Source organism: uncultured Vibrio sp., assembly GCF_947488985.1.
Taxonomy (GTDB): Bacteria; Pseudomonadota; Gammaproteobacteria; order Enterobacterales; family Vibrionaceae; genus Vibrio.
Window position 1 is genome coordinate 1 of the sequence record NZ_CANLBV010000023.1, and the last position, 51,131, is coordinate 51,131.

The window sequence follows — 51,131 nt, forward strand, 5'->3', positions numbered from 1 at the left end:
CGATGTTCAGCTTTATCGTAAATACGACCTGTACTTTTCATTACTTGGAGTAGCAGTTTCCAGCGAATATCAGTTAGTATTGTTCTTGGCATGGTATTGGTTATGGTTTTACTTTTGGCGAAGCAAATTATAACTCTTTACCATGCTGTTTAAAAAATACTCACGAAAGATCAACACGCCTTAGTTGTTGGTGCAAAATAAGTGCCGACTCATTGCATGTTATAAACAAATTAATGCGAGTCGTTTTATAAATACTGAATATTTTATGTGTTTAATTGGCGCTGTTACCTACAGTTGTTTTGCGAAGAGATTTAAGTGGTGAGGAATATGCCATTTAGATTAAACATCTTGAAATAACAACTTAAGGAATAGCTAACATGCACCTAAACCAAGGAAGAGTGGCCAAGAAGGTTTTTACACTCAGTACTCTCACCGCGTCATGTTTAATGGCGTTCAACAGTTATGCGGCTGTTGATTGCTCAACGTTAGAGGCGTGGGACTCTGCCACGGTATACACCGGTGGTGATCAGGTATCCCATGATGGCAGCGCGTACTCAGCGAATTACTGGAATCAAAACAACAACCCTAGCCAATTTGAAGGTGATTACGCACAGTGGAAAAAACTGGATGTGTGTAGTGGTAATGGAGGTGGCGGTACACCAAATGAAGCGCCAACAGCCTCGTTAACAGCGCCAACGGCATCCGATGTGATTGTTGAAGGCGAGAGTGTGGTACTTAGCGCAACAGCACTGGACTCTGATGGCAGTGTTGCTTCGGTAGAATTCTTTGTCGATGGTTCTTCGGTTGCAGTAGTGACAGCGGCACCATTTGAAGTGACTTGGGCTGCAACGTCTGGTAACCATCAAGTTTCAGTTGTTGCGACGGATAATGAAGGTGCAGCAAGTGTTGCAAGTGCGGTTTCTGTTTCTGTTGGTTCAGCACAATCAGGGAATGAAGCACCAACAGTTTCGGTTGCACTTTCAGCGACGTCTGTTGATGTTGGTGGTGTAGTCACACTGACAGCAACGGCAGCAGACAGCGATGGCACGGTTGATAAGGTTGATTTCTACGTAGCGGGTGCTCTTGTGGGTACAGCAGCGACAAGCCCATACACGCTAGATTACACGACCACTCAAGCAGGCTCTCTAGCGGTTTACGCGAAAGCGACAGACAACCAAGGTGCAACGGTGGATTCAGCACTGGCTTCTTTGACGGTTAATGGCGCTCCAACGGTGAGCACTTGTCGACCTGATGGCTTGTATCAAACGCAAGGTGTCGATGTTCCTTACTGTACGATTTACGATGATGAAGGCCGTGAGAAAATGGGCGCGGATCACCCTCGTCGTGTGATTGGTTACTTCACCAGCTGGCGTGCAGGGGATGACCCACAAGCCGCTTACCTAGTAAATGACATCCCTTGGGAACAACTTACACACATTAACTATGCGTTCGTGAGTATTGGCTCAGATGGCAAAGTGAATGTGGGTGATGTAAATGATCCGAATAACGCCGCGGTTGGGAAAGAGTGGCCGGGTGTGGAAGTTGATCCTGCATTAGGTTTTAAAGGGCACTTTGGTGCACTCGCAACAGCGAAGAAAAAACACGGTGTAAAAACGTTAATCTCAATTGGTGGTTGGGCTGAAACGGGCGGTCATTTTGCGACTGACGGTAGTCGAGTTGCTGATGGTGGTTTCTATACCATGACGACCAACGCTGACGGTTCTATTAACCATCAAGGTATCGAAACATTCGCGACTTCAGCGGTTGAAATGCTTCGTAAATACCAGTTTGACGGCCTAGATATCGATTATGAATACCCAACCTCAATGGCGGGTGCAGGTAACCCGTATGACAAAGACTTCATGGAACCACGTCGTCAGTACCTATGGGCTTCGTACCAAGTATTGATGAAAGTGCTACGTGAGAAGCTTGATGTGGCGTCAGCTGAAGATGGCAATCATTACATGTTAACTATCGCAGCACCTTCTTCTGGTTACCTATTACGCGGTATGGAAACATTTGATGTCACCAAGTACCTCGATTACGTAAACATCATGTCTTACGACCTTCACGGTGCGTGGAACGATCACGTTGGTCATAACGCTGCCTTGTTTGATACAGGTAAAGATTCAGAGCTAGCACAGTGGAACGTTTATGGCACTGCGGCTTACGGTGGTATCGGTTATCTGAATACGGATTGGGCTTACCATTACTTCCGTGGTTCAATGCCAGCAGGTCGTATTAACATCGGTGTGCCTTACTACACGCGTGGTTGGCAAGGTGTAACGGGTGGTGAGAATGGTCTTTGGGGTAGAGCTGCGCTACCAAATCAATCTGAATGTGCGGCGGGTACAGGCGAAGGTGAGAAGAACAACTGTGGCCATGGCGCAATTGGTATCGACAACATGTGGCACGATACTGATCCGAAAGGCAACGAAATGGGTGCGGGTTCCAACCCAATGTGGCACGCGAAGAACCTAGAGAAAGGTATTTGGGGTTCTTATGCGGATGCTTACAAGCTTGATCCTGTTAACGATCCAACGGATGTGCTGACCGGAACGTACATGCGTAACTATGACAGTGTGGCGGTTGCCCCTTGGTTGTGGAATTCCGAGAAAGGCGTATTCCTTTCAACGGAAGATAAAGATTCCATCAATGTGAAAGCGGACTACGTTATCGACAAAGAAATTGGCGGCATCATGTTCTGGGAGCTAGCAGGGGATTATAACTGTTATGTACTCGATGCGAGTGGCAATCGAACCTCTATCGATACCACTGAACAAGCATGTAATAGTGGCAATGGTGAGTTCCACATGGGTAACACCATGACGAAAGCTATCTATGACAAGTTCAAGTCGGTAACGCCATACGGAAATACCGTCGCGACTGGTGCTATTCCAACAGAAGCTCTCGATATTGCAGTGTCTGTGGGTGGCTTTAAAGTGGGTGACCAAAACTACCCAATCAACCCGAAAATCACGTTTACAAATAACACAGACCAAGCACTTCCGGGCGGAACTGAATTCCAGTTCGATATTCCCGTGTCAGCCCCTGATAACGCAAAAGATCAATCAGGTGGCGGTTTGACTGTGATTGCTTCAGGCCATACTCGTGCCGATAATATTGGTGGTTTAGATGGCACGATGCACCGCGTAGCGTTCACGTTACCTGCATGGGAAGATCTTCCTGCTGGTGGTGTGTATGAGCTAGATATGGTGTATTACTTGCCAATTTCAGGCCCTGCTAATTACGCAGTCAATGTTGATGGTGTGGATTACGCCTTTAGCTTCGAACAGCCAGACTTGCCTCTGGGTGATATCAGCGCGGGTAACGGTGCTCCAGGTGGCGGTGAAACAATACCAGGCAGCTGTGATACCACAGGTTTAACGGTTTACCCAGATTTCCCTCAGAGTGATTGGGCAGGTAATCCAAGCCATGCGAATTCAGGTGATGAAGTGGTTCATAACAATGCCATTTACAAGGCAAATTGGTGGACAAGCTCTGAGCCGGGCAGTGATGGCAGTTGGACAAAAGTGTGTTCATAGCACGGAACTGACTCGATAATCCAATGCACGAGCATTACGGATTAACGTGAATAAAACCACCGAACTGACACCAGTTCGGTGGTTTTTTATTTGTCGGTGATCCATCGACAGGGAGGTCAACACGCCCTAGTCAAAGCGACCAGTGTTCAATTAAATGGTCTGAGTAGAGCAAAAAGCCCAAGCTGGGCATCGATTCTTGACTAGAATGATAGAAGCATCTGGGATCGTTTAGAATGATTTGGAATCGCGTTTGAGCCGTTTAATCCGTTTAAGTTTTGGCTTCCTTTATCGTTTGCGCTTTTTTTTCCTTTTGCATTTTTGCAAGAAAGTAGATGTTTACACAAGCGATGAAACCGTTGGTGACCGCCACTGGCCATGCGTCAATGATAACGCCGTATACTGTGAAGAGAGCACACCCAATAAAGTTAAGAACACGCAGGCGGACGATATCTTTCATGGTGAGTGAAAGCGCAACCATCACAGAGGCTGCATAACCTAAAATTTCAACCATATTGAATTCCATTGTTTGACCCTCTTAAATTTTCCGGTACCAATTCTTCTCTTCATGAGATGGTTGAGGGAACTCCGTACCTCGAATGGTCTGGTTATGTTTAACGGGGCGACTATACCAAGTCTGTTTTTGTGATTAAACCCCCAAATTGATAGTTATTCCCTGAATGATTAAGGAGACTGCGAATGACACAAGGATACGTGGATGTAGCAAAGTGTATAAAACCCCGATTTCAGATAATAAGTGCGACATTAATGACTTTGATTACGATGGGGCTGGCAGGCTGCAGTGCACAACAAGTACCAGCAACGCTCAACTATGGTGTAGTCACCAGTGGAGACTTAGATTTTATGAAAAACGGGGTTGTAACGTACTCATGGCACCCTAAATCAGAGCAAATCTATCTTTCGCAAAAATACGACAAAACCGTTATCACTGATCTGGTGCGAGATGCGATTCAAGAGCAACTGTCAAACAAAGGATATCAGTTTAATCAAGATCATGGTGACGTCGTTGTTGGCTTTGGGTTAGCGCAAAACTCGGAGTTCAATGATGACGCAATCTTCGATGCGATCAATCTTTCAACTGGGGTCGAATTTTATGCGAGTGAAGGAAAGCAAGCCGAGAAAGGCTCCTTGTATATTGCCTTCTTTGTGCCGAACTCTGACACAAGATTATGGCAGGCATTAGCTCAATCGGACATTCAGCCCAAATTATCACCCAGCGAAACCAAGCAACGTATTAAGGGGTATGTGGGCAGGCTATTTAGCGGCATGCCAGAACGCTAGAACTATTCACTGAACCCATGTTAATGACTAGGGAATGGAGATATTGCAGATGATCATTTTTTATTTGTAACGATTGGTACATTTGCGTAAAGCAACGTAAAGTTTACGCTTTTTTTACTGGCGTTTGTCTATACTGAACAAAACGTTAACTTAGGTTTGATTCAATGAAACTGTTTTCCAAGTACTATCTCCCTCTATTAAGTGTATTCATTGTAAGTAACGCCGCAATGGTGAGCCGTGCTGCTGTCGCCGCTCCTTCTGTCGTACCAAGCCCACCGAGCCTAGGCGCGAAAGGGTATGTGCTAATCGACTTTAATTCCGGTGATGTACTGGTTGAAAATAACGCGCACACGAAACTCAACCCAGCAAGTTTGACCAAGTTGATGACCAGTTATGTGGCTGGACAAGAGATGAAGCGAGGTAACATCTCGGCTGATGACCAAGTACGAATCAGCGAAAATGCTTGGGCAAAGAAGTTTCCTGACTCTTCTAAAATGTTCATTGAAGTGAATACCGATGTTGCGATGATGGATCTCTACCGTGGTTTGATTATCCAATCGGGTAACGATGCCAGTGTGGCGATTGCAGAACACGTCGCAGGCTCTGAAGATGCCTTTGTCGATCTTATGAACTCTTGGGCAACCTCCCTTCAATTAGACAATACCCATTTTGCCAATGCACATGGCTTGGATGCCGAAAACCTGTATTCGACACCTTATGATATTGCGTTACTGGGCCGTGCCATTATTCGAGATTTACCGGATGTATATGGCTTATACAGTGAGCGCTCATTCAGTTATAACGGCATCACACAACACAACCGCAATGGTTTACTGCGTGATCGAAGCTTAACAGTTGATGGTATGAAAACCGGTTATACCTCGGGCGCAGGCTACAGTTTAGCGAGTTCGGCCACCCAAGGTGATATGAGGCTTATCGCGGTTGTCATGGGTGCATCTAGCATCAAGAATCGTGAGTCAGACAGCAAACAACTATTAAGCTACGGTTTTCGATTCTTTGACACCCTCAATCCGCATCAAGCTGGCGACCAAGTCGCTGAAGAGAAGGTATGGTTTGGTGAACAAGACACCTTAAAGCTAGGTGTAGCAGAAGATACTTTTATTACGCTACCTAAGTCGGACAGTAAAAAGCTGACCGCGTCGATTGAGCTTAACGCTGAACTGAAAGCCCCAATCGCAGAAGGGCAAACCTTAGGTGTTGTTCACTACAGTGTTGATGGCGAAGATGTGCAAACTCAGCCTTTAATTGCGTTAGAAGCCGTTGAGAAAGGGAGCATATTTAAACGCTTGATGGACTACGTTAAGTTGTTCTTTGTTGGGCTATTTAAATAGCCCTTGTGGTTAGATAACACAGACTTAGGCTAATCGTCTTGTCACGTGAGTCGTGGCCATTAAACGTAATAAAAACACAAGTACGGTGGGCGTTGTGAGTGGGTCATAATGCCCATTGATGTGTTTGTTCTCATAAATGTTTTTGCTCGCATAAATACTTTTGTTCGCAAAAAGCTGGGGATGGCGGCTTTCTTTATTAGCCGTAGCGATGGGTTTCGATTACTATACGCAAAATTTAGCAGCGTAGTTACTTATGAGCATAGAGATAAAGAACATCACCGAACCTGAAGTAACTTGTGCCAATTGTCAGGCATGCTGTTGTCGTTTAGAGGTGATGATCATCACTGATACGGGCGTACCTGAAGAGCACATAGCTTACGACCAATGGGGCGGAGAAACCATGAAACGCTTAGATGATGGTTGGTGCTCAGCGGTCGATAGAGAAACGCTGATGTGTACAATCTACGAAAACCGACCTTGGATATGTCGAGAGTTCGAAATGGGTTCTTTTGAATGCGTTGACCAGCGCAAAGATGTGATGGGTTAAGCGACATTAAAGTAATGTATTAACTATTGCCTGAGCTGTATTAGTACACCTGAGCTCTATTGTTCGTAGATCTTTATTTGTCAGTAGAGCTCAAGCACTCTGCAAGAAAATCGATAAACACGCGAATTCGCTGAGGCAAATAATCACTTGCATGGTACACCGCGTACATCGGCAAGTAGTCTTTGTTCCAACCTTCTAATATACGCGTTAATTCTCCTTTCTCAACAAACTCGTTACTCATCCAATCTGGTAACGCTGCCAAGCCTAAACCTTGTCTCGCCATAGTAAGCAACATTTCTGGGCTGTCTGACGTGAAAATCTGGTTTACGCGAACACTACGACTTTGGCGATCTTTATCGGTGAAACGCCATTCGTCCACCGGATTCATCAAAGAATAGGTTAAGCACTGATGTTGTATAAGATTTTGTGGATGTTCAGGTTTCCCGTACTTACTGAGATAACCCGGTGATGCAACGTACTGGATTTTGTTGTTGAACAGGAAGCGAGCCTTTAGCCCTGAGTCTTTGAGTTGTGATGCTCGGATAGCAATATCAATGTTGTGGTCATTCAGGTTTACAATGCGGTCGTCGACACTGAGGTTTACACGGATACCTGGATGTTGCACAGTAAAGGCTTGAATTGGTTCGCTCAGTAACATTGTAGAAAAGGCACTTGGTGCTGAGATTTTAAGCTCACCTTCTACGGATTCAGTCTCACGCTTGAGCCTACTTTCTATGGCAGACATCTCTTCGGAGTAAACGGGAGCAATAGGTGAGGTAGTCTTTTCCTGCATGAGTGAGGGAGATTTTTCGGCTATTTCGTTGAAACAAAGTGATCCCTAAGTCATTCTCCAACCACGCTATCTTCTTACTCACTGCGCCTTGTGTTATGTCTAACTTATTGGCCGTTGCGGTGAAGCTATTCAGTTGTGCGGTTTCCACAAAGATGCGAATGCATTCGATCTTGTCCATCTTACTTGCCTTTTGTTTATCTATTCCAATTTGGAATCTTAACTATCTTAAAACTAGCATTTATCACCTTAATTATGAATGATTAGGGCGTGTTGATCTTTCGAGCTGATTTTTGCAGCGAGTTGCTGGGTATTTATACAAGACAGAGGCTTCTCATGTAGCTAGCCTACATGAGAAGCCGATAACGTAGTAGAAATGACCAGCAAACGCTGCCCGAAGGGTTCGGCTAAAAGCATTTTACTCTTTGTTGAGGAGGAATTGCTTAGAATAACTAGGCGACTTCCCCCTCGCCGCGATTAAACGCTTTTATCTCGAACAAAATTTAACCGCGAAAGGTCAACACGCCCTAAATAATATCGTTGAAATTCATGATTCTTAATAGAGGTAGACTAGATGAGTACAACAATCAGCATTTTGATGGTGGTGTTCTTTGTGTTAGCGAGTTCGATTAAAACACTTGGTTGGCAAAAGAAGGTATTTGAAATCCAGCTTGGTTTCTTTAAAAGCTATGGCTTGAATAGAGTGATTATGTTTCTGGTGGGGTTAGTCGAATTGACAGGAGCGGCTCTTTTGATTTTAGCTCTATGTGAGATCTCACCAGAACAGACTCAAGTGATGGGCGGTGCAATACTGGGGGCGACTTCGATGGGAGCACTTTACTTCCACTTAAGGTTTGATACTTGGAAAGACGGTATTCCAGCGATAGTTACCTTGTTGTGTTCAAGCTTTCTAGTTGTAGGTTTCTGGTACTAGCTTCTATGTAGTGTCTCGAAAGTTTACTTGCAGGTTATTTGAGAAGAGTAGGGCTCGAAAGCCCTACGCGAGTAAGTAGACTTAGAATTCAGACGGTACTTCAAACTCCATCCATTCCCCAGTTGTTGGATGAATGAGTTTTAGGTAGCCCGCATGAAGGTGCAGACGTTCATGTTTGTAGCCATAAAGGTCATCACCACGAATCGGAACACCAAGTCCTTGCGGGTGAGCACAATGAACACGCAGTTGGTGGGTTCGACCTGTTTTAGGGGACAAGTGAACCTTGGTTTTGCCGTTGTTGGTGCTGACCGCTTGCCAATGCGTTTCAGCGTTACGCCCATGTTCATGACAAACCAGTTGTCTTGGTCTGTCGGTGATATCGCCACGCAAAGGCAGACTGATGTAACCAGATTCTCCCTTTATTTCCCCATCAAGTAGTGCCGTGTAACGTTTCTCGACCGTTCTATCGATGAACTGCTTTTGGATGTGTTTGTTTGATTCTGCCGTGAGTGCCAAGATCAACAAGCCTGATGTCGACATGTCTAGTCTATGAATAATCAAAGGGCCAGTCGCATTCGGGTAGCGCGTTTTAATACGAGTATAAACTGAGTCTTCAATGAACTTACCAGGAACCGACAAGAACTCCTCTGGTTTATTCACAACCACGATCTCGTCATCTTCATAGACAATATCAAACGACTTACCCACCGCAGGATTTACGATAAGCGGATTATCTTCTAACTCAATGCCGCTTAGCTGGTGGTCGAGGATCTCGAAGCTTTTGCTCTGGCAAACAGGGTAAAGGTTTCCATGTTGTCGAATGATATCCGTTGGCGGCAATCCCCACCAAAACTCAGACAATGCTAACGGCTTAAACCGGTGTTCAAAGGCGAAGTTAAGCAATTTAGGTAGGCAGCAGTCACCAGAGCCTTCAATCGCATTTTTGCCATCGAGTAGCTCGAGTAAATTCTTAGGTTGCTTGGCTTGATTGATAAAGTGATAGTGAGAGAGACGTTGAGTTTCCAACTGCTGTGAAATTGCTTGGTGATCTTGCTTACGGCTTTTCTGTTCACTTTCAATCACATCAACTTGTGATTGGCGTTGTGCGATCTTCTGTTTCCACTTAATACGGAGTGCTTTTAGGTCGCGTTTCTCTTGGCTACTTTGGTTGCCCAGTTGTTTGAGCAAATTCGCCGCCGACTCTTGATTGCCTAATGCCTTTGCTTGGTTGGCTTGCTCTCTGAGCTGGCTGCGCTGCGCTTTATTTGCGGCCATTGCTCGCTGAAAGGCGTCGATAGCCTGTGCGGATTCGATTTTGATCGTTTTAAGTTCAGTCTGCAATGCGTCTAGGTTGTGTGACTGCTGTAATTTCTTTATGTCAGCGGCAAGTTGTGACTGATGAGCGAGGCTTGCACTGTTTTGAGATTGAAACCGATTTAAGTCGAATGCGGGTGGAACAAAGCGAATGTCTTTTAATTGGGAAGCCAATGAGGGTTGTAATTGTAGGCCTGAAAATGCAGATAAATAGCCTAACTCTAGCGTAATTGGATTCTGAACAAGCAGAACAGCATAGAGGTTACCTTGCGAGGTTTCACCGACACCGCAGTCGAGGAGTGACTGCTGAAGCTGCCGCATGGCTAACTCACATATAGGATGCGGGGTATAGTAATACGGAAACGTAAAGCGAGTAGGTAGCGATAAGCCTACATTCACGCTGTCGTTTGCTAAGTGCAGAGGTGTGTATTGGGCAAGATTGGCTGACATTAAGATCAAACTCTATAGCGGTTCAGTGAGAGTTTGGTATTGTTGTCGAAATTAACACAAATGAGAAGCCAAAGCCGAAGATAAATTGGCTTGTTTGCTTGTTATTCTAGATAACAAGCAAACAAGCGTTTGGGAAAATATAGATTTAGCGATTTATTTACTTGGGTATGTCTTACCTATTTAGCTTCATTGGTTTTGATCACAAGCTTACCGAAGTTCTGACCTTCCAATAGCCCCATGAATGCTTGCGGTGCGCTTTCTAGACCTTCAACTAAATGTTCACGATAATGTATCTTGCCTTGTGATAACCATTTGGTCATTTGAGTCGCAAACTCGTTGTAACGGTGTGCGTAATCATCAAAGATGATGAAGCCCTGCATCTTAATTCGTTTGACCAGCAGCATACCCATCAGGCTAGACATACGATCCGGGCCTTCAGGCAGTGACGTCGCATTGTATTGAGATATCAGGCCACATACAGGAATACGAGCACCTGTGTTAAGCAGAGGCATGACTGCATCGAATACCTTGCCGCCAACGTTTTCAAAGTAAACGTCGATGCCGTTATCACACGCTTTCGTCAGTTGTTCCGCGAAGTCTTCGGCTTTGTGGTCGATACACTCATCAAAGCCAAGTACATCTTTCGCGTATTGACACTTATCGTGGCCACCAGCAACGCCGATAACACGACAGCCTTTCAATTTACCGATTTGACCAACCGTTGCACCTACAGCACCTGTTGCAGCCGCAACGACCAGAGTGTCACCTTGTTTAGGTTGACCGATATCAAGTAAGCCCATGTAAGCAGTAAAGCCAGGCATACCCATGATGCCAAGTGCATAAGAGGGATGAGTTGGCTGTTTGCCTAGTTTGATAAGACCGTCACCGTTAGACACACCAAGATCTTGCCAACCTGTGTAAGCCAGAACCCATTCTCCCACTTGGTAATCAGCGTGTTTTGACTCTTCAACCTGACATACGGTTGCCCCAACCATCACTTCATCAATCGCCACTGGATCGGCGTAAGATTTAGCATCGCTCATGCGACCACGCATATACGGGTCTAGAGAAAGGTAAACTGAGCGAAGTAACATCTCACCATCATTGATACTAGGTGCCGCTACCGTTTCTAAACGGAAGTTATCTTGCGTCGGTGCGCCTACTGGGCGAGAAGCCAATACGATGCGACGATTGTCTTGTTGAGTCATTGGTTGTCCTTAATTTAATGTTTTACATATTCAGAATTAGACCAGTCGTCTAGTGGACTATTTTGAAGGTATTGTTCGTCGTGGCAAAAGTAGCTTCAAATACTCAAGTATCAAAAAGCCCCAACATAGCGAGTATGTTGAGGCTCAAATCAGTCATTTCGATTATTGAATAGAGATGAGCTCTACATCAAAAATCAGTGTTGCTGACGGTGGGATAGGGCCAGAACCGCCTTTACCGTATGCGAGAGTGCTTGGAATGAATAGACGAACTTTTTCGCCTTCAACCATGTAAGTCAGACCTTCTTGCCAGCCTTTGATGACTTGCTTAAGTGCAAATGAGATTGGCTCACCGCGCTCTACCGAGCTGTCGAAAACCGTGCCGTCGATCAGTGTACCGTGGTAGTGGACCGTTACTTTACTGTTCTTGGTTGGGTGTTCTGTGCCTGTACCTTGTTCAAGCACTAGGTATTGAAGGCCGCTTTCAGTGGTGATCACGCCTTCTTTGGTGGCGTTTTCAATTAGAAACTGTTGGCCTTGCTCGAAGTTCTCTCCGCCAGACTTATGATTCGTCCAAGTACGGTAAATCATGAAACCCGCTAAAAGAAAGACAATGACCGGGATAACAAATTTAGACATAGTAAAACCTATTTTTAGTTAATGCTGAGTTTTATAGTTGATGTTGAGTTATATAGTTGATGCCGAGTTACATAGTTAACGCTGAGTGCGTTAATCAGTGGTTGGCGTCGTGATTATGGTTGAGTCAAAAGGTAGTTGATCGTTTTCGCAATGCCAGCAATGTCTTGGTGACCTGCTGTGAGTACTTGGTATTTACCATTGATGATAAAGGTTGGTACTGAGTTAATTTGACCTTTTATAGAGATATCTTCTGCTTTTTTAACGTACTCAAAAAGCGCAACTTGTTGTTCTTTGTTGAGTTGATATGGGCTAACCAAACCACGAGAGGTGAATGCGGTTTCTAGTGCTTGCTGGCGTTGTTCTGGTGTTGCATCGGCACCCATCTGTACTGCTCCAAAAAGGTCGTCCATAAACGCGAGATCTGGCGTAGCATCAAGTTGTATCACTGCTGTGTAGTAGATCATTGCGCTAATTTGAGCGCTCTCATTGAACGTCACGTGCATCTTGCCAATGGTCTGGTTTGTTAGAGACTCAATCTCTGGAATCGCACTTTCCATTTGACGACAGTGGCCACAATTAAGAGAGAAGATCTCAGTGATTGGCGACAGGTTAAATTCAGTGAGCGTAGAAGGCAGTACTTCGTACTGAACACCTTTCTGTGGTTCGTTTGTTTCGCTACAACCCGCGATAATAAGTACGGCAGTGAGCGCGGTGATGAATTTAGTCAATGGTTTAAACATAATGTTTACTCTAGCGTTGAGAAGTCGTGGGATTCTAACTATTTAGTCCGAATTGGAAAACAATTATAAGGTAAATAAATGAAAACAGTTCGAACTCACGAGTGATGATTCGGCGGGTTGGTGGCTAACTGTGATCGAAAGCACTTTTTTTTGCCGTGCGTTCTTTTTGCCTAAAGTTTTTTACTCGACGCCGATATAGTGATTAGTCAAAGGTTTGTCTGCATGAGTGGTTGGTGAAGTAATGAAATATTTAGCAATAATATTGAGCGTAGTCTTGGTTGGATGTAAAACAACGCTTCCTCCTGGTTTACTGGGTGACGATATGCTAACGACTGCGCCCCAAACGGATTATGATCTGCTGCACCCTGAGTGGGGAATCGCCCAAACGACAGAGGTTACGACTCATCGCGGTTACTCGCTCCAAAGCCGTAATCATCAGCAAAAAAACATCACCACCAATTACGGACGTGGCGTTTCAACCAATGATCCATTGGAAGTCTTTTTAAGACAAAACCGTATCGATTTTGAAGTGTTGCCGGGTAACCATGTGATGGTAAAGCTTGAGCAGCACGTGAACTTTAAAACAGGTTCAGCATTCCCCGAGCCAGCTTATAATCAATGGCTAGATACGCTAGGCAGCTACCTTGCTCAACGGCAAGATATTGATGTGGTGATTGAAGGGCACACCGATAATACGGGCACAGATCGAATCAATGATCCGCTTTCAGAGCAGCGAGCAAAAGAAGTGAAGGCTCGATTAGAGAGTAACTATGTTTCTAGTCGTTCCATTTATACTCGTGGCTTCGGTGAGTATGTTCCAGCTTGTACGAATGCTTCTGCGCAAGGCAAGGCGTGTAACCGCCGTGTAGAATTAATGCTGATCGTAGCGAAGTAGTGGTTTGAACTTTTACTCCCAATTTGAAGCGATTAACGCCAAATAACAGATATAAAAAATCCCTCACATTCGAGGGATTTTTTATATCTAGATGTTGTCGCTTTATTGCTTATGAAAACTGCTGTTCTAAGTAAGTTACGATATCTGAAGATTCGTACATCCACTCAGTTTTGCCGTCTTTTTCGATACGTAGACAAGGCACTTTCACCAGACCACCGCCAGCTTCAAGCTCTGCACGGTGCTGTTGATTGTTCTTTGCGTCACGAAGTTCAAACTGAACCGATTGACGCTTCATCGCACGGCGTACTTTTACACAAAATGGGCACGCTTCGAATTGGTATAACGTGTGCGCTTTTGCTTGCTCATTGACTTTGCTTTGCTCTTCTTGTGAGCGCTTCACACCGCGTGGGCTGAAAATAAAATTCAATAGCAAAATGACACGACCTAAGAACCAACGGATAAACTTCATAACTCTCTCTACATCTTTAAAATTAGTGTTACAATTTGCAGCATTATATACACAAGTTTCATTGGATGCTTGCAACAAACTGCTAATATTTACTTTGTCCGTTCAATCGTGTGAGACTTAGCCACATTAAGCCCTAAACGTTTCGAGAGTCGAGTCAGGTTTGCTCGGTCTGTTTTCAGAACTCGACCAGCCTGCGCCCAGTTAAAGTTAGCGTCTTCTAACACCTCAGTAATGATGGTGCGCTGAAAATCGTCTGTTGCGCCGCGCAGACCTGCAGAAAGGTCGACGGTAGGCGTTGATAACGGAGTCGTCTTCGCTTGAGTGGTTACGATTGGCTGATCTTGGTCGAGTGGGCCACAATCTTCTTTGGTGATAGTCACTAGGCTTTTGTTTGTGCTGCGCGCCAATGCTTTCAATGCAGAACGACTGATCACGTGCTCGAGCTCACGTACATTGCCGGGCCAGCTGTAGCGACTCAGGAAGGACAGAACCTCAGAGCGAAATTTTACTTGATTGATACCAAGCTTACGGCGTGCTTGTTCTAGGAAGAAACCAGCCAGTAAGCTGATGTCATCACCGCGATCTTTCAGTGCAGGCACCGCGATAGGGTATACGGTCAGTCGGTGGTATAAGTCCGATCGGAATCGGCCGTCTTGAACTTCTTGTTTTAGGTCTCGGTTGGTTGCCGCCAATACCCGAACATCGATGGTTTGGATGATGTCTTGACCAACGGGCTGTATCTCATTGTTTTGCAGTGCACGAAGTAGTTTGCTTTGCGCTGCAAGGGGCAGCTCACCAATTTCGTCAAGAAACAGTGTGCCACCATCAGCTAAGGCAAATTTACCTAAACGGGTTTTGTCAGCGCCAGTAAATGCCCCACGCACGTGACCAAACAGCTCGCTCTCAACCAAGTTTTCAGGAATAGCGGCACAGTTGACATAAACCAATGGTTTGCGTTTACGTTGTGATTGGTGATGCAGAGTACGAGCAACAAGCTCTTTACCGACACCGGTTTCACCATGGATCAGGATATTAAATTCCGATGGTGCTACAACCGCAATGTCGTTCTTCAGCGCCATCATGGTATCGCTTTTACCTATCAGCTCACCACCATCACGTTCCCACGATTCCACATTCAACTCTTCTAATAGCTGCTTGGACTGTTTTGCTTGATGCTCAAGCTGCGAGAAAGTCAGCGCCATCTGCATTGCTGAAGCGGCAATCGCTGCTAGCACTTCTAGGTTGCGCGCGGGTATATTGGCAAAGACACCTGGTTTTAAGCTGTCTAGCGTCAAAACCCCTAATAGTTTATCGCCAAACAGTAGAGGCAAGCCCATACAAGCATGCATCGGTAATTCCCCATCATGGTCTATCAGCAAGCCATCGAAAGGATCGGGTAGGGGGCTATCTGAATTAAAACGAACGGCAGAGCGAGAGGCGCAGATCTCGGCAAAACGTGGGTGTTCTGAAATGATAAAGCGACGTCCGAATGTATCTCGACTAAGCCCTTGCATTGCCACTGGTACTAGCGTGTCGCCTTGAAGGCTTAATAGTGCGACACAATCACAGGTTATCGTTTTACGAATGGCATCGATTAGGCGATTAAAGCGGTCTTGATCATTCACACCACTGGCTAAACCAATGGTCATTTCCATAAGAGTCGATGGGGAGATATCTTGCATAAAGGCATCATACTGGTTGTATTTATATACATGGTAGAGTCTTTTTGACTCAAAAAAAAGGTCTTTTTGACCAAGGTTTGATATGGTTTTTTTAGAGGAGAGTCAGACACAGCTAGCTTTGGCATGTTGGCACCTTTCATGCATTGTATCTATTACACGCGTCGGTACGGGTTAATAATTGAACCATATTTAAATTCAATTACTTAGCGCTACTTATCCACCTGCGTGATTCTCATAATAATAGTAGCCAAAGAGCTCATTGAGAAAAATCATTATAAAGTCATCTTAAAATTAAGTTAGTCAATTTGACTCGATTATTCAAAAGACTAAGTGTTCGGAGTAAATCAATGCTAAACAATCTACATATCAACATTATCAAGTCGACGATTCCTCTTTTAGAAAGCGCAGGCCCTGCTTTAACTCAACATTTTTACCAACGTATGTTTACGCATAACCCTGAATTAAAAGATATCTTTAATATGTCTCACCAACGAACAGGCCGCCAAGGTGTGGCATTGTTCGAAGCTATCGCTGCTTATGCTAAGAATATTGAAAACCTAGCTGCTTTGACCTCGGCGGTTGAACGCATTGCTCAGAAACATACGAGTTTTAACATCCAACCCGAGCACTACCAGATTGTTGGTTTGCACCTAATTGAAACATTGCGTGAACTTGCCGCTGATGCATTTGCGCCAGAAGTCGAGGAAGCATGGACAGCCGCTTATCTATTCTTAGCGCAAGTTTTCATTGATCGTGAGGCCGAACTTTATCTACTGCGTAAGCAAGCGGTTGGTGGTTGGGAAGCATCACGTACGTTTGTGATTGCCGCCAAAATCAAAGAATCTGCACTGGTAACAAGCTTTATCTTACGGCCAAAAGATGGCGGTGAAGTTCTCGATTACACACCGGGTCAATACATAGGTATTGAAGTGAAACCGGAAGGCTCTCAATACAGTGAGATTCGTCAGTATTCATTGTCTGATAAGCCAAACGGTAAGCAATATCGCATCTCGGTGAAGCGTGAAGCTGAAGGCCAAGAGACGCAAGGTGTTGTCTCTAATTACCTACACGGCTCTACGGCTGTTGGAGATGAAGTTAGTCTATATGCACCAGCAGGTGACTTTATGTATCATGAGCGCAGTAAGCCAGTAACGCTTATCTCTGCAGGGGTTGGTGTGACGCCAATGCAGTCAATGCTTGAATTCTTAAACTATCAACAGAAAAGCGAGCCAGTCTTATACCTTCACGCATGTGAAAATGTTGGCCAACACTCTTTCACGACTCGTGTTAAAGACATTGTGGCGGATAAAGGTTGGGAAGCGAAAACGTGGTACATGAATAAAGATGGAGCGCCATGTGATAACGCGCATCAAGGTCAAATGGATCTCGCGTCTATCTCTGATAGCAAAGGTTTTGAGGAGAGTGATTTTTACATCTGCGGTCCAATTGGCTTCATGAAGAATATTGTTGAACAACTGGATGCACTTAACGTTGACCGTTCACGTGTTCATTACGAAGTATTTGGCCCTCACGCTAACTTCTAATCGTACTCGCCTGATTAATGCCTCGATTCAAAAGACCTCACTGTGAAGTGAGGTCTTTTTCGATTAGTTTCTCTTATCTGGTATTTGAGAATACCGCACTCAAACATAGACCTTGAGACTAGCTTTAAGAGCGTTTGAGCTTTTTGGCGATGTATTTTGTATCAAATAATTCTGGCCAATACATTTTAATATACCTCCCTGCCACCCAAATCACTAAGATTGTTGCGATAGTTAGCTCAAAGAAGCCAAACCTATGCAGCCAATACCATTGCGGGTATTCAGTCCCGAAAAGCGTGGTTAAATGGTGCATAGCAATCGCACTGATCACTGAAGGGAAAGTAACAGCAGCAATGGAAGGCTGGAATTTCAGGCGCATTAATCGGATATAACACAAGTAAATCAACAGGGTCATCGTGATGGCAATACCCGCCAACGCGCCAGTCAGAATTGGGTCTGGATTGTCGAAGTTAACCAAATATGCCGCTAAAGACAGGTTAACTGGGGCTGCCATAATAGCCAGTGTTGGCCTTGCTCTACGCGGTAGATTGCCTTCGAAAACTAAGCGATATAAGACCACTGGCAACATGAAGAAATAGATGCTAATACACGTGAGCGCGAGCGTTTCAGAAAATACCGTATGCCCAAATTGGGTGCCGGCTAAGGAACTGCTGATTAACCCTACCGGATACAGAAACCAACTCGGAACAATGTTAGACATCTTGAAGTTGAGGATCTGGAAACTGAAGAACAACACCATCATGGTAAAATGCAGTAATAGCGCACAAAACCAAATAGGGTAGGCAACGCTCTGTGATATCTCGGCTAAATAGTCGCACAGGATCAGAAGCGCCATGCTCATTGGTGCCATTAGGCTGCCACTTAGCGGGTGGCGTATATCATTGAGGAAGGTATTAAAACTTGTGAGATAACGGAGTAACACTGGCAGTAATAATAAGGCACCAAATGCTGCAAGGTAGGGGCGAATGATTTCACCAATACCGGGTATATATAAAGCCCAAGCTTGTCCTAGCCCAATCACTCCAAGTGCTAAAGACGCCTGAGAGGGCGGCACATTTTTTACTTGGGTTAATCTCCTCCAGTTCAACGAATTTCTCCAACTTAGTTAATTTTTTAAAGGTACGGTTAATGATAAAGGGTATGGCTAAAGATAAAAATTATGCCCTAGAGCGAGCATTCAGGCGTGCCGTTATTGGAACGGATCAGGCACTCAAATAAATTTGAGCGGGATGATAGCAAGTTTACCGTTTGCGTTTTTGGTTTTTCTATTGATTCTAAGCATTAATCGCGATCAAAGTGTGCTTTGCTGTTCGAGTTTTGAACGTTGCCTTTGGTTCAACACTTTTAGCCGAACCCTTCGGGCAGCGTTTGCTGGTCATTTCTACTACGTTATCGGCTTCTCATGTAGGCTAGCTACACATCGACGCCTCTGCTTTGTATAAATACCCAGCAACGCGCTGCAAAAATCAGCTCGAAAGGTCAACACACCCAAGTATTATACCTTCTCTTGTTGAGGGAGATCTTGCTGTCTTAGCTTGTCATTTTTCAGCGTACGGTGAAGTAATTGACTGTAGATTGGCTGTCCACCGAGTACCTGAGCAATGATCACCGCCCCCAAGCAAGTAATGAGCAATGGCAGAATGAGGTAGTAGTTATTGGTCATTTCAATCACCAGAAGTATACCTGTAATTGGTGCCCGCACAGTCGCGGCAAATAAGGCACCCATACCCGCAATCGCAAATATACCCGGTTCAATGTTCAGTTCAGGAAAGAACGCAGCAGCGATAAGCCCAAATGTGTAACCAAAGAGGGTACCCAGTGCTAGCATAGGAGCAAAAATACCACCGGGTGCACCAGACCCGAAACAGAGTAGCGTAGTAAGAACACGGCCTATGAACAACAGCAGCAATACATTTACACTGAAATTACCATTGGTGATATCAGGAATGATAGTAATACCGCCGCCAGTTAATTCTGGTATGTAAAGAAGCAATAAACCAAAGCAGCCACCAATCAGTGTACCTGTCATGAGGTAGCGTTTGCGATCATTCTTATGTATTGCGACAAACATGTCTTGCGATAGCGTAATCAGCTTGTTGAAAATGACACCAAATAACCCGAATAACACGCCCAGTAGTAGGAATAACCACAGCGCGTTCAGTTCTGGTGATTGATATTGCGGAACGGTAATAACAGCAGACTGACCATTAATGAAACGAAAGACAATATTTGCTGAGATTGCAGAGATAATGACGGCTTTAATTGAAATGAGCGTATAGCGAAATTGTGGTCTCATTTCCTCTATGACGAACATAACACCGGCTAAGGGCGCATTGAAGGCAGCGGCTAAGCCTCCGGCTGCCCCTGCTGCGAGCAATGAATGCCGAGTATCGTCATTTTTGACTCGAAATATATCCGTGATCATACGACCAATACTGCCGCCCATTTGAACCGTTGGTCCTTCACGGCCTAAAACCATACCTGAGCCTAATGCACCCAAACCACCAAAGAATTTTACGGGCAATACTCGCCACCAACGAACAGGGCGCATGCCTTCCATTGCGCCTTCAATTTCAGGGATGCCTGAGCCAGCGGCTTCTGGAGCAAAGCGGTGAACGAGGAAGTAACCAATAAAAGCGAGTGCCGCGCTGACTAAGAAGGCGGCAAGCCACAGGGGTAAGTAGTGAACGAATTCATTTTTTAACCACTCAGTTCGTGTTTCTGAGATGAAATGAACCGCAATTTCGAAGTAACTGCCAACGACGCCAGCCAGTATACCGACGATGCAAGAAAGAAAGAGGACCGAAGCCGGCGTTTTGTCTCTAGAGAGAAATTGGTTAATGGCATCCTTTGGCATTTTAGCTAACAGGGATTGCTTTATTTTCTCTCTTTTGGTCATTGAGGTCCTACTCCTGAGTTAATTCTGTGTCAGACTCAAATTATACGCTTCCTCGTTTTATCCTATAGCGGCAAATACGCAAAGTTGAATTCCATTTATGAAACAAGTCTATGATATATGCGGAATTTGGGCGTTATTATGGCGCCTAGATCACATTTTGAGCAGCTTTTTTGGTGGCAGCTTGAATTACCCTCAAAATGAACCATAGTTAAATCGTAAAGCAACATAACGAACCGAAAGGAGAAGTGAGGTTTTACACACAATTTGGATGGACTCAGAAAAAACATTTTAGTTCCTCGTTCAATGTTCAGGTCGATATTTAAGGCTTCCTGATTCGCGAACTCACGATTGAGTAACGAGGGTGAGGCGTACTCCTGAAGTACGCCTTTAGTTTGTCTGGAGTATCCCATTTCCGCTTTATCTTCCTATCCGAAGCGACTCTGGCTACATAAGCATTAACCTCTATAGAGACATTAAACGCGTTATAAGTATCAACCTCGATTTACGATTGTTGCTGTTAACAATCGTTTGGGGTCAATTTTTCGGTGATTAAGTATATACTCCCTCAAAAAGGAGAACTGATATGACCCAAAAAGTCCCAACAAGCATTATGACCGGTTTCCTCGGGGTTGGTAAAACGACAGCCATTTTAAATCTGCTTAAAAACAAACCTGAAAACGAAAACTGGGCTGTTTTGGTGAATGAGTTTGGGGAGATCGGCATTGATGGCGCACTTATGACGGATCAAGGTGCTTTGATTAAAGAAGTACCGGGTGGTTGCATGTGTTGTACTGCGGGCGTGCCGATGTCGGTTGGTATTAACGCTTTGCTACGCCAGAAACCGGATCGCTTATTGATTGAGCCAACAGGGCTTGGTCACCCAAAGCAGGTGATCGCGACACTGACTTCACAGCAGTACGCCCCGTATGTTGAGCTTAAAGCGACGATAGGTCTGGTCGATCCGCGAAACTTATCCAATGAAAAGTACACATTAAACCAGAACTTTAATGATCAATTAGACAGTGCTGACGTGATTATTGGTACTAAGGTGGATCTTGTTCATTCTGAAGACATCGATGTGTTTAATGATTGGGTGGCGGATCAAACGCCCCCAAAAGTCTTCCATACGCTCATTCATGATGGTCAAGTGCCATTAGAAGTACTCGATATTGAAAGAGTACATGGCAGCGCATCGTCACATATTGAAGCGCACCATCACGAACATGCCGAACAAGAGCCTCAATTCCTACTTCCTCCCGGGGAAGCCTTCATCCGTAAAGAGAATAAAGGGCAGGGTTACTTTAGCTGTGGTTGGCTGTTTGGCGCAGAATATAAGTTTGATTTCGACGCACTGTTTTCCATGTTGTCGGATCTAACGGCTGAGCGTGTCAAAGCCGTCGTCAATACTAATCAAGGTTGCTACGCTTTTAATGTGGCGAATCAAGTTGTGTCTGTTAACGAAATTGCACTAGATGGCTTTGAGTCTCGACTAGAAGTGATTGACTCACAGCTTATGCCTTGGGGCGATCTTGAGCCGATTCTCCTAAAGCTATGTGGTATTAAGTAGCTCTATTTTTGCTATTTATACCAATGATCTCGGTGTTTACTTCGTCCTGCATGGGGTAGACGCCAGATTTAATGAGAAAACTTGCGTTATATCACGATAAATGTGAGATAAATCACTCTAATTACTTTATAGTGCTCGGCTGAAATAAGAATGTAGGCTGTCTGCTTAAGGAACTCGTAACAATGTCATTTTCCTCTCAAGGTTTTGCTCCTGAATTAGTCAAAGCGTTGACTGAGTGTGGTTATGAAAAACTCACTCCAATTCAACAAAAAGCGATCCCAATGGCTCGTAAAGGCCATGATATTTTTGCTACTGCTCAAACGGGTACGGGTAAAACAGCGGCATTCTCATTGCCGGTTATCCAACACCTTTTGAACAGCGGTAAAAAGGCGTCGAGAGGAACGGCTCGCGGCCTTATTCTTGCTCCCACTCGTGAGCTTGCAGCGCAGATCGCACAAAACATCAAAGACTACGTTAAATACACTCAACTGAGTGTTTCTGCGGTTTACGGTGGTAACAAGATGTCTTCACAAGTTCGTCAACTAGAACTGGGTGTCGATATTTTGGTTGCAACCCCTGGCCGTTTAGAAGAGCACTTAGAAGCGGGTAACGTGTCTATCGCAAACCTAGAGTTTCTAGTCTTCGATGAAGCTGACCGTATCCTTGATATGGGCTTTATCAATGCCGTTCGTAAGATCATGTTGGATGTTGAAACATCGCCGCAAATCATGATGTTCTCTGCGACGACTTCAACTCAGTTGAACCAACTGTCGGTTGATATTTTACGTAAACCTAAGCGTATTAGTGTAGAGCGTGAAAACTCAACAGCTGCGACGGTCGGTCACGTGGTTTACCCTGTCGATCAAGAGCGTAAAACCGAACTGCTTTCTGAACTAATTGGTCGTAAAAACTGGCGTCAAGTGCTTGTGTTCGTGAACTACAAAGAAACCGCAAACGATGTGGTTAAAGAGCTTAAGCTAGATGGCATTAAAGCGGTATTGTGCCACGGTGATAAAGCGCAAAGTGCTCGTCGTCGTGCTCTAGACGATTTTAAAGAAGGCAAAGCGCGTGTAATGGTAGCAACAGACGTTGCGGCGCGTGGTCTTGATATCGAAGACTTACCACACGTCATTAACTATGACATGCCTTTCCTAGCAGAAGACTATGTTCACCGTATTGGCCGTACAGGTCGTGCAGGTAAGCAAGGTCACGCTGTCTCTTTCGTTAACCGCGAAGAAGAGCTGACGGTTGTTCAAGTTGAGAAACTAATTCAACAGCGTATTCGTCGTGTTGAACAGCCGGGTTATGAGCCGAAAAAACGTGATGCTTACATTGAAAAGCTGAACACTAAATCGGCTTACAAAAACCGCCAAGGTCGTAAGAACAACGCAAACGAAGAGCCTCAAGATCAAGCAAGCGCAGAACGTCGTTTGACTATGATGAAGCGAATTAAAAACCGTCGTAAGTAACGATGGTGGGTGATTGAAAAGAGCCACAGTTATGTGGCTCTTTTTGTTTGTATATTGTCATCCCAACTTCGTTTTAACATCGCTTCATTTCGAGCTCGCGTAATAATAAGAAGCATCAAAGCAAAATAAGAACCATCAAATAAAAATAAGTCGATAAGGTAATAATATGGATAGTGCGCTACTTTGGGCTTTTATTCCCACGTTTTTCTTTGTATCAATCACGCCCGGCATGTGTATGACCTTGGCGTTAACGTTGGGCATGAGCATCGGTTACAAGCGTACATTATGGATGATGGTCGGTGAACTGGCCGGAGTTGCTGTGGTTTCGGTCGCGGCAGTATTAGGTATCGCTTCGATCATGTTGAATTACCCATGGCTATTTACAGGCTTCAAGTTTGTGGGTGCAGGGTACTTGTTCTATTTGGGCGTTCAGATGTGGCGCTCAAGAGGGAAACTGGCGATAAGTACTGATAATCAAGAAGCTCAAGTAAATAATGATTGGGACTTGGTGGTTCAAGGTTTTGTTACTGCGATTGCGAATCCGAAAGGCTGGGCGTTTATGATTTCTTTACTTCCTCCTTTCATTAACAGTAGTAAAGACTTAGCACCGCAGTTGTTGATTCTGGTGTCGATTATTCTTGTTTCTGAATTTGTTTGTATGACTCTGTACGCGACAGGTGGTAAGAGCCTTAAGCACATGCTCGGTAAGGCAGACAATGTGAAGTTGATGAACCGTATTGCAGGTACACTGATGATGGGCGTGGGTGTGTGGTTGTTTGTGAGTTAACTCTGGTTAGCCTACAACGAGAAGAGATCCCGACTCAGTCGTTCCTCCTTCTCGAGGATGACGTGTACTTGGGATGATGAGTACTTAGGATTACGGTGGTTTTTGAAAATTCGGATTCTTACTTAAACCAAAGAATGAATAGAATATAAAAAGAGCGATAGGGTATTTGGCCTTATCGCTCTTTTTGATTTTACTTAGCTAGCGAACAGAAACTAGATAACAGTAAGGTTGCTGACCTTATCTAGATTTGCTTATTAAACTGCGATTTCACCACCGTCTTCACGGCGAATCACAACGGTAGATGATCTTGGACGAACATTACCTTGAGTTTGAGCCGTTGCATCTTCTGAAGATGGCCAGTTTGCCGGGTGTTGAATGTTCACAAATAGTGATTTGAAATCTGGGCTGATAGTAAAGCCTGTTACTTCGCATCCGTTTGGACCAACAAAGAAGCGCTTTAGCTGTGCTTGGTTGTTTGCATCAATCGTCGCGCTGTTGCCTTTGTCATCCGTTAGCTGAGATGGAACCACAGCCAGCATTTGGTCATTGGTGTAGCCCGTTACTTCGTCTGCGCCGTTATCTGTCTGAATCCATAATATGCCACGAGCATCAAACGCTAAGCCGTCAGGGCTCGCGAACTGGTTCATCTCTGTTAGACCAGAGCGGTTGATGGATTTGTCTTCCACTGCAGGTGAACCGAATACAAAGATATCCCAATCGAATTCGCTCGCAGTTTTGCCTTCGTCCCAACGGATAACATGACCAAACTTGTTGTTTACGCGAGGGTTCGCTGAATTGGCCTCTTTACGCTTATTGTTGTTCGTTAGCGTTAGGTAAGCGGTACCTGTCATAGGGTCAACAGAGCACCATTCAGGGCGATCCATTGGCGTTGCGCCGACAAGGTCAGCTGCACCTGCTGTATTAACGATAAGTGCTGCTTGAGAGTTAAAAGTATCACTTAGCTTGCCACCATTTGTGGTTTTGCTGTTCAATGTTAATGGTAACCATGTACCTGAACCGTCGTCGTTGAACTTAGCGACGTAAAGCGTACCTTTGTCCATGTACTTGTCGCCAGCATTTAGGCGGTTATTTGGCTCAGCATCACGCGGGTCCCATTTCGCCTCAGAAACAAATTTGTAGAGGTATTCGAAGCGAGAATCGTGGCCAGAGTAGAATACGATTGGCTCGCCTTCCGTTAATTTACCAAACGTACAACCTTCATGGCGGAAGCAACCTAAAGCTGAGCGTTTCTTCGCACGTGAGTTTGCTGTATATGGATCGATTTCAACAATGTAGCCGTGACCGTGTGCTTCGTTACGGTAATCGTCCATTGGTGAATCAGCGGTTGGTGTTACATCAAAGCGTGCAAACTCGTCCAAGCGTTCTTGTTTGTCACCTGAAAGTGTGTCCCAACCGTAACGTGTTTTATCAGTTGCAATGCCGATACGCTCTTGACCTGGTGTCGTTGTACCTTTATTGACGAAGTAACCCGGCCAGTTCTCTTCACAAGTTAGGTAAGTCCCCCAAGGTGTGTAGCCGTTACCACAGTTATTTAATGTGCCGCGAGCTTGGCTGCCGTCTTGTGAGAATTTGGTTTTGGTAAACTCACTGTAAGCAACAGGGCCAGATAGCTCCATTACTGTCGCGCCTGTGTAGCGACGGTTAAGCGGGTCGTTGTGGACCATTACCCATTGATTACCTTCAAGCTTAACGCGAACCACACTCACGCCGTGTGCGTTGATCTCTTTGCGTACTTCATCAATATTAGGACGAGCGCCTTCATTGTATGTAGGACCATTAGCGTGCAGGGCTTTTTGGTCAATGTATTCGTGGTTGATCACCAACAAACCATCATTGCTGTTCCCATCAAGCGGGAAGAAGTGCATGCCATCGTGGTGCATTCCCAGTGCGTTGGCTTGGTCTTGTGCGTTGTTTGTACCGTCTTTTAGCCAAGCATTACCTTGCTTGTTAAGTGGCGTGCCCCAAGGGACGAGCACTTGTGCTATGTAGCCTTTCGGTACGACAACACTGTCAGTCAATGAGCCTTTAACCGATTCAAACGTGAGAGTTGCGGTGCTTTTCTGCGCGCCCGTTGCTTGCATTGTTGCAGCGTTAGCTGTGCTGTGACCCGCTAAACCAAACGAGCCAAAAGCAGTCATTGCACTGATGCCTAAACCGCCTTTTAATACGTTTCTTCTTGAAAGATTTGCATCTAGAACTTCTTCGAAGGGTTTGTTTTTACTCTTGTTAAAACGAGTGCTATCAAATGTTTCCTTGCTCATCGCGACGGCTTCCTATTAGCTGACTTTATTATTCGTTATTTATGACTTACCCACCTACTGATTGATTTGTTAGTAAAATGGGTGAATGTGTGACTAATTGTGAGGTGGTTAAGTGACAGGTTTTTATGTTTTTTATTAAGGTTTTGTTTCTGAATTGCCATGGCGCTTCTCATGCAAGACAAAACACTTGGGGGTTACGCTGGAACTGTGTATAAATGCTTAATCAAATGAAAAGAGAGACAGTTATGAAATTAGATAAAATTGAAAACAAAAATCGTCGCCTACGCAAAAAGCTATACCTAAGTGAATTTGCGATTCTGGGTTTTGAGGTAAGCTGCAAGACATCGATTGCTGATTTTGACCAATACGATGTGTTCATTGACGAGTTCATCGATTTCATTGACAGCATCGGCTTATGCTTTGGTGGCGGTGGCCTTGAGCTGTTTGAAGGTTTCTTATGCTCTATCCAGCGTTACCGTTCTGTAACTGAAGCGGAGCAACTGCAAGTTGCACAGTGGCTTGAAGCGCGTGCTGAAGTAACGAAAGTTGAAGTAAGCGAGCTTATTGACGCAAACTACGCGTTTTAAATTGATGTTGTACTGTTAGCTTTGCTTAGAGGCCTATACGGCTTCTAGAACGAGCAACAATACACAAAAATAGAGGCCGAATCGGTAAGTCGATTCGGCCTTTTTGCGTTTTATTCCTTTGTTATTCTAGTTTTAACGCTTCCCTTTTGCTGTGTGAGGCGACTAATTTTACTTAAATATCAGCGCTCTATGACTACTTATCTGGGCTGTAATAAGTTTGGATAAACTTGTGAGACTTTTATGAGAATTCAATGAAGTTGCTGATAGATTTGATCGCCATTCTTAGAGTCAACAACACAGTTCGTGGCTGACTCGATAACACGTATTTCGATGTTATTGATTCGTCGGTCACGAAAGGACTCAATAAAGGATGGAATCAAAATGAATAAACGTACTCAAATCAGCTTAGTGATTGGCTCAGCGATGTTCGCTTTTGGGGCTGTTCAAGCTCAGGCAGCCCAGCTTGAGGTGACTGTCACCAATGCCACAAAAGGGATCTACTTTACGCCAATCTTGGCAGCAGCTCATGATTCAAGCTTGTTCATGTTTAGAATAGGGGAAACAGCTTCTGCTGAGTTGGAATCCATGGCGGAAGGCGGAGACATCTCGGGCTTATCTGGTGTCATCGCCAATGCAGGTGGTGTCGTCGTTGAAAACCCTGCTAGCGGCATTCTTGCCCCGGGTGTTGCGACCACATTCGATATTGATACTGGAGATCTGGCTTACTTGTCGCTCGGCGCAATGTTATTGCCAACCAACGATGGTTTTGTTGGATTAGATAGCTGGAAGATCCCAACTCAAGCAGGTACCTATAAAGCCACACTGAATGGATACGATGCAGGTACTGAAGCCAATGATGAGTTGGCTGGTAGTATGCCAAATCCTCCCTTTATTACCTTTGGTGCTGGTGGTACAGGTGTAGAGACTGCCGTGTCTAACGCTAAGGTTCATATTCATCCGGGCAACATTGGCAATAGTGATGCTGCGGGTGGAGTTAGTGACCTCGATAGCAGTAGCCATCGCTGGTTAAACCCTGTGGCAACTATCACGATCGTTGTGAAGTAAGGGGGATGTATGAAAGCTAGAATTTTATTTATCGCTGCTTCTGTCGCCGTATTGGCCGGTTGTCCTGATGATGACGATGATTACTACCGTTACGATGTGAGTGTTACCAACCTCACGCCCAACCAACCTATGTCACCACTTGCGGTACTGACGCACAACACCAGTTTTGATCTGTTTGAAATCGGCCAAAGTGCTTCTGTTGACCTTGAATACTTAGCTGAAGGTGGTAGTAATGCTGAACTCATCGCGCTCAGCGACAGCGACGCTAATGTTTATCAAGGCATTTCAGGCAATGGGCTGATTCTTTCCGGAGAACAAGACACCGTGTCTATTCGTGTCGACCCAAATCAAGAAGGTTATCTATCCGTCGCTTCAATGCTAGTCAACACTAATGATGCGTTTGTTGGTGAATCTGGTTTATCGCTGAAATCGTTAGCGGTGGGCGACACGTTCACGATGAATATGAACGTGTGGGATTCAGGAACTGAACTCAATGACGAACTTGCAGCAACGATTCCTGGGCCTGCAGGCGGTGGGGAAGGTTTTAACAGTGATAGGAACGACACCGATGTCGTGAGCTATCATTCTGGTGTCATTAGCCAAGATGATGGTCTTGCGACCTCCGCATTAAGTGGAAACCATCGTTTTCTTAACCCTGGTGCGCGAATCACTATTACTCGCACAGAGTAATTGGGTGAACACACGATGAAAGAATTCTTGCTCTGTTCCGGTCAATTGAAAGGTGGGCAGACTCCGAATAGAGCAGGGATCATGAACAGTGCTGCGGTAAATTTGATGGCAAACATATTGTTGGTTGAAGACGACGACGACTTGGCTGAGCTGGTGCAGATGCACCTTAAGTTCCAAGGGCATGACGTTGTAAGAACCAACTCAATTGAAAAGGCTCAAGCGCTATATCAGGGAAGCCAGTTCGGTTTGATCGTGCTTGATCGAGGCTTACCGGACGGCGATGGTCTCGATTTCTGTCGATTGTTACGTCAGCAAGAAGACTGGACGCCTGTGCTAATGCTCACTGCAAGAGATACTGAGCTAGATAAGGTGTCGGGTTTAGAAGCTGGGGTTGATGACTACATTACCAAGCCTTTCAGCGTGCTCGAGTTTCAAGCGCGCGTAAGAAACGTGTTGCGTCGCTTAAGTCACTCTGAATCAGTAGTTAAAGATTCGCAATCAACCGAACCCGTAATGAGTTTTGGCGGGCTTACCATCCAACCTGAGCGTCATCAGGTTTCATTGAACAATCAAGATGTCCCACTGACAGCAACCGAGTTTACGTTACTTCACTTTTTAGCCACCCGACCGGGACGTGTCTATAGCAAAGACGAGCTGCTCAACCACGTTTGGAATACCGATCATTCTGGTTATCACCACACGGTGTGTAGCACGGTTAACCGCTTAAGAACCAAGCTTGCCATGCCGAATAGCGACGATGATTTCATCAAAACCGTTTGGGGTGTGGGCTATAAGTTCGAGTCGAACATTTAGATCTATGTGTCGCGTCCTAAGCTTAAGAGCCATCGAGGAGAGAACATGAGTTTCAAATCGCGTTTAGTGCTATTTACCAGTTTGTGGTTTCTGCTCGTAAGTGTGGTGATTGCCTACACGTATCATTGGCAAAAAGAGACCATAGAACAAAGAACTAAACAGAGCTTACACAAAGAGCTCACGGTTCACATGCGCGATGATAACCCTCTGATGATTGGGACTGACTACAACCCCACAGCCCTTAAATCCATCTTTCACACCTTGATGTTGATTGGTCCCGATTTCGACATCTACTTTCTCGACAGTCAGGGAAATATCACGACACACGCTGCCCCAGAAGGCACTGTGTTGGCAAACAAGATAGACTTAGCACCCATTAAACAATTCTTAAATGACGAGCCTTATCCGATTCTGGGCGAAGACCCGATCAATCCTGATTCTCGTAAGGTATTTTCTGTTGCTGCGATTGAAGAGTTGGGTTCAACCGTGGGGTACCTGTATGTGTTGATTGGCAGTAACCGCCACACTGTGATTGCCAATTCACAAGTCGATACACCTTATATGGCGCTAGCCGGGCTGATGCTTATCTCTATTCTAGGTTTTGCGATTGGTGCTTACCTGCTCGTAAAACGTAGCCTGTTGAATCCTATCGAAGAGGTCACCAACAAACTGCAGCAACAAGCAGAGCAAGATTTCCGTCTTGACCCTAACTTTATTCACCAAGTGCCAGAGTTGGTGCCGATTGCTCGTTCTTATCAGTTGATGGCGAAACACATTCAACAGCAATTTTTGCAGCTTGAGTATCAGTCTTCGCATCGTAGACAAAGCTTATTGCAGTTAAGCCATGACCTGAAAACACCGTTATCAAGTGTGTTGGGTTACTTAGAAACGTGGAAGATCCAAAATCCATACTCAGATCCATTAATAGATGTGGCTTACCGCAATGGTAATAAACTGTCTGAACAATTGCATTCGCTGCTCGATAGTGCCAAACATGACAATCCTGTTCCTACCTATCAATACGTGTCGATAGATTTGAATGGGTTACTGGGTGAGTGCCTAGACACGATTCAAAGCCAGTACCGCCATAAAGATGTCGAACTTAAGGTGGACATGCCTGATGGAGTAAAAGCGGCTGGTGACAGTGACTTGCTTGAAAGGTTGATTTTGAACTTATTAGATAATGCGTTGAGGCATAGCCCAAGTGGGACAGCAGTTTCACTGAGTGTTGGTTTAGAACCGGATTCGAAGCGAGTGAGAGTCGTAATTCACAATGAGGTAGAGCAAGAAGCACCGAATGGTTCGTTGGGAATAGGAACCAAGATCGCTCAGTCGATACTGATGTTGCATCACAGTGTGCTAGAAACAACAAAGGCAGAGAGCTCATTTCAGCAAAGCTTTTACTTGCCTTCGATATAGCTCTTTCTGCCTTTGGTATTCGCTGGGCTGTTTTTGAATTGCAGCTAGCTAAAGATTAAGCAAGGTTATGCGTCTTTCTTCTCTTCGTTGCCTTCATTCACTTTCGCGTAGAAGTGAAGCAGCTCAGTCAACTCTTTGATCCAACCAAAGGCATCTTTTGGCGCGCTCTTTAAGATTTTCTCAACTTTATCGCAGTGCACTTCGATCGCAATCGCTTCTTCAAGGTTGAATGAAATCGAGTAGAAGTGCCAAAGCAGCAAGCGAGTCATACGTTCGATGTTCTGTTGCGAGTTATCTGATTCAGAAAAGGCTAAGTTGACCTCACCTAGTGCGATAGCCGTCATTCTTAGCATGGCGTCGAATTTTGCTGATTGCATGCGCTCTTCGCTGGTCACTTCTTCTTGCTCGAACGTAAACAATTCTGTCATTGCATCTTCAGGAACAAGGCGATGGATCATTCTTAAGCTAAATTCTTCTAGTTCATGTCGAGGCATGGTGATTAAACAATTTAGGGTGTAGTCGCGTTGCATGGTGCTCTCTTGGATCGGCAAAAAGGTCGGACAGTTTAATGGAGAAGCGAGCTTAGAAAAAGAATATTTTGGGTAACGTCACGTTATAAGGTTTACTGACGTTCAGGTGATCAAAATAAAATGAGTGGATCTTGGTGGAAGATCGTGTTGATGCGAAAGATCAATTACAATTAGTAGCGATAAAAAAAACGAAGAACCTCGTGAAAGATACTTCGTCTATGATAGATATAATACTTAGTGATACTTAAAGTGAGAGATTGAACAATCTCCTGTTAGTGCATTAATTTTGAATGAAAAAGCATGTGAATGGTAATTCACGCCGTCATTCCAAATTGTTTCTCCAAATATCTTACATAGCTCTAGCTCACTAACTGAACCGAACTCTTCCATGTGTTTAGTGACAGATAAAAGTTTACCTCTGATATCTGCAGTCCATTCCGTGTTACTCAAGTAGTTGAAAGCCATAGTTTTTTGCATATTACCTAGCCAAAATATTTCTTGTTATTAAGTTATATGAATATTCATGATAACAATTTTTTGGCGTTTGTAAATCTATTTTGTGATGAATATCTCACATAGCTACTTGAATTGATTAAAAGTTGAACTTTAAAGTTGGCAGGTTAAACAATGAGTTTACAAGTTATTGATAACGAGCCTGTTTGTCGCTGATAGGACTATTGAGAATTTGTGATAGTCAATTGAGCGAAAAAATCTAGTTGAGTACCTAAATGATCTCGTGGTTATCCATATTTAGTCAATCACCTAACTGTTAGTAGGTGTGCAGAGCTTGGTCTATCATCGTGGCTTCTTGACGATATTTTGAAGACAGCACGCGAAATTTTTTATTCAGTGTCTGGATATCATCGGCAAGGGATTGTGAGCTTTCTACATGCGTTAGCGCATTCTTTGATTGAGTAGGTAATTTTACTATTGCACAATGATCAGCAACGTCTTGCCAAGATCGAGCAAGAGAGTGCACGTGTTTTAAGTCTGTAGATACAATGTCTGCCCGCTTTAGTAATTCCTTAGAGATGTGATAAGTCGCTTCCATGTGGTTATTGAGCTGCGTGTTAAACCTTTCCTTGTATTTTGCCCAAATAGTAACCATTTGTTTTTCAGTAAAGTGTCTCGATAACAGTGTCTGCGACTCATAGTTTGCGAGCACTTTGTTGAACTCTTTAGTGTATTGATTGTAGCGGCCTTCGGTTTCGAGTTGTTGATCCAACAGCGCTTCCCAAGTTTTCCTATCGCACTGACTCGCGAGTGCCGAATTGACAATCAAATGGAGACTGATAATCAGAACCTTCACCCAAAAATTCATGACTTTCCTCTACTTAATCTGTTGTCTATAGAGAGTATAGATGAGGAGTAACATCAGTTGAGGTACACTGGAAATATACCTAAAACGGAATGGCTGGTGGATTCGATGAAAAAAGCACTGATCGCTTTATTTGTGTTGTTACTCTTGGCTGGCGGAGCTGGGGGCGCGTATTATTTCTTTGTGATGAAAAAAGAGCCAATGCCTTCAGAGGAAACCGCAGAGCCATATGTAGGATCGACTCAACAAATGGAAGAAGAACTTGCACCTATCATGGATCTTGAGCTTCCGCTTCAACCAGAGCAGATGGAGTTTTATGTTTTAGATCGCAAGCTTGAAGTACTAGAGCAGCCAGAAATTGATGGGCTGATCACTGACTACCTCTACAAAGGTGAAAAAGTCGAAGTATTAGAAAAGCAGGGCGATTGGGCACGTATATCAGATTATATTGTTTTCAAGGAAGGAGGGCCGCAGATGGCCGAATGGGTTGCCATGTCGGGGCTTTCTAATGATGAAGTAATAATTTCAGAGAAAGAACACAAAGAGATATTAGATTCTTATTTGGTTAAATCTGATGATTTAAAGCGACATCGAGAAATATTCCGCAATTCGATCGAGAAGTTGATCTCCAATCAGGAGTGCAGTCCTAGCGATTTTGAAGAGTTAGGTGGCTGGGTAAAATCGGTTAAGTATAGTAAGCGTGATGTCTATTTTATTTATTGTGGTGGCCTATCTCTTGAAAACAAAATTTATCTTGATGTAAATACAACTGAAATATTCACAAATTAGCAGCCATTTTCATTTGTTATCTAATTTGTTAATAGCGTTAGTTTCCCACCGCCTCACTGTGTTTAATTCCATCCTGCCCATAGAGTGAGTGGTTTTTCTATTATTTAATGTTTCAATCTTCACTTAAAGTATTGATTTTAATTAATTAATGAAAGTGTGCTTAATGCCTGATTGGTCATGGTTAATAATAGCTTTGTGACTGTGATCATATTCTATCGTCAAACACCTATCCATCTTGCATTTATCTTGAAATAAACTAAGAAGTATAAGTTTATCTTTATTTAACAAAGGATCACCTTCTTGTTGATAAAGTTTAAATTAAATAAATGTCACTTATATCAGTGCCTTATAATGCTTTACATGCCTGTAACATTTCATTGGTGTTGAGAGGTAAGTCTAGTTTTTACTCATGAGGCAAAAATATTTTCGATTTGTAATAATACTTTTTCACTTTGAGTTGTACTGTTTAATTAAAGCAGAAAGTAATTTGTAATTATCAACTAATACATTGTCTTATTAACATCATTGTTATTTAATTTCTTGTAAAGGATGGAACCATTAATGAAAAAGCTTGCTTTAATTACAGGGTCAAAAGGCGGAATCGGCTCAGCAATCTCCTCTAAATTAGTTGCAGATGGATATCGAGTGATTGCAACGTATTTTACTGGAAACTATCAATGTGCACTGGATTGGTTTAATGAAAAGCAATTTACTGAGGATCAAGTGAGATTGTTTGAATTGGATGTGACCAATACTGCGGAATGTGCGTTGAGCTTAAGCAAGTTGTTAGAAGAAGAAGGCACGGTGGATGTATTGGTGAACAATGCGGGTATTACGCGTGATAGTGTTTTTAAAAAGATGGATGCTGAAGCGTGGAAAGACGTGATTGATACGAACCTCAATAGCCTGTTCAATGTCACTCAGCCTTTGTTTGCACCTATGTGCGAAAAGGGTAACTGCCGAGTCATCAACATTTCTTCAGTGAACGGTCTTAAAGGTCAATTCGGACAAACCAACTACTCGGCGGCTAAAGCGGGAATGATTGGTTTTTCTAAAGCCTTGGCTGCGGAAGGCGCTCGTAGCGGCGTAACAGTGAACGTGATTGCCCCTGGCTACACTGCAACACCTATGGTTGAGCAAATGAAGCCTGAAGTCCTTGATTCGATCAAGAACCAAATCCCAATGAAACGCTTGGCTACACCGGTTGAGATTGCCGATGCAGTGGGCTTTTTAGCGAGTGATTCCGGTGCGTACATTACAGGCGAGACACTGTCTGTGAATGGCGGCTTGTACATGCACTAATTGGCGAAATTCAAGGGAATGGAACGATGGAAAAAGTATTTATTGTTGCAGCAAAGCGTACACCTATTGGCGCATTTACAGGTTCGCTAAAGAACGTGTCAGCAGGCGAATTAGCTGGGATCGCGATTAAAGGTGCACTAGAGGCCGCAGACCTTCCGCTAGATGCGGTTGATGAAGTGATCGTCGGTAACGTGATTTCGGCAGGGCAAGGCATGGGCGTAGCGCGTCAAGCTTCAATCTACGCAGGGCTTCCAGAAGAAACACCAGCGTACGGTGTCAACATGATTTGTGGCAGTGGCATGAAGTCAGTCATGGATGCTGCTGCGCACATTAAGGCCCAAGACGCTGAAGTGGTGGTTGCGGCCGGTGTTGAAGTGATGTCTCAAATTCCTTTTGCTGTCCCGTCAAGCGTTCGTAACGGGCACAAAATGGGTGACGTTTCGATGAAAGACCTGCTGGTTGGCGATGGTTTAACGGATGTGTTTAATCAGTATCATATGGGCGTGACGGCTGAGAATATCGCTAACGCGTTGAACATTTCTCGTCTTGCTCAAGACAACTATGCGCTAGAAAGCCAACAGAAAGCGGTTGCGGCAATCGAAGCGGGTAAATTTAACGAGCAAATTGTACCTGTTGAAGTCAAGCAACGCAGACAAACCGTTACCTTTGATACCGATGAGTACCCAAAATCAGACGCTACCTTTGAAGGGTTGCAGAAACTTCGTCCAGCTTTTGAGCGTGAAGGGTCTGTCACGGCAGGTAACGCTTCGGGCATCAATGATGGTGCGAGTGCAATCATTTTAGCGTCTGAGTCGGCGGTAGCGAAATATGGTCTAACACCGTTAATGGAACTGACCAGTTACGCACAGTCAGGTTTGGACCCAAAGATTATGGGGCTAGGACCAGTAGAAGCAGTATCTAAAGCGCTTGATAAAGCGAATCTCACTCTCGAAGAAATAGATTTGTTTGAATTGAATGAAGCGTTTGCAGCACAAGCACTTGGCGTAATGTACCAATTGTCAGAGCAGCATGACTTACCGCTTGATGTGTTCAAGCCAAAGGTAAATGTGAATGGTGGTGCAATCGCGCTTGGCCATCCTTTAGGTGCGTCAGGTAATCGAATTATTGTTTCACTGATCCATGAGATGCTTGAGCAGAAAACGACTTATGGCATTGCTTCACTCTGTGTGGGTGGGGGAATGGGAACCGCTGTTTTGCTAAAAGGTATTGAAGGTTAGAACCTGATATATCGGTAGCAAGCTTAAAATATCGGATCAGCTTTTCAAAGCATCGCGAGTCAATCGATGAACGTTGGCTGAAACGATAGTGACACAAATTTATTAAACTATGTATTCATCAGGAGTAACTTATGTACACGGATATTTTCAAAACAATGACAGACCAAACTGAAAAGCAATTTGAACCGTACTTCAAGTTCAACAAGTTAGTTGCAAAGAACGTCCAAACTCTGGCTGAACTGCAAATGGATGCGATGCAGACTTACACTGATATGGGCCTTGCACAAATGAAAGCGGTAAGCGAAATCAAAGATGTAAACAGCCTTACTGCTTTTAATAGTCAACAATTATCGACGCTTACTCAACTTTCTCAGCAAATGATGAGCGACAGTGCGAAGTTGCAAGCCGTAGCTAAAGAATTCAAAGAAGATGTTGAAACATTAACAACTGAAAACTTGAAAACAGTTACACCTGCATAAATTTAATCGCCATCGAGTCTGCGCAGTATGACTGTGAGGTTTGGTGGCGATTTTCCGATTATTGGAGTCATGTTATGTTTCAACACTTCTTTTCGGACTACCTTGTCAAATTTCAACAAACAAACCAGCAATGGTGGGATAATTTTGAACAAAACAAGGAAGCCGCGCAATCTCCCTTAAACCAAGCGATGCAAGAATTGAATTTTGATGATGCGTCAAAAATTTTCGAGCAAGCCGCTAACCAACCTGCAATGCTGCTTCAGTTACAGTCTCAATGGTGGGAACAGCAACTGAAAATCTGGCAAAATGCCGCGCTAACGGGTAATACTGAGAGCGTCATTTCAGAAGATCGTGGTGATAAACGCTTTATTGATGAGGCGTGGAAAAATGACCCGTTCTATAGCTTTATCAAACAATCCTATCTGTTATTTAGCAAAAGCTACATCGATACCATCAACTCGATCGAAGGTATTGACGAAAAAACCAAAGAGCGTGTCGCTTTTTTCTCTCGTCAGGCAATTAATGCATTATCGCCAAGCAACTTTATCGCGACGAACCCTGAGCTGATGAAACTCACGCTTGAACGTAATGGTGAGAATCTTCTTGATGGGCTAGAGCAGCTGCAAGCAGACGTTGAAGCGAGTGCAGATATACTCAAGATCCGCATGACCAACAATAATGCTTTCCGATTAGGTGTGGATGTTGCTAATACCGAAGGGGATGTCGTTTTTCAAAACGAGCTGTTTGAGCTGATTCAATATTACCCTAAGACACCACAGGTCAATGCCACTCCCTTACTGATCGTCCCGCCTTTTATCAACAAGTATTATATTCTCGACCTTCGTGAGAAGAATTCAATGGTACGTTGGCTTTTAGAGCAAGGACACAGCGTGTTCATGATGTCTTGGCGTAACCCAGGTGAAGCTCAGAAAGACTTAGAGTTTGGTGACTATGTTACGGAAGGTGTTGTCAAAGCCGTAGCCGCGATTGAAGATATTACAGGTAAAGAGCAAATCAATGCCGCAGGTTACTGTATTGGTGGCACGGTGCTGGCATCTACCATTGCTTACTACGCCGCCAAGCGTATGAAAAAGCGCGTTAAAACTGCGACTTTCTTCACCACGTTGCTGGATTTCTCTCAGCCGGGTGAGGTTGGGGCATACATTAATGAGACGATCATCAGCGCGATTGAAAAACAAAACGAGGCGAAAGGTTATATGGATGGTCGCTCACTGAGCGTCACGTTCAGCTTGCTTCGAGAAAACAGTTTGTATTGGAACTACTACATTGATAATTACCTTAAAGGCAGTAGTCCAATGGAGTTTGACCTGCTGTATTGGAACAGTGATAGCACCAACGTAGCTGTTAAATGCCACAACTTCTTACTACGTGAGCTATATCTAGAGAATAAACTGGTTCAAGACAAAGGCGTGAAAGTAGGGGGTGTTTGGATTGACCTTAATAAGATCAAAATACCGAGTTATTTTATTTCTGCTAAAGAAGACCATATTGCCTTGTGGCAGGGGACATATCGTGGTGCGCTGAATACAGGTGGCAACAAAACGTTTGTGCTAGGTGAGTCAGGCCATATTGCAGGTATTGTTAATCATCCGGCTAAGAATAAATACGGCTACTGGTTGAATGATAACCTAGACGACTCAGCTGATGAGTGGTTAACGAATGCAGCTCATCATGAAGGTTCATGGTGGACACATTGGAATCAGTGGCTGCAAGGTTTTGAAGGTGGCGAAAAAATTGAACCTTTCAACCAAGGTTCAGAGCTTAACCCTGTTATTGACAAAGCACCAGGTAACTATGTAAAACAAGTGCTTCCGATTGTTGATAAACAAGTTGTCGATAAAGAGCCTACGGAAGACGAAGCTTAGTCTTAGTCTTAGGGTGCTAACTCACATCCAAGAATAAGAATGTTCAATACCAGATAATAAAAAAGCCACTGAAAATCAGTGGCTTTTTAGTGTCAACCCAATAGGGGGAGTTGACCATATATCGGTTATTAATCGATTTCTTTGTCTTTACCCATAGATAAAACCCAAAGAGACACAGCTGCAACACCTACGAAGCCACCAAGAATGATAACTGGCATAGCACTGTAGCCTAGAATGTGCCAAATAACGTTCTCTAAAGTACTCATTCAATCGCTCCTTATTGCCAGCCTTCAACGCCGTGCATATCTGGTAGTTTGTGTGCGATACCTTTATGACAATCTACACACGTTTTTTCACCAGAAGCTAGCGCAGTTGAATGCTGTTGTGCACTACGAGGGCTCTGCTCTGAGAAATCCATGTAATCGAACTGGTGACAGTTACGACATTCAAGTGAATCGTTGTTTTTCATTCGAGCCCATTCGCGCTCAGCTAAGTGACCACGACGTGCTTGGAACTTTTCTTCAGTATCGATGGTTTTGGCAATAAAGTGTGCGTATAGCTCTTTAGATGCTTGAACCTTACGAATAATTTTATCTGTCCATTCATGAGGTACGTGACAATCTGAACAGATTGCACGAACACCTGAACGGTTCGAGTAGTGAATAGTTTCTTGGATTTCAGCAACAATAGGAGCGTGGCAACCAGAACAGAATTCTTCAGTATTGGTTGCCTGCATGCCAGTGTTAAATGCACCCCAGAACAAAAGACCACCCGCGAAGCCCAAGAAAAGTACAACGCCTACCGCTGCTTTACTTGGCGTCGTCAGCCTTTTCCAAAACGCTTTAATTAATTTTATCATATATAGCCTCTCTTACCGTTTGGCTACGATTAACGCAGTGATTCTACAGGTTTAAACTCGTTTTCAACCAATGGCTTAGCATTAACTTGAGGTACGTGACACTGCAGACAGAAATAACGACGTGGTGAAACATCAGCAAGTACCGCATCTTCACGGTTCATGTAGTGTGTTACGCTGATTTTAGTTGCACCCATTTCTTTTGCGTTTTTCCAGCTGTGGCAAGAAAGACACTTGTTCGCGTTAAGAGAGACTTCATAGCTACGAATGTTATGAGGTACTAGAGGTGGTTGGTATACATAGTCACTCTCAAGTTCTTGGTCACGAGGGAACTCTTTAAATTCGTCAGCTGCACGAGTTGCTTCTAGTTCGCTTGCACCACGTAGAGATTCTACGCCGCCAATGCCGCCTGGATTCTCTAGCTCTGCCTGAGCTGCACTAGCTAGTAATAGACCAGCTGAGAGTAGGGCAGTAATCAGTTTTTTCATGGTTAATTTCTCCGCCTAAAGGCTAATTCTTCGAGTGAGCTACTTTTTCAAAAGGACTAAAAAAGTAGCCACAATAATAAATACGTTAGATCTGGGTTCTAGGTTTTAAAAGCGTTTGCTTTTAAGAGACCTTAGTGATCTTAACTGGACACTTCTTGAAGTCTGTCTGTTTAGACAGAGGATCCGTTGCATCCAAGATCAACTTGTTGATCAGGATTCGTACATCAAAGAATGGTACGTATACCAAGCCTTGTGGTGGACGATTACGGCCACGAGTTTCAACTCGTACGCGAACTTCACCACGTTTGTTTTCGATAAGAACTTCATCACCACGACGCAGACCACGGGCTTTAGCGTCGTCAGGGTGAATATAACAAAGTGCATCTGGCACGGCTTTGTAGAGCTCAGGGACACGACGAGTCATAGTACCTGTGTGCCAGTGCTCAAGAACACGGCCAGTACATAACCAAAGGTCGTATTCTTCATTTGGTACTTCTGGTGGTGCTTCGTACGGAGCATTAATGATAAATGCTTTACCATCGGGCTTACCATAGAAATCCCAGCCAGAGCCTTTCTTAGCGTAAGGATCTGAGCCTTCTTTAAAGCGCCATAGCGTTTCTTTACCATCAACAACTGGCCAACGCAGACCGCGTACTTTGTGGTAGGTGTCGTATGGTGCTAAATCGTGCGCGTGGCCACGACCAAAGGCTGCGTACTCTTCAAACAGGCCTTTTTGAACGTAGAAACCTTGTGCTTGTGCATCATCGTTAAGCTCTTGAGCTTCAGACAGTGGAAAAGCATCAACGTTACCGTTTTTGTACAGTACGTCGTACATCGTTTTACCACGATGCTCAGGTGCTTTAGCAAGCAGTTCTTCGCCCCAAACCTCTTCAACAGTGAAGCGTTTAGAGAACTCCATAATTTGCCATAGGTCAGATTTTGCTTCGCCTACGGTGTGAACTTGTTGATACCATGCTTGTGTACGACGCTCAGCGTTACCATAAGCCCCTTCTTTTTCGATCCACATTGCGGTAGGAAGGATAAGGTCAGCAGCTTGAGCTGTCGCCGTTGGGTATGGGTCAGAGCATACAATGAAGTTGTCTGGGTTACGGTAACCAGGTAAACGTTCAGTGTTGATGTTTGGACCCGCTTGCATGTTGTTGTTACACATTACCCAGTAAGCATTGATTTTACCGTCTTTCAACATACGGTCTTGAAGAACGGCGTGAGCGCCGGGTACCGGTGGAATAGTGCCTTCTGGAAGTTTCCAGATATCTTCTGCAATCTTACGGTGTTTAGGGTTAGCAACCACCATATCGGCTGGTAAACGGTGAGCGAACGTACCGACTTCACGCGCTGTACCACACGCTGATGGCTGACCTGTTAGTGAAAATGGGCTGTTACCCGGTGTTGAAATTTTACCTGTTAAAAGGTGGATGTTATACACCAGGCTGTTCATCCATACACCACGAGTATGTTGGTTCATACCCATAGTCCAAAGTGACATTACTTTGATGTTTGGATCTGCGTATTGCTTCGCCAGTTTGATCAGGTCTTCTTGAGAGACGCCTGACATTTCCGATGCTTTCTCAACCGAGTATTCTGCAACCGAGGCTTTGTATTCTTCGAAGCTAATATCAGACATTTTGTCTGAATTAGGGTTCGCAGCGGCTTTTTGAAGCGGATCATCATCCCGAAGACCGTAACCGATATCTGTGGCTGCTTGCTTGAAGTGTGTGTGCTTATTCACGAAATCCCAGTTAACCGCATCGTTTTGGATAATGTAGTTAGCAATGAAGTTTGCGATCGCAAGGTCAGATTGAGGTTTGAAAATGTAACCTGTGTCAGCAAGCTCAAAAGAACGGTGGTAGTACGTAGACAGTACGTTGACATGCACATGCGGATGGCTTAGACGGCGGTCGGTAATGCGAGTCCATAGTACCGGGTGCATTTCTGCCATGTTCGAACCCCACAGTACAAACGCGTCTGCGTGTTCAAAGTCATCGTAACAACCCATTGGTTCATCGATACCGAAACTGCGCATGAAGCCTACCACAGCAGAAGCCATACAGTGACGAGCGTTTGGATCGATGTTATTTGAACGGAAGCCCGCTTTCATCATTTTAACGGCTGCGTAGCCTTCCATTACGGTCCACTGACCTGAACCGAACATACCAACGCCTGTTGGACCGTTCTTTTTAAGAGAAGCTTTCCATTTCTCAGCCATTACGTCGAAAGCTTTGTCCCAAGAAACAGGAGCAAAATCACCATCTTTATGAAACTCGCCGTCTTTCATACGCAGTAATGGGGTTTCAAGACGGTCTTTACCGTACATAATCTTAGAAAGGAAGTAACCTTTAATACAGTTAAGGCCTTTGTTTACAGGTGCTTCTGGGTCGCCTTGAGTTGCGACCACTTTGCCATTTTGAGTACCGACTAGTACCGAACACCCTGTACCACAAAAACGACAAGGCGCTTTATCCCACGTGATTTTTGTTTGATCTGAGCTTGCAATCAGGTTGGTTGCTGTTGCGGGTAGAGATACACCTGCAACGGCTGCCGCTGATGCAGCTGCGTTTGCCTTCACAAACGCACGTCTTGTCATTTTCATACTTCACCCTCAAGTTGAGAATTGTTGCTTCCAGTTTCTAAATCCGTTTCATCTAGTCCAGTTTCGACTTGGTGATAAACCAAAGCTGTCCCTAAAACGTTCGTAATATTATTAATTTCTTCGATGGTATCCGTTACAAAACCTTGGTTTTCAGTTTCTAGAACCACGATGATTTTGCCCTCAGGACTACTGCCGTAAACCTCTGCATTATCGAACTTTTCGATTTGTGCTTTGATTTCGTCTAGATGTTCTGGGCTCACATGCACGACTAAACTTGATATGTGCACTTCATTTAGCGCCATAGATTGCTCTCGTTATTTTTGTTTTATGCATTACTGACAAGGATAGCCGAAGTAGGGCAAACTGCTACGCAAGCTCCACAACCACTACATTTATCTAATTCTATATTTGGTAGAGCAACACTGCCTGCTCTCAGTTGAAATTGAATCGCCATAGGTTCACACATGTCGCCACAGCTTCGACATTCAACATTCTTTTTGGCTAAGCAACTCTCTGATATCGTTGCTTTAGCTTGCCAAGGTAGCTCGTCCTTGGGTTTAAAAATGGGTTCAGGGCACACATCCGCACACTGGTGACAAAAGGTACATTCGTCTTTTGAAAAATCGACGGTAGGAAACCCGCCGTCGCCTGTGATGATGATGTTTGTTTCACAGCTTTCGATGCACTTCCCACAACGTGTACAATCATCGGTGAAGCTTTCTAAGCGGTCAATCCAAGGAAGTCGAATTTGACTTAAATCGACTTTTCTTCTGGAAAATAAGCGCCGTTTCGATATGTCTACCACTAAATGCCTACTTTTCTTGCTAAAGTATTGTAATGATAGTTCATAGTGTCATTCATATTTTGTAATTTATCCACATATATAGTGTAGTTTTAGAAATATTTGCATAAATACCCCTTAAGGGTTAAATGAGATCCTATGTTGTTTTAGATCAATAAATTATGAAGCGCTTGATCACATATTGAATGGAGCTCTATTTTTGGATGTGTGACAATAAGTTATTGCTAGCCACGACCACTCTTTAGGATATTGCTTATTAAACCTGTTTCATCAGTAACCAGCACAATAGCAAAATCACTGCTATCCATACTGCTGCTGTCGGTAGCTACTACTGGTTTTGCCATCTTTACATTGGCCTCTAGCTTAAATGATGCTGAGGCAGTGAACGTCGCAGGCTCACTGCGAATGCAGAGCTACCGATTAGCTCACGATATTCAAATTGAATCTGCTGATTACGATACTCATATCAAAGAGTTTGAACGGTCACTGTACTCATCATCAATGGCTTCACTGGTCAGCTGGGAGGTTCCGACCGATATTACAGAAGATTACTATTTAATTATTGGTCGTTGGCATGAGTTAAAGCAGCTTTTAAACAGTGAAGATCGACAACATTATCTTGTGTTAGTTGAGCACTTCGTTGCAAAGATCGATAGTTTTGTATTCAAATTGCAAGAATTCTCTGAAAACAAACTCATAAAATTAGCGTGGGCGGGTGGCATTGGTCTCGGTGGAATACTGGTCATTTCGCTATTCGTTGTTCATTTTGTACGTAAACAAGTGGTAAAGCCTCTGCATGCGTTAGTCGATGCCAGCCATCGGATCAAGACCAGTGATTTTAACGTTGAGCTAAAGGTGACCAACAGCAATGAATTGGGCATTTTAACCCAAACATTTAACTCGATGGCGAAAGACCTGGGTGTGCTTTATCGAAACCTAGAACAAATCGTTGATGAAAAAACCCTAGAATTGCAAAACGCCAATCAGTCGTTACAAGCGCTCTATAACTCTTCACAAGAGCTGACTGTGACTCGTATTGCCCCGGAAAATTTCCGCGCTATTTTACAGCAATTGGTGAGCTTAGAAGGGGTTGAGTCTTTAAGGTTAGAGATCGTCGATAATTCAGGTAAAGCGTTGATCATTGATGAAGCCTATGATGCGCAGCGAGACTATGAAAAGTTTGAAATGAAGCTTGATGATAACGAACTTATCCTCGGCTACTTGCATTGTTCATATCACCATGGGGATTCAACAAAAGCATTGATAGAGAGCTTTATTCAATTGCTGTCTCGAGCGATTTATTACAATCGAGCACAAAAGAAAGCTGAACAGCTTATCATTATGGAAGAACGCGCGACGATAGCACGTGAATTGCACGATTCTTTGGCTCAATCACTTTCTTACTTGAAAATCCAAGTTACTCTGTTGAAGCGTGTTATCAGTAAATTGCCTGAGCAGAAACATCGAGAACAATCTGAACAGATAGCGCTAGAATTAGGTAATGGACTAGCCGATGCCTATACTCAGCTTAGAGAGCTATTGACCACATTCAGACTGACCATAAAAGAGAGCAACTTTGGAGATGCCTTAAGCACCATGCTAGAGCAGCTTAGCGAAAGAACCGATGCGAAGGTTATTCTAACTAACGATCTTTCTTCTATAGAGCTTGATGCCCATAGCCAAGTTCACCTGCTTCAGTTAATTCGTGAAGCAACAATAAATTCGATAAAACACGCCAATGCTGACTTGATCGATGTATGCTGTGTCGATCAAGAGGGGGAAGTCTCCGTCATGATAAAAGATAATGGCGATGGCTTTGACCCGAGTTGTTCCAAAATAAACCACTATGGGATGACGATCATGCAGGAACGAGCAGCTAGACTGAATGGCGACTTAACGATTGAAGCGGCCCGAGGTCAAGGCTGTACAGTCATACTGAAGTACAAAAGTTTGAAGGAAGTTAACGTTGACGATTTGTAAAGTAATGCTGGTTGATGATCATCCATTAATGCGAAGGGGTATCAGTCAGTTACTGAGCTTTGAAGATGAATTTGAAGTGATCGCAGAAGCGAGTAATGGCACTGAAGCAGTGGCTCATGCTCATGAAGAAGAACCTGATTTGATCTTGCTCGATCTCAATATGAAGGGAATGTCGGGCTTAGATACCTTACAAGCACTTCGTGCAGATGGTTCAAGTGCTAGCATCGTAATATTAACCGTATCGGATAGCCCAGCAGATATTGAAGCAATTGTAAAAGCGGGTGCCGATGGCTATTTGTTGAAAGATACTGAGCCTGATGAACTGATTGAATTATTGAAGCAAGCTTATAACGGTGACAAGGCTTATAGCAGCGTGGTTGCGAGTTACTTGAATGATGCAGGTCGCCGCACGGATATTTTCGACCAACTGACAGAACGTGAAATGCAGATCCTTCAAGAAGTAGCGAAGGGCTACCGTAATAAGCAGATAGCCGAACATTTGTTTATCTCTGAATCGACCGTGAAGGTACATATGAAAAGCTTGCTGAAAAAACTGCAAGTGCCTTCACGTACCGCTGCTACCGTTTTGTATCTAGAGCGCTACGGAGAAATGAAGTAGGGTTTAAATAAATGAAGTAGAGCGAAAAGAGTGGCTGTTTTTCGTTAACTTAAAACTTTGTCTAAAAAAGGCGCTGAACTCATTAAGTTCAGCGCCTTTTTGTTTGGTGGCTTTTAGAAGGAGTAGTGTCTAGGGGCTGCCTTTTAGCTGTGCTAAAGGATGGCTTAGGCGTATTGCTCCACTGTCATCGCCCAATTTTTCTTTTGTTGTTCGAAACTCATTTTTATTTGTTGATAACGAACTTTCAACACAGAGTGTTCATACTTCTTCACCACGTCTTCGCGTTTGCTTTCAAGTAGTTGCTTTTTGACGGCGTAGTATTCGTTCATATTTAATACCAGTGCGTCGAACTCTTCTTGAAGTTTATCGGAGATCTGCTGCTTGTCTGCACGGTACATTATCTTTTGTTGCGTGCGTTTGAGTAGCATGGTTGCTTCTGCTTTTTCAATACGCGCTTGCGGTGTCTTCTTTAGTTTACTCGCCAGCCCCACTAATGAAGCACTCTTGATCAACCACTTCGTTGGATCGTATTGCCACCAGTGTATGCCGTTGCGGTAGTCGTTCTCGAAGATATGGTGGAAATTGTGGTAGCCTTCGCCGAAAGTGAGAACCGCCAATACGCCATTATCACGAGCCGTATTTTTATCGGTAAAAGGTTGGCTACCCCAGATATGAGCGAGCGAATTAATGAAGAATGTGGTGTGATGATTAAGTACTAAGCGGACTGCCCCCACAATGAGTAGCATCCCGAACACGTCCCCGTAAAGGATACCCAATCCAATAGGAACACCAAAATTCATGAGCAATGCCAGAGCAACGTAGTGTTTGTGTTGCCACATTACGATTTTGTCTTTTTTAAGATCACGGCAGTTTTCGTAATTTTCATACATTGACGTGCTGTAGTTGCGAATCATCCAGCCAATGTGCGAGTACCAGAAACCACGGTTCGCTGAATAGGGATCTTTGTCGTTGTTGTCGACGTGCTTATGATGGACTCGATGGTCAGAAGACCAGTGTAGTGCGCTGTTTTGCAGGGCAAATGCACCACCTAAAGCAAACAGAAATCTTAGGCTAGAATGTGCTTCAAATGCTTTATGTGACCACAAGCGATGATAGCCAGTGGTGATTGAGAGGTTACAAAACGTAAAGCAGATCGCAAGCCATATCCAGTGCTCCATACCATAGCCGAAAAAGTAGCCATAAACGGGAGCGGCAACAACAGCAAGAAGCATACTAGAAGAGAAAATAAAAATATTAAGCCAGATTAATGGCGGCTTTTTTGTTGATGGTTTATCGGCACTATTCATTCGCAAATTTCCATTAAGCTTACATTTGTACGCTAGAATATCAGCGTACACGTGTAAGTCAAGATTGAAGTGTAAACGTGTATTAGTATGTTTTACATAAATATTGTATAAAGGACGTGTGGAATGTAATGGTCAGTCATCTATGTAAGGACTAGGGGCTCATAAATGGAAATTAAGGTAGCTGAATATAAAGATTATAAGCGAATAGCCCAATTACACGCGGATAGCTGGAAGCAGTATTATCGTGGCATTTTGGCGGATGATTACCTAGAGCATGATGTTTTAGAGGATAGGTCGGTTATTTGGCAGACTCGTTTGATTAATCCTCCTTTTAGCCAACATGTTTTACTACTTGAAGAGGGTGGTTTGCTGATTGGTTTTGTCTGTGCGTTTGGCAACCATAACTTTGAACGAGGCACGTTCATTGATGCTTTACATATAGATAATAATTATCGTGGTCGAGGTGCAGGAAAGCGTTTATTGGCGGAGTTGTCTAAATGGCTTCAGCAATACTATTCGGATTCAGGGCTTTACTTAGAAGTGATGTCTGAAAACCATCAAGCGATTGCTTTTTATCAAGCGATTGGTGGTAAAGAAGAGCTTGAACAAGTATGGAATGCACCCTGTGGAAGCCAAGTTAAAGAAAAAGTGATCTCTTGGGAATCGCCACAGTTTCTAGAACAAGTGACCGCAAATGCCGTGTATTCTTAACTACTTTGAGGTAGTCGATTTTTAGAATAACGTTAAACGTGACTGGGTTAATGAGCCTCATGCTTGAATTAGTATGGGGCTTTTTCGTTTGCGTGGATAACTGGCTTTTATACCATAGTCTCTTGTTATGACTCGCCTGGTTACTCTGGTTACTCAGACCAAGAGATGCAATTTCGACCTTTTCTCTTAGACACGTAGAGCGCTTGATCGGCATCGTTGATCAATTGTTCAACGGCTCTTAATGCTTTTGGTACATGCTTGATACCTATAGAAACCGTGATATCAAATCTAAGCTTGGCAGGCCAGTAGCTTGTCTGCTAATGTGATGATATCGGTTTGAGTTTCGTTTTGGATGATAATCAAAAACTCTTCTCCGCCGTATCGAAAGCAGGTACTTTGTTTTGGCAGCGTATCTTGAATCGCCTCAGCCAACTCTTTAATCACGAAGTCACCAGTTTGATGGCCATAGGTGTCATTGATTGACTTAAAGTAATCGACGTCGATCATGATGGTTGTCATCGAAAGTTGTCGATCGATATTGGGCTCAATAACCTGATGTAAATACAGGCGGTTATAACAGCCTGTCAGTGCATCTTGATAGGAAAGCGCTTCAAACATATTTGATTGCTTTCGCAGTTGAATCGCTTGTTTGCGCAGCAACTCTGATTGTAAGAAACGTTTGTGTACTTCTAGATCGCGTTTGATGCAGGCAGCTATGATCAGGACATATACAGAGAGGTATATAGAAATGGTGGCAATTTCATGCTCGGGCTCTGCTGCATAAAGCAAAGGGGCAAGCCCAATGAGATACGTAGCAAAAATAAAGGAAAGTGTGACAATGCTGTATTTGGCTGACAATCTTGAAAATGTGCCGATGTAAATCATCACCAAAATGATGCCACTTTGGTAATCAAAATTGTTGAGTTCAATCGCGAGTCGACCAACGTAGGCTAAGAACAGCGCACTAATCACAAGGAAGGCACTTTCGACTAATTCAAATATATTGGGTCTGTTTTTAATGCAATATCTTGCGACAGCTAACATCAATAGGAATAGCAAAAATCGGTAAGCGATTGGTGCTAGGCCATCTTTACCGAAGTGAACGTAGTCGGAAACAATAAAGGCGCAGAATATTGAAATGGGGATATAGATGAAATTGATGTACGGCAGATAAATTTCATTATCGAAATAGGTTTTAAACCTCCGATTTTTGAACCCAGAATAAGAGCGCATTGCGAACCCAGTCGATATTATACACAATAAGTTGCGTAGTATGTCACAGTATATGTGATTGTAAACGGTATTTCCTACATACTTGTCAGTATGTTAGCTAGATCAATAAAATAGAAGGGGGTTGTATCCACGTCCTATCGAAAATAGAGCGTGGATATCTTTAGGCTGGTTAGTCTATGAGTGGCTAACAGTAATTAACGTTTATTCTTCAAATAACGCTTTCTGCGCTCTTCTTTTTTTTTCGCTTGCTGTTCGGCTTTCAGTGCCGCGGCTTCTTCCACTTCGATCAGCTCTTTAGTGATCATTTCTGGTCGCTCTAAAGTGATATTGCCTAGCGTACCGTTACGAAGTTCATGAAGTAAAATTTCAGAACACTTGTGAAGGTCGATATGACCACCGGCACGAAGTGCACCACGCTTACGGCCAATCGCTTCCATCAGCTCGATATCAGATTCTGGCAACTCTTCGATTTGGTAACGTTCTTGCAGTAGGTGAGGGTATTGTTTTGCTAGATACTCTACGGTATAAAATGCTACTTCGTCATATTCCATAGCTGTATCTTTAACTGCCCCTGTTGCTGCGAGGCGGAAACCACTGTGTGGGTTTTCTACTTTAGGCCATAGGATCCCAGGGGTGTCAGACAAGATAACACCGTTTTGTAGGTTGATACGTTGCTGACGACGTGTGACCGCTGGTTGGTTCCCCGTAACCGCGATCGTACGTCCAGCTAAGCAGTTGATGATGGTCGATTTTCCCACGTTAGGAATGCCCATGATCATGGTGCGAATGTTCTTACCGATCTCTTCACGATTTGGTGCCAGTTTACGCACCAACTCCATAACATGATTCACTTCTTCTTTAACGCTGGTGGTAATCGCGATCGCTTTTACGCCTTGCTCTTTCTCGAAGTGCTCAATCCAACGTTGAGTGAGCTCAGGATCCGCAAGATCACGTTTGTTCAACACTTTTACACAAGGCTTATCGCCGCGCAGTGAAGAGATCATTGGGTTTTCACTACTGAACGGAATGCGAGCGTCCAGTACTTCGATGATCACATCAACCTGTGGGATAACTTCTTCGATTTCTTTGCGGGCTTTATGCATGTGACCCGGAAACCATTGAATTTTGCTTGCAACCATATGAAAATTTTACCTTTTATTTTTATGGTTAGACTGGTGGGGTATCAGGTGGGGTACCAAATGATAAAATTCAATTTTGGGGTACCAAAGGTACAATCTAAGTCACCTATGCCGCATCAGCAATTAATGTGACGATATTAACATTTTATATTGATTTGGGGTAATTTGACTAACGGAGTGGCTACCTAAACGGTTAAAAATTTGGTCATGACTCCAATCTGTTGTTTCTGTGTTAAAATCTACGCTTTGGGGGAGATCAACCATGGCAACTATTCAGGTTAATTGTCTCTTTTGTAGTCAGAGCAATGCCGTTCGAAAGCATGGTAAAGGGGCTGCGGGCTATCAACGTTTTCGATGCCTCGATAGTCAGCGTACTTTTCAGCTCGATTATGCTTACGGAGCAAGAAAGCCTGGCGTTAAAGATAAAATCCTTGATATGGCAATGAATAGCTCTGGTGTAAGAGATACTGCCCGTGTGTTGAAAGTTGCTTACAACACCGTTTTACGCACTTTAAAAAACTCTCACCTAGGCAAGTAACGACAATCCCTTTTGATATCGCGAACATTGAGTTGATATGCGAGGTCGATGAACAATGGTCGTTTGTCGGTAATAAGAAAAATCAACGTTGGCTTTGGTATGCTTGGGAGCCTAGATATAAACGCATCATTGCCCACTCTTTTGGTAAAAGAGACACTGAGGCATTTAATAAACGACAACGTCTTCTATCGAAATTTACCATTCCCTTTTATTGTACAGATGACTACGGTTTTGTTGCTTAATTCAGATAGAAGACATGCCTGGTCCATAGTTGCCTAATTCTTAAACAATGCACTGAGTTTCA

At 43.9% G+C, this 51,131-nt stretch carries 46 protein-coding genes and 3 pseudogenes; 24 read left to right on the forward strand and 25 right to left on the reverse strand.

The window, feature by feature from the left end; translation table 11 throughout:
- Positions 1 to 92, reverse strand: a pseudogene (locus Q1A70_RS07500) (IS5/IS1182 family transposase); the annotation flags it as partial.
- A gap of 285 nt (positions 93 to 377) precedes the next feature.
- Here Q1A70_RS07500 and Q1A70_RS07505 point away from each other — a divergent pair.
- Positions 378 to 3,545 carry a glycosyl hydrolase family 18 protein gene (locus tag Q1A70_RS07505; RefSeq protein ID WP_299688551.1) on the forward strand — a complete coding sequence of 1,056 codons (3,168 nt, stop codon included), beginning with the start codon at positions 378 to 380 and terminating at the stop codon, positions 3,543 to 3,545.
- A 268-nt stretch (positions 3,546 to 3,813) separates the two neighbouring features.
- On the opposite strand, the gene Q1A70_RS07510 is transcribed toward Q1A70_RS07505, so the two are convergent.
- A complete protein-coding gene (locus Q1A70_RS07510) occupies positions 3,814 to 4,068 on the reverse strand; it encodes a YgjV family protein (RefSeq protein WP_299688554.1) in 255 nt (84 codons plus the stop codon).
- A 242-nt stretch (positions 4,069 to 4,310) separates the two neighbouring features.
- Here Q1A70_RS07510 and Q1A70_RS07515 point away from each other — a divergent pair, with 242 nt between their 5' ends.
- The 3 genes from Q1A70_RS07515 (at position 4,311) to Q1A70_RS07525 (ending at position 6,743) form a co-directional block, all read left to right on the forward strand.
- Positions 4,311 to 4,844 carry a DUF4136 domain-containing protein gene (locus Q1A70_RS07515; RefSeq protein WP_299688557.1) on the forward strand — a complete coding sequence of 178 codons (534 nt, stop codon included), beginning with the start codon at positions 4,311 to 4,313 and terminating at the stop codon, positions 4,842 to 4,844.
- Positions 4,845 to 5,008: 164 nt separating this feature from the next.
- Positions 5,009 to 6,196: a D-alanyl-D-alanine carboxypeptidase family protein gene (locus Q1A70_RS07520; RefSeq protein ID WP_299688560.1), complete on the forward strand. Its 1,188-nt coding sequence runs from the start codon at positions 5,009 to 5,011 to the stop codon at positions 6,194 to 6,196.
- A 253-nt stretch (positions 6,197 to 6,449) separates the two neighbouring features.
- Positions 6,450 to 6,743 (forward strand): YkgJ family cysteine cluster protein, encoded by a 294-nt coding sequence (locus tag Q1A70_RS07525; protein WP_299688563.1) that lies wholly within the window; start codon positions 6,450 to 6,452, stop codon positions 6,741 to 6,743.
- A 73-nt stretch (positions 6,744 to 6,816) separates the two neighbouring features.
- On the opposite strand, the gene Q1A70_RS07530 is transcribed toward Q1A70_RS07525, so the two are convergent.
- Both Q1A70_RS07530 and Q1A70_RS07535 read right to left on the reverse strand, forming a co-directional pair.
- Entirely contained in the window at positions 6,817 to 7,488 is a 672-nt protein-coding gene (locus Q1A70_RS07530) for a substrate binding domain-containing protein (protein WP_299688566.1), read from the reverse strand.
- The gene (locus Q1A70_RS07535; protein WP_299688569.1) at positions 7,469 to 7,714 is read right to left on the reverse strand and encodes a LysR family transcriptional regulator; all 246 of its coding nucleotides are present in this window, start codon (positions 7,712 to 7,714) and stop codon (positions 7,469 to 7,471) included. Before Q1A70_RS07535 ends, Q1A70_RS07530 begins: the two co-directional genes overlap by 20 nt.
- Before the next feature lie 393 nt (positions 7,715 to 8,107).
- Here Q1A70_RS07535 and Q1A70_RS07540 point away from each other — a divergent pair, with 393 nt between their 5' ends.
- Complete coding sequence (locus Q1A70_RS07540) at positions 8,108 to 8,467, forward strand: DoxX family protein (RefSeq protein WP_299688572.1); 360 nt, start codon at positions 8,108 to 8,110, stop codon at positions 8,465 to 8,467.
- 81 nt (positions 8,468 to 8,548) lie between these two features.
- Here the strand turns inward: Q1A70_RS07540 and Q1A70_RS07545 are convergent, their stop codons facing one another.
- From Q1A70_RS07545 to Q1A70_RS07560, 4 genes are all read right to left on the reverse strand, one after another.
- Positions 8,549 to 10,231, reverse strand: coding sequence for a pseudouridine synthase (locus Q1A70_RS07545; protein WP_299688575.1), 1,683 nt, complete (start codon positions 10,229 to 10,231; stop codon positions 8,549 to 8,551).
- Between the two features lie 176 nt (positions 10,232 to 10,407).
- Entirely contained in the window at positions 10,408 to 11,439 is a 1,032-nt protein-coding gene (locus tag Q1A70_RS07550) for an NADP-dependent oxidoreductase (protein WP_299688578.1), read from the reverse strand.
- A gap of 162 nt (positions 11,440 to 11,601) precedes the next feature.
- Positions 11,602 to 12,075, reverse strand: a complete 474-nt coding sequence (locus Q1A70_RS07555) for an FKBP-type peptidyl-prolyl cis-trans isomerase (RefSeq protein ID WP_299688581.1) — start codon at positions 12,073 to 12,075, stop codon at positions 11,602 to 11,604.
- Between the two features lie 113 nt (positions 12,076 to 12,188).
- On the reverse strand, positions 12,189 to 12,815 hold the full coding sequence (locus Q1A70_RS07560) for a thioredoxin domain-containing protein (protein ID WP_299688584.1): 627 nt from the start codon (positions 12,813 to 12,815) through the stop codon (positions 12,189 to 12,191).
- Between the two features lie 241 nt (positions 12,816 to 13,056).
- Here Q1A70_RS07560 and Q1A70_RS07565 point away from each other — a divergent pair, with 241 nt between their 5' ends.
- Positions 13,057 to 13,710, forward strand: coding sequence for an OmpA family protein (locus Q1A70_RS07565; RefSeq protein ID WP_299688587.1), 654 nt, complete (start codon positions 13,057 to 13,059; stop codon positions 13,708 to 13,710).
- 109 nt (positions 13,711 to 13,819) lie between these two features.
- Here the strand turns inward: Q1A70_RS07565 and Q1A70_RS07570 are convergent, their stop codons facing one another.
- Both Q1A70_RS07570 and norR read right to left on the reverse strand, forming a co-directional pair.
- Positions 13,820 to 14,179, reverse strand: coding sequence for a glutathione S-transferase N-terminal domain-containing protein (locus Q1A70_RS07570; protein WP_299688590.1), 360 nt, complete (start codon positions 14,177 to 14,179; stop codon positions 13,820 to 13,822).
- An 89-nt stretch (positions 14,180 to 14,268) separates the two neighbouring features.
- On the reverse strand, positions 14,269 to 15,861 hold the full coding sequence (gene norR / locus Q1A70_RS07575; RefSeq protein WP_299688592.1) for a nitric oxide reductase transcriptional regulator NorR: 1,593 nt from the start codon (positions 15,859 to 15,861) through the stop codon (positions 14,269 to 14,271).
- 347 nt (positions 15,862 to 16,208) lie between these two features.
- Between norR and hmpA the strand changes: the two genes are divergently transcribed.
- Positions 16,209 to 17,405: an NO-inducible flavohemoprotein gene (hmpA, locus tag Q1A70_RS07580; protein ID WP_299688595.1), complete on the forward strand. Its 1,197-nt coding sequence runs from the start codon at positions 16,209 to 16,211 to the stop codon at positions 17,403 to 17,405.
- Between the two features lie 124 nt (positions 17,406 to 17,529).
- Here the strand turns inward: hmpA and Q1A70_RS07585 are convergent, their stop codons facing one another.
- Both Q1A70_RS07585 and clcA read right to left on the reverse strand, forming a co-directional pair.
- Entirely contained in the window at positions 17,530 to 18,510 is a 981-nt protein-coding gene (locus Q1A70_RS07585) for a TDT family transporter (RefSeq protein ID WP_299696849.1), read from the reverse strand.
- A gap of 408 nt (positions 18,511 to 18,918) precedes the next feature.
- Positions 18,919 to 20,322, reverse strand: coding sequence for a H(+)/Cl(-) exchange transporter ClcA (clcA, locus tag Q1A70_RS07590; RefSeq protein ID WP_299688601.1), 1,404 nt, complete (start codon positions 20,320 to 20,322; stop codon positions 18,919 to 18,921).
- 583 nt (positions 20,323 to 20,905) lie between these two features.
- Between clcA and Q1A70_RS07595 the strand changes: the two genes are divergently transcribed.
- The 3 genes from Q1A70_RS07595 to Q1A70_RS07605 all read left to right on the forward strand — a co-directional run bounded on the left by Q1A70_RS07595 (position 20,906) and on the right by Q1A70_RS07605 (position 24,145).
- Positions 20,906 to 21,889, forward strand: a complete 984-nt coding sequence (locus Q1A70_RS07595; protein ID WP_299688604.1) for a GTP-binding protein — start codon at positions 20,906 to 20,908, stop codon at positions 21,887 to 21,889.
- Positions 21,890 to 22,071: 182 nt separating this feature from the next.
- Positions 22,072 to 23,358, forward strand: a complete 1,287-nt coding sequence (locus Q1A70_RS07600; RefSeq protein WP_299688606.1) for a DEAD/DEAH box helicase — start codon at positions 22,072 to 22,074, stop codon at positions 23,356 to 23,358.
- A 166-nt stretch (positions 23,359 to 23,524) separates the two neighbouring features.
- On the forward strand, positions 23,525 to 24,145 hold the full coding sequence (locus tag Q1A70_RS07605) for a LysE family translocator (protein ID WP_239846419.1): 621 nt from the start codon (positions 23,525 to 23,527) through the stop codon (positions 24,143 to 24,145).
- A 254-nt stretch (positions 24,146 to 24,399) separates the two neighbouring features.
- Here Q1A70_RS07605 and Q1A70_RS07610 read toward each other — a convergent pair whose 3' ends face one another.
- Entirely contained in the window at positions 24,400 to 26,427 is a 2,028-nt protein-coding gene (locus Q1A70_RS07610; protein WP_299688611.1) for a PhoX family phosphatase, read from the reverse strand.
- 245 nt (positions 26,428 to 26,672) lie between these two features.
- On the opposite strand from Q1A70_RS07610, the gene Q1A70_RS07615 reads away from it, so the two are divergent.
- The 5 genes from Q1A70_RS07615 to Q1A70_RS07635 all read left to right on the forward strand — a co-directional run bounded on the left by Q1A70_RS07615 (position 26,673) and on the right by Q1A70_RS07635 (position 31,001).
- Complete coding sequence (locus Q1A70_RS07615; protein WP_299688613.1) at positions 26,673 to 27,014, forward strand: 50S ribosome-binding protein YggL; 342 nt, start codon at positions 26,673 to 26,675, stop codon at positions 27,012 to 27,014.
- Between the two features lie 381 nt (positions 27,015 to 27,395).
- Positions 27,396 to 28,079: a spondin domain-containing protein gene (locus tag Q1A70_RS07620; RefSeq protein WP_299688615.1), complete on the forward strand. Its 684-nt coding sequence runs from the start codon at positions 27,396 to 27,398 to the stop codon at positions 28,077 to 28,079.
- 9 nt (positions 28,080 to 28,088) lie between these two features.
- Positions 28,089 to 28,769, forward strand: coding sequence for a spondin domain-containing protein (locus Q1A70_RS07625; protein WP_299688617.1), 681 nt, complete (start codon positions 28,089 to 28,091; stop codon positions 28,767 to 28,769).
- 81 nt (positions 28,770 to 28,850) lie between these two features.
- The gene (locus Q1A70_RS07630; RefSeq protein WP_299688673.1) at positions 28,851 to 29,582 is read left to right on the forward strand and encodes a response regulator transcription factor; all 732 of its coding nucleotides are present in this window, start codon (positions 28,851 to 28,853) and stop codon (positions 29,580 to 29,582) included.
- A 45-nt stretch (positions 29,583 to 29,627) separates the two neighbouring features.
- On the forward strand, positions 29,628 to 31,001 hold the full coding sequence (locus Q1A70_RS07635) for a HAMP domain-containing sensor histidine kinase (RefSeq protein ID WP_299688619.1): 1,374 nt from the start codon (positions 29,628 to 29,630) through the stop codon (positions 30,999 to 31,001).
- Positions 31,002 to 31,066: 65 nt separating this feature from the next.
- Here the strand turns inward: Q1A70_RS07635 and Q1A70_RS07640 are convergent, their stop codons facing one another.
- From Q1A70_RS07640 to Q1A70_RS07650, 3 genes are all read right to left on the reverse strand, one after another.
- Positions 31,067 to 31,531, reverse strand: coding sequence for an exoribonuclease R (locus Q1A70_RS07640; protein ID WP_299688621.1), 465 nt, complete (start codon positions 31,529 to 31,531; stop codon positions 31,067 to 31,069).
- Between the two features lie 234 nt (positions 31,532 to 31,765).
- On the reverse strand, positions 31,766 to 32,008 hold the full coding sequence (locus Q1A70_RS07645; RefSeq protein WP_299688623.1) for a hypothetical protein: 243 nt from the start codon (positions 32,006 to 32,008) through the stop codon (positions 31,766 to 31,768).
- 292 nt (positions 32,009 to 32,300) lie between these two features.
- On the reverse strand, positions 32,301 to 32,852 hold the full coding sequence (locus tag Q1A70_RS07650) for a hypothetical protein (protein ID WP_299688625.1): 552 nt from the start codon (positions 32,850 to 32,852) through the stop codon (positions 32,301 to 32,303).
- Between the two features lie 96 nt (positions 32,853 to 32,948).
- On the opposite strand from Q1A70_RS07650, the gene Q1A70_RS07655 reads away from it, so the two are divergent.
- The 5 genes from Q1A70_RS07655 to phaC all read left to right on the forward strand — a co-directional run bounded on the left by Q1A70_RS07655 (position 32,949) and on the right by phaC (position 38,543).
- Positions 32,949 to 33,638, forward strand: a complete 690-nt coding sequence (locus Q1A70_RS07655; RefSeq protein WP_299688627.1) for an SH3 domain-containing protein — start codon at positions 32,949 to 32,951, stop codon at positions 33,636 to 33,638.
- A 561-nt stretch (positions 33,639 to 34,199) separates the two neighbouring features.
- Positions 34,200 to 34,940, forward strand: a complete 741-nt coding sequence (locus Q1A70_RS07660) for an SDR family oxidoreductase (protein ID WP_299688629.1) — start codon at positions 34,200 to 34,202, stop codon at positions 34,938 to 34,940.
- 26 nt (positions 34,941 to 34,966) lie between these two features.
- Positions 34,967 to 36,178, forward strand: a complete 1,212-nt coding sequence (locus Q1A70_RS07665; protein WP_299688632.1) for an acetyl-CoA C-acetyltransferase — start codon at positions 34,967 to 34,969, stop codon at positions 36,176 to 36,178.
- Between the two features lie 131 nt (positions 36,179 to 36,309).
- Positions 36,310 to 36,657 carry a phasin family protein gene (locus Q1A70_RS07670; protein WP_299688635.1) on the forward strand — a complete coding sequence of 116 codons (348 nt, stop codon included), beginning with the start codon at positions 36,310 to 36,312 and terminating at the stop codon, positions 36,655 to 36,657.
- A 74-nt stretch (positions 36,658 to 36,731) separates the two neighbouring features.
- Complete coding sequence (phaC, locus tag Q1A70_RS07675; protein WP_299688638.1) at positions 36,732 to 38,543, forward strand: class I poly(R)-hydroxyalkanoic acid synthase; 1,812 nt, start codon at positions 36,732 to 36,734, stop codon at positions 38,541 to 38,543.
- 128 nt (positions 38,544 to 38,671) lie between these two features.
- Here phaC and Q1A70_RS07680 read toward each other — a convergent pair whose 3' ends face one another.
- The 6 genes from Q1A70_RS07680 to napF form a co-directional block, all read right to left on the reverse strand.
- The gene (locus Q1A70_RS07680) at positions 38,672 to 38,809 is read right to left on the reverse strand and encodes a TIGR02808 family protein (protein WP_299688641.1); all 138 of its coding nucleotides are present in this window, start codon (positions 38,807 to 38,809) and stop codon (positions 38,672 to 38,674) included.
- A gap of 11 nt (positions 38,810 to 38,820) precedes the next feature.
- On the reverse strand, positions 38,821 to 39,402 hold the full coding sequence (locus tag Q1A70_RS07685) for a NapC/NirT family cytochrome c (protein ID WP_299688644.1): 582 nt from the start codon (positions 39,400 to 39,402) through the stop codon (positions 38,821 to 38,823).
- A 29-nt stretch (positions 39,403 to 39,431) separates the two neighbouring features.
- Positions 39,432 to 39,887 (reverse strand): nitrate reductase cytochrome c-type subunit, encoded by a 456-nt coding sequence (locus Q1A70_RS07690; protein ID WP_299688647.1) that lies wholly within the window; start codon positions 39,885 to 39,887, stop codon positions 39,432 to 39,434.
- A gap of 121 nt (positions 39,888 to 40,008) precedes the next feature.
- Complete coding sequence (gene napA, locus Q1A70_RS07695) at positions 40,009 to 42,498, reverse strand: periplasmic nitrate reductase subunit alpha (protein WP_299688650.1); 2,490 nt, start codon at positions 42,496 to 42,498, stop codon at positions 40,009 to 40,011.
- Positions 42,495 to 42,800 carry a chaperone NapD gene (locus tag Q1A70_RS07700; protein WP_299688652.1) on the reverse strand — a complete coding sequence of 102 codons (306 nt, stop codon included), beginning with the start codon at positions 42,798 to 42,800 and terminating at the stop codon, positions 42,495 to 42,497. The genes napA and Q1A70_RS07700 overlap by 4 nt, the downstream gene beginning before the upstream one ends.
- Positions 42,801 to 42,823: 23 nt before the next feature.
- Entirely contained in the window at positions 42,824 to 43,303 is a 480-nt protein-coding gene (gene napF / locus Q1A70_RS07705; protein ID WP_299688655.1) for a ferredoxin-type protein NapF, read from the reverse strand.
- Positions 43,304 to 43,549: 246 nt separating this feature from the next.
- Here napF and narQ point away from each other — a divergent pair, with 246 nt between their 5' ends.
- On the forward strand, positions 43,550 to 45,280 hold the full coding sequence (narQ, locus tag Q1A70_RS07710; RefSeq protein WP_299688658.1) for a nitrate/nitrite two-component system sensor histidine kinase NarQ: 1,731 nt from the start codon (positions 43,550 to 43,552) through the stop codon (positions 45,278 to 45,280).
- On the forward strand, positions 45,267 to 45,899 hold the full coding sequence (locus tag Q1A70_RS07715; RefSeq protein WP_299688661.1) for a response regulator: 633 nt from the start codon (positions 45,267 to 45,269) through the stop codon (positions 45,897 to 45,899). Before narQ ends, Q1A70_RS07715 begins: the two co-directional genes overlap by 14 nt.
- Positions 45,900 to 46,063: 164 nt before the next feature.
- Here the strand turns inward: Q1A70_RS07715 and Q1A70_RS07720 are convergent, their stop codons facing one another.
- Positions 46,064 to 47,206 (reverse strand): fatty acid desaturase, encoded by a 1,143-nt coding sequence (locus Q1A70_RS07720; RefSeq protein ID WP_299688664.1) that lies wholly within the window; start codon positions 47,204 to 47,206, stop codon positions 46,064 to 46,066.
- A gap of 165 nt (positions 47,207 to 47,371) precedes the next feature.
- Between Q1A70_RS07720 and Q1A70_RS07725 the strand changes: the two genes are divergently transcribed.
- The gene (locus tag Q1A70_RS07725) at positions 47,372 to 47,917 is read left to right on the forward strand and encodes a GNAT family N-acetyltransferase (RefSeq protein ID WP_299688667.1); all 546 of its coding nucleotides are present in this window, start codon (positions 47,372 to 47,374) and stop codon (positions 47,915 to 47,917) included.
- A gap of 149 nt (positions 47,918 to 48,066) precedes the next feature.
- Here Q1A70_RS07725 and Q1A70_RS07730 read toward each other — a convergent pair.
- Both Q1A70_RS07730 and ylqF read right to left on the reverse strand, forming a co-directional pair.
- Positions 48,067 to 49,087, reverse strand: a pseudogene (locus Q1A70_RS07730) (GGDEF domain-containing protein).
- Positions 49,088 to 49,344: 257 nt separating this feature from the next.
- The gene (gene ylqF / locus Q1A70_RS07735; protein WP_299688670.1) at positions 49,345 to 50,289 is read right to left on the reverse strand and encodes a ribosome biogenesis GTPase YlqF; all 945 of its coding nucleotides are present in this window, start codon (positions 50,287 to 50,289) and stop codon (positions 49,345 to 49,347) included.
- A 262-nt stretch (positions 50,290 to 50,551) separates the two neighbouring features.
- On the opposite strand from ylqF, the pseudogene Q1A70_RS07740 reads away from it, so the two are divergent.
- Positions 50,552 to 51,054 (forward strand): annotated as a pseudogene (locus Q1A70_RS07740) (IS1 family transposase); the annotation flags it as partial.
- Positions 51,055 to 51,131 lie beyond the last annotated feature (77 nt).

Excerpts from the sequence above, each read along its gene's own strand:
- Q1A70_RS07505 (WP_299688551.1), top strand. The coding sequence starts at position 378 with ATGCACCTAAACCAAGGAAGAGTGGCCAAGAAGGTTTTTACACTCAGT.
- Q1A70_RS07510 (WP_299688554.1), bottom strand. The coding sequence starts at position 4,068 with ATGGAATTCAATATGGTTGAAATTTTAGGTTATGCAGCCTCTGTGATG.
- Q1A70_RS07515 (WP_299688557.1), top strand. The coding sequence starts at position 4,311 with ATGACTTTGATTACGATGGGGCTGGCAGGCTGCAGTGCACAACAAGTA.
- Q1A70_RS07520 (WP_299688560.1), top strand. The coding sequence starts at position 5,009 with ATGAAACTGTTTTCCAAGTACTATCTCCCTCTATTAAGTGTATTCATT.
- Q1A70_RS07525 (WP_299688563.1), top strand. The coding sequence starts at position 6,450 with ATGAGCATAGAGATAAAGAACATCACCGAACCTGAAGTAACTTGTGCC.
- Q1A70_RS07530 (WP_299688566.1), bottom strand. The coding sequence starts at position 7,488 with ATGTCTGCCATAGAAAGTAGGCTCAAGCGTGAGACTGAATCCGTAGAA.
- Q1A70_RS07535 (WP_299688569.1), bottom strand. The coding sequence starts at position 7,714 with ATGGACAAGATCGAATGCATTCGCATCTTTGTGGAAACCGCACAACTG.
- Q1A70_RS07540 (WP_299688572.1), top strand. The coding sequence starts at position 8,108 with ATGAGTACAACAATCAGCATTTTGATGGTGGTGTTCTTTGTGTTAGCG.
- Q1A70_RS07545 (WP_299688575.1), bottom strand. The coding sequence starts at position 10,231 with ATGTCAGCCAATCTTGCCCAATACACACCTCTGCACTTAGCAAACGAC.
- Q1A70_RS07550 (WP_299688578.1), bottom strand. The coding sequence starts at position 11,439 with ATGACTCAACAAGACAATCGTCGCATCGTATTGGCTTCTCGCCCAGTA.
- Q1A70_RS07555 (WP_299688581.1), bottom strand. The coding sequence starts at position 12,075 with ATGTCTAAATTTGTTATCCCGGTCATTGTCTTTCTTTTAGCGGGTTTC.
- Q1A70_RS07560 (WP_299688584.1), bottom strand. The coding sequence starts at position 12,815 with ATGTTTAAACCATTGACTAAATTCATCACCGCGCTCACTGCCGTACTT.
- Q1A70_RS07565 (WP_299688587.1), top strand. The coding sequence starts at position 13,057 with ATGAAATATTTAGCAATAATATTGAGCGTAGTCTTGGTTGGATGTAAA.
- Q1A70_RS07570 (WP_299688590.1), bottom strand. The coding sequence starts at position 14,179 with ATGAAGTTTATCCGTTGGTTCTTAGGTCGTGTCATTTTGCTATTGAAT.
- norR (WP_299688592.1), bottom strand. The coding sequence starts at position 15,861 with ATGCAAGATATCTCCCCATCGACTCTTATGGAAATGACCATTGGTTTA.
- hmpA (WP_299688595.1), top strand. The coding sequence starts at position 16,209 with ATGCTAAACAATCTACATATCAACATTATCAAGTCGACGATTCCTCTT.
- clcA (WP_299688601.1), bottom strand. The coding sequence starts at position 20,322 with ATGACCAAAAGAGAGAAAATAAAGCAATCCCTGTTAGCTAAAATGCCA.
- Q1A70_RS07595 (WP_299688604.1), top strand. The coding sequence starts at position 20,906 with ATGACCCAAAAAGTCCCAACAAGCATTATGACCGGTTTCCTCGGGGTT.
- Q1A70_RS07600 (WP_299688606.1), top strand. The coding sequence starts at position 22,072 with ATGTCATTTTCCTCTCAAGGTTTTGCTCCTGAATTAGTCAAAGCGTTG.
- Q1A70_RS07605 (WP_239846419.1), top strand. The coding sequence starts at position 23,525 with ATGGATAGTGCGCTACTTTGGGCTTTTATTCCCACGTTTTTCTTTGTA.
- Q1A70_RS07610 (WP_299688611.1), bottom strand. The coding sequence starts at position 26,427 with ATGAGCAAGGAAACATTTGATAGCACTCGTTTTAACAAGAGTAAAAAC.
- Q1A70_RS07615 (WP_299688613.1), top strand. The coding sequence starts at position 26,673 with ATGAAATTAGATAAAATTGAAAACAAAAATCGTCGCCTACGCAAAAAG.
- Q1A70_RS07620 (WP_299688615.1), top strand. The coding sequence starts at position 27,396 with ATGAATAAACGTACTCAAATCAGCTTAGTGATTGGCTCAGCGATGTTC.
- Q1A70_RS07625 (WP_299688617.1), top strand. The coding sequence starts at position 28,089 with ATGAAAGCTAGAATTTTATTTATCGCTGCTTCTGTCGCCGTATTGGCC.
- Q1A70_RS07630 (WP_299688673.1), top strand. The coding sequence starts at position 28,851 with ATGAACAGTGCTGCGGTAAATTTGATGGCAAACATATTGTTGGTTGAA.
- Q1A70_RS07635 (WP_299688619.1), top strand. The coding sequence starts at position 29,628 with ATGAGTTTCAAATCGCGTTTAGTGCTATTTACCAGTTTGTGGTTTCTG.
- Q1A70_RS07640 (WP_299688621.1), bottom strand. The coding sequence starts at position 31,531 with ATGCAACGCGACTACACCCTAAATTGTTTAATCACCATGCCTCGACAT.
- Q1A70_RS07645 (WP_299688623.1), bottom strand. The coding sequence starts at position 32,008 with ATGCAAAAAACTATGGCTTTCAACTACTTGAGTAACACGGAATGGACT.
- Q1A70_RS07650 (WP_299688625.1), bottom strand. The coding sequence starts at position 32,852 with ATGAATTTTTGGGTGAAGGTTCTGATTATCAGTCTCCATTTGATTGTC.
- Q1A70_RS07660 (WP_299688629.1), top strand. The coding sequence starts at position 34,200 with ATGAAAAAGCTTGCTTTAATTACAGGGTCAAAAGGCGGAATCGGCTCA.
- Q1A70_RS07665 (WP_299688632.1), top strand. The coding sequence starts at position 34,967 with ATGGAAAAAGTATTTATTGTTGCAGCAAAGCGTACACCTATTGGCGCA.
- Q1A70_RS07670 (WP_299688635.1), top strand. The coding sequence starts at position 36,310 with ATGTACACGGATATTTTCAAAACAATGACAGACCAAACTGAAAAGCAA.
- phaC (WP_299688638.1), top strand. The coding sequence starts at position 36,732 with ATGTTTCAACACTTCTTTTCGGACTACCTTGTCAAATTTCAACAAACA.
- Q1A70_RS07680 (WP_299688641.1), bottom strand. The coding sequence starts at position 38,809 with ATGAGTACTTTAGAGAACGTTATTTGGCACATTCTAGGCTACAGTGCT.
- Q1A70_RS07685 (WP_299688644.1), bottom strand. The coding sequence starts at position 39,402 with ATGATAAAATTAATTAAAGCGTTTTGGAAAAGGCTGACGACGCCAAGT.
- Q1A70_RS07690 (WP_299688647.1), bottom strand. The coding sequence starts at position 39,887 with ATGAAAAAACTGATTACTGCCCTACTCTCAGCTGGTCTATTACTAGCT.
- napA (WP_299688650.1), bottom strand. The coding sequence starts at position 42,498 with ATGAAAATGACAAGACGTGCGTTTGTGAAGGCAAACGCAGCTGCATCA.
- Q1A70_RS07700 (WP_299688652.1), bottom strand. The coding sequence starts at position 42,800 with ATGGCGCTAAATGAAGTGCACATATCAAGTTTAGTCGTGCATGTGAGC.
- Q1A70_RS07720 (WP_299688664.1), bottom strand. The coding sequence starts at position 47,206 with ATGAATAGTGCCGATAAACCATCAACAAAAAAGCCGCCATTAATCTGG.
- Q1A70_RS07725 (WP_299688667.1), top strand. The coding sequence starts at position 47,372 with ATGGAAATTAAGGTAGCTGAATATAAAGATTATAAGCGAATAGCCCAA.
- ylqF (WP_299688670.1), bottom strand. The coding sequence starts at position 50,289 with ATGGTTGCAAGCAAAATTCAATGGTTTCCGGGTCACATGCATAAAGCC.